Origin of the sequence: Sphingobacterium sp. UBA6317 (assembly GCF_002440385.1) — a bacterium.
Taxonomy (GTDB): domain Bacteria; phylum Bacteroidota; class Bacteroidia; order Sphingobacteriales; family Sphingobacteriaceae; genus Sphingobacterium; species Sphingobacterium multivorum.
In genome coordinates, this window is record NZ_DJTD01000046.1 from 237,223 (window position 1) to 294,893 (window position 57,671).

At 41.7% G+C, this 57,671-nt stretch carries 43 protein-coding genes (1 of these 43 running past the window's edge); 20 read left to right on the top strand and 23 right to left on the bottom strand.

Annotated features, from left to right (window positions below; genetic code table 11):
- Nucleotides 1-33: 33 nt before the first annotated feature.
- The 4 genes from nrdF to B3E92_RS16005 all read right to left on the bottom strand — a co-directional run bounded on the left by nrdF (nucleotide 34) and on the right by B3E92_RS16005 (nucleotide 3,893).
- Entirely contained in the window at nucleotides 34-1,020 is a 987-nt protein-coding gene (gene nrdF / locus B3E92_RS15990; RefSeq protein ID WP_070570180.1) for a class 1b ribonucleoside-diphosphate reductase subunit beta, read from the bottom strand.
- 132 nt (nucleotides 1,021-1,152) lie between these two features.
- Entirely contained in the window at nucleotides 1,153-3,258 is a 2,106-nt protein-coding gene (nrdE, locus tag B3E92_RS15995; RefSeq protein ID WP_070570178.1) for a class 1b ribonucleoside-diphosphate reductase subunit alpha, read from the bottom strand.
- The gene (nrdI, locus tag B3E92_RS16000; protein WP_083296125.1) at nucleotides 3,218-3,625 is read right to left on the bottom strand and encodes a class Ib ribonucleoside-diphosphate reductase assembly flavoprotein NrdI; all 408 of its coding nucleotides are present in this window, start codon (nucleotides 3,623-3,625) and stop codon (nucleotides 3,218-3,220) included. Before nrdI ends, nrdE begins: the two co-directional genes overlap by 41 nt.
- Before the next feature lie 34 nt (nucleotides 3,626-3,659).
- A complete protein-coding gene (locus tag B3E92_RS16005; protein WP_046673718.1) occupies nucleotides 3,660-3,893 on the bottom strand; it encodes a thioredoxin family protein in 234 nt (77 codons plus the stop codon).
- A 461-nt stretch (nucleotides 3,894-4,354) separates the two neighbouring features.
- On the opposite strand from B3E92_RS16005, the gene B3E92_RS16010 reads away from it, so the two are divergent.
- On the top strand, nucleotides 4,355-6,757 hold the full coding sequence (locus B3E92_RS16010) for a S9 family peptidase (protein ID WP_286802918.1): 2,403 nt from the start codon (nucleotides 4,355-4,357) through the stop codon (nucleotides 6,755-6,757).
- Nucleotides 6,758-7,100: 343 nt separating this feature from the next.
- Here B3E92_RS16010 and B3E92_RS16015 read toward each other — a convergent pair whose 3' ends face one another.
- The 17 genes from B3E92_RS16015 to B3E92_RS16095 all read right to left on the bottom strand — a co-directional run bounded on the left by B3E92_RS16015 (nucleotide 7,101) and on the right by B3E92_RS16095 (nucleotide 26,468).
- Nucleotides 7,101-7,616, bottom strand: a complete 516-nt coding sequence (locus tag B3E92_RS16015; protein WP_070570172.1) for a DUF2911 domain-containing protein — start codon at nucleotides 7,614-7,616, stop codon at nucleotides 7,101-7,103.
- Nucleotides 7,617-7,867: 251 nt separating this feature from the next.
- A complete protein-coding gene (gene ilvA / locus B3E92_RS16020; protein ID WP_070570170.1) occupies nucleotides 7,868-9,115 on the bottom strand; it encodes a threonine ammonia-lyase IlvA in 1,248 nt (415 codons plus the stop codon).
- Nucleotides 9,116-9,328: 213 nt separating this feature from the next.
- The gene (locus B3E92_RS16025; RefSeq protein WP_083296124.1) at nucleotides 9,329-10,492 is read right to left on the bottom strand and encodes a 2-isopropylmalate synthase; all 1,164 of its coding nucleotides are present in this window, start codon (nucleotides 10,490-10,492) and stop codon (nucleotides 9,329-9,331) included.
- A 41-nt stretch (nucleotides 10,493-10,533) separates the two neighbouring features.
- Entirely contained in the window at nucleotides 10,534-11,607 is a 1,074-nt protein-coding gene (leuB, locus tag B3E92_RS16030) for a 3-isopropylmalate dehydrogenase (RefSeq protein WP_286802920.1), read from the bottom strand.
- Between the two features lie 176 nt (nucleotides 11,608-11,783).
- The gene (locus B3E92_RS16035) at nucleotides 11,784-13,262 is read right to left on the bottom strand and encodes an ATP-binding cassette domain-containing protein (protein WP_070570166.1); all 1,479 of its coding nucleotides are present in this window, start codon (nucleotides 13,260-13,262) and stop codon (nucleotides 11,784-11,786) included.
- Nucleotides 13,256-13,846, bottom strand: a complete 591-nt coding sequence (gene leuD, locus B3E92_RS16040) for a 3-isopropylmalate dehydratase small subunit (protein WP_070570164.1) — start codon at nucleotides 13,844-13,846, stop codon at nucleotides 13,256-13,258. Before leuD ends, B3E92_RS16035 begins: the two co-directional genes overlap by 7 nt.
- 10 nt (nucleotides 13,847-13,856) lie before the next feature.
- Entirely contained in the window at nucleotides 13,857-15,254 is a 1,398-nt protein-coding gene (leuC, locus tag B3E92_RS16045; RefSeq protein ID WP_070570162.1) for a 3-isopropylmalate dehydratase large subunit, read from the bottom strand.
- Between the two features lie 134 nt (nucleotides 15,255-15,388).
- A complete protein-coding gene (gene ilvC, locus B3E92_RS16050; RefSeq protein WP_075994367.1) occupies nucleotides 15,389-16,870 on the bottom strand; it encodes a ketol-acid reductoisomerase in 1,482 nt (493 codons plus the stop codon).
- Between the two features lie 45 nt (nucleotides 16,871-16,915).
- Nucleotides 16,916-17,380, bottom strand: coding sequence for a DinB family protein (locus B3E92_RS16055; RefSeq protein WP_236560296.1), 465 nt, complete (start codon nucleotides 17,378-17,380; stop codon nucleotides 16,916-16,918).
- A 14-nt stretch (nucleotides 17,381-17,394) separates the two neighbouring features.
- On the bottom strand, nucleotides 17,395-17,985 hold the full coding sequence (gene ilvN, locus B3E92_RS16060; RefSeq protein WP_070570155.1) for an acetolactate synthase small subunit: 591 nt from the start codon (nucleotides 17,983-17,985) through the stop codon (nucleotides 17,395-17,397).
- A gap of 8 nt (nucleotides 17,986-17,993) precedes the next feature.
- Nucleotides 17,994-19,736, bottom strand: coding sequence for a biosynthetic-type acetolactate synthase large subunit (gene ilvB, locus B3E92_RS16065; protein ID WP_286802922.1), 1,743 nt, complete (start codon nucleotides 19,734-19,736; stop codon nucleotides 17,994-17,996).
- 117 nt (nucleotides 19,737-19,853) lie between these two features.
- Nucleotides 19,854-21,554 (bottom strand): dihydroxy-acid dehydratase, encoded by a 1,701-nt coding sequence (ilvD, locus tag B3E92_RS16070; RefSeq protein WP_070570151.1) that lies wholly within the window; start codon nucleotides 21,552-21,554, stop codon nucleotides 19,854-19,856.
- A complete protein-coding gene (locus tag B3E92_RS16075; RefSeq protein WP_112374967.1) occupies nucleotides 21,538-22,428 on the bottom strand; it encodes a branched-chain amino acid transaminase in 891 nt (296 codons plus the stop codon). The genes ilvD and B3E92_RS16075 overlap by 17 nt, the downstream gene beginning before the upstream one ends.
- 398 nt (nucleotides 22,429-22,826) lie before the next feature.
- Complete coding sequence (gene atpC, locus B3E92_RS16080) at nucleotides 22,827-23,075, bottom strand: ATP synthase F1 subunit epsilon (protein WP_070570148.1); 249 nt, start codon at nucleotides 23,073-23,075, stop codon at nucleotides 22,827-22,829.
- A gap of 21 nt (nucleotides 23,076-23,096) precedes the next feature.
- On the bottom strand, nucleotides 23,097-24,599 hold the full coding sequence (gene atpD, locus B3E92_RS16085; RefSeq protein WP_070570146.1) for a F0F1 ATP synthase subunit beta: 1,503 nt from the start codon (nucleotides 24,597-24,599) through the stop codon (nucleotides 23,097-23,099).
- Between the two features lie 368 nt (nucleotides 24,600-24,967).
- On the bottom strand, nucleotides 24,968-25,618 hold the full coding sequence (locus tag B3E92_RS16090; RefSeq protein WP_286802923.1) for a hypothetical protein: 651 nt from the start codon (nucleotides 25,616-25,618) through the stop codon (nucleotides 24,968-24,970).
- Between the two features lie 145 nt (nucleotides 25,619-25,763).
- Entirely contained in the window at nucleotides 25,764-26,468 is a 705-nt protein-coding gene (locus B3E92_RS16095) for an NUDIX hydrolase (protein ID WP_070570142.1), read from the bottom strand.
- Between the two features lie 329 nt (nucleotides 26,469-26,797).
- On the opposite strand from B3E92_RS16095, the gene B3E92_RS16100 reads away from it, so the two are divergent.
- From B3E92_RS16100 to B3E92_RS16140, 9 genes are all read left to right on the top strand, one after another.
- Nucleotides 26,798-28,486: a ribulokinase gene (locus B3E92_RS16100; RefSeq protein WP_115049386.1), complete on the top strand. Its 1,689-nt coding sequence runs from the start codon at nucleotides 26,798-26,800 to the stop codon at nucleotides 28,484-28,486.
- A 17-nt stretch (nucleotides 28,487-28,503) separates the two neighbouring features.
- Nucleotides 28,504-29,196 (top strand): L-ribulose-5-phosphate 4-epimerase, encoded by a 693-nt coding sequence (locus B3E92_RS16105; RefSeq protein ID WP_286802925.1) that lies wholly within the window; start codon nucleotides 28,504-28,506, stop codon nucleotides 29,194-29,196.
- 37 nt (nucleotides 29,197-29,233) lie between these two features.
- The gene (gene araA / locus B3E92_RS16110) at nucleotides 29,234-30,736 is read left to right on the top strand and encodes an L-arabinose isomerase (protein ID WP_286802926.1); all 1,503 of its coding nucleotides are present in this window, start codon (nucleotides 29,234-29,236) and stop codon (nucleotides 30,734-30,736) included.
- 69 nt (nucleotides 30,737-30,805) lie between these two features.
- The gene (locus tag B3E92_RS16115; protein ID WP_286802928.1) at nucleotides 30,806-32,506 is read left to right on the top strand and encodes a sodium:solute symporter family transporter; all 1,701 of its coding nucleotides are present in this window, start codon (nucleotides 30,806-30,808) and stop codon (nucleotides 32,504-32,506) included.
- Between the two features lie 94 nt (nucleotides 32,507-32,600).
- Nucleotides 32,601-33,749, top strand: coding sequence for an aldose epimerase family protein (locus B3E92_RS16120; protein WP_286802930.1), 1,149 nt, complete (start codon nucleotides 32,601-32,603; stop codon nucleotides 33,747-33,749).
- A gap of 10 nt (nucleotides 33,750-33,759) precedes the next feature.
- On the top strand, nucleotides 33,760-35,304 hold the full coding sequence (locus B3E92_RS16125; RefSeq protein ID WP_236560294.1) for an alpha-N-arabinofuranosidase: 1,545 nt from the start codon (nucleotides 33,760-33,762) through the stop codon (nucleotides 35,302-35,304).
- A gap of 105 nt (nucleotides 35,305-35,409) precedes the next feature.
- The gene (locus tag B3E92_RS16130; protein ID WP_115046533.1) at nucleotides 35,410-37,371 is read left to right on the top strand and encodes an alpha-L-arabinofuranosidase C-terminal domain-containing protein; all 1,962 of its coding nucleotides are present in this window, start codon (nucleotides 35,410-35,412) and stop codon (nucleotides 37,369-37,371) included.
- A gap of 1 nt (nucleotide 37,372) precedes the next feature.
- Nucleotides 37,373-37,636 (top strand): hypothetical protein, encoded by a 264-nt coding sequence (locus B3E92_RS16135; protein WP_070570132.1) that lies wholly within the window; start codon nucleotides 37,373-37,375, stop codon nucleotides 37,634-37,636.
- Between the two features lie 6 nt (nucleotides 37,637-37,642).
- The gene (locus B3E92_RS16140; protein WP_286897538.1) at nucleotides 37,643-38,425 is read left to right on the top strand and encodes a glycoside hydrolase family 43 protein; all 783 of its coding nucleotides are present in this window, start codon (nucleotides 37,643-37,645) and stop codon (nucleotides 38,423-38,425) included.
- Nucleotides 38,426-38,480: 55 nt separating this feature from the next.
- Here B3E92_RS16140 and B3E92_RS16145 read toward each other — a convergent pair whose 3' ends face one another.
- On the bottom strand, nucleotides 38,481-40,394 hold the full coding sequence (locus B3E92_RS16145; RefSeq protein WP_286897539.1) for a DUF294 nucleotidyltransferase-like domain-containing protein: 1,914 nt from the start codon (nucleotides 40,392-40,394) through the stop codon (nucleotides 38,481-38,483).
- Nucleotides 40,395-40,404: 10 nt separating this feature from the next.
- A complete protein-coding gene (locus B3E92_RS16150; protein ID WP_172462409.1) occupies nucleotides 40,405-41,025 on the bottom strand; it encodes a 3'-5' exonuclease in 621 nt (206 codons plus the stop codon).
- Nucleotides 41,026-41,199: 174 nt separating this feature from the next.
- Between B3E92_RS16150 and rhaT the strand changes: the two genes are divergently transcribed.
- The 10 genes from rhaT to B3E92_RS16200 form a co-directional block, all read left to right on the top strand.
- Entirely contained in the window at nucleotides 41,200-42,276 is a 1,077-nt protein-coding gene (rhaT, locus tag B3E92_RS16155) for an L-rhamnose/proton symporter RhaT (protein ID WP_112374960.1), read from the top strand.
- Nucleotides 42,277-42,303: 27 nt separating this feature from the next.
- Complete coding sequence (locus B3E92_RS16160; RefSeq protein WP_112374959.1) at nucleotides 42,304-44,406, top strand: bifunctional aldolase/short-chain dehydrogenase; 2,103 nt, start codon at nucleotides 42,304-42,306, stop codon at nucleotides 44,404-44,406.
- Between the two features lie 81 nt (nucleotides 44,407-44,487).
- Complete coding sequence (locus B3E92_RS16165) at nucleotides 44,488-45,762, top strand: TIM barrel protein (RefSeq protein WP_112374958.1); 1,275 nt, start codon at nucleotides 44,488-44,490, stop codon at nucleotides 45,760-45,762.
- A 12-nt stretch (nucleotides 45,763-45,774) separates the two neighbouring features.
- The gene (locus B3E92_RS16170) at nucleotides 45,775-47,145 is read left to right on the top strand and encodes an FGGY-family carbohydrate kinase (RefSeq protein WP_286897540.1); all 1,371 of its coding nucleotides are present in this window, start codon (nucleotides 45,775-45,777) and stop codon (nucleotides 47,143-47,145) included.
- 108 nt (nucleotides 47,146-47,253) lie between these two features.
- Nucleotides 47,254-50,730, top strand: coding sequence for a SusC/RagA family TonB-linked outer membrane protein (locus tag B3E92_RS16175; protein ID WP_286709696.1), 3,477 nt, complete (start codon nucleotides 47,254-47,256; stop codon nucleotides 50,728-50,730).
- Between the two features lie 17 nt (nucleotides 50,731-50,747).
- Nucleotides 50,748-52,334 carry a RagB/SusD family nutrient uptake outer membrane protein gene (locus B3E92_RS16180; RefSeq protein ID WP_286897541.1) on the top strand — a complete coding sequence of 529 codons (1,587 nt, stop codon included), beginning with the start codon at nucleotides 50,748-50,750 and terminating at the stop codon, nucleotides 52,332-52,334.
- Nucleotides 52,335-52,504: 170 nt separating this feature from the next.
- The gene (locus tag B3E92_RS16185; protein ID WP_112374955.1) at nucleotides 52,505-53,326 is read left to right on the top strand and encodes a phytanoyl-CoA dioxygenase family protein; all 822 of its coding nucleotides are present in this window, start codon (nucleotides 52,505-52,507) and stop codon (nucleotides 53,324-53,326) included.
- Complete coding sequence (locus B3E92_RS16190) at nucleotides 53,320-54,150, top strand: sugar phosphate isomerase/epimerase family protein (RefSeq protein ID WP_112374954.1); 831 nt, start codon at nucleotides 53,320-53,322, stop codon at nucleotides 54,148-54,150. Before B3E92_RS16185 ends, B3E92_RS16190 begins: the two co-directional genes overlap by 7 nt.
- A gap of 7 nt (nucleotides 54,151-54,157) precedes the next feature.
- The gene (locus tag B3E92_RS16195; protein ID WP_286897542.1) at nucleotides 54,158-57,022 is read left to right on the top strand and encodes a glycosyl hydrolase; all 2,865 of its coding nucleotides are present in this window, start codon (nucleotides 54,158-54,160) and stop codon (nucleotides 57,020-57,022) included.
- 3 nt (nucleotides 57,023-57,025) lie between these two features.
- Nucleotides 57,026-57,671, top strand: the beginning of a protein-coding gene (locus B3E92_RS16200; protein WP_112374952.1) for a glycoside hydrolase family 28 protein. The gene runs 839 nt beyond the window's last position; only the first 646 of its 1,485 coding nucleotides appear in the window; it begins with the start codon at nucleotides 57,026-57,028; the stop codon falls past the right edge of the window.

The window sequence follows — 57,671 nt, forward strand, 5'->3', positions numbered from 1 at the left end:
CTTTGGGGCTTTTTGTTTGACGAATCGTCAATATTATATATCTACGACCACATCCATTTTGAAGTCGTCATCTTTTAGATGGACAATTTCCGTTGCTTTTTCGTAGTTAGTTGATTTCTTGGAGAAGAAGTCATGTTGTGTCGTTTCAGTATTCAAACCATTCAATACGATTGGGTTGACTTGTTTTACTTCGAAGATCGGATCAAAGCCTAAATTCATCAATGCTTTGTTGGCATTGTAACGAACATATTCTTTTACCTCTGCAGTTAAGCCAACTTCAGTATAGATCTCTTCTGTATATTTCAGCTCATTTTCATACAAATTGTAAAGCAAGGCCAAGAAACGAGCTTTTACCTGATCTTGATTTTTTAATTTTTTGAATTGATCTTGGGCTATTAATCCAACGAATACACCGTGAATGGATTCGTCTGCGATAATTTTCTTAATGATATCGGCAGAAGCAACCATTTCACCTTGTCCACATAACCATAATGGCAAGAAGAATCCAGAATAAAATAAGAATGACTCCAATAATACAGATGCAGCCATCGCCATATAAATCTCCTCGTCCGAAGCATCTTCTTTATCGATTGCGCGGTAGTAACCATCAATCGTTTCTGCTTTGTATTGAAGATATTTATTTTGTTGAACCCATTCGAAAATGTCGTTTATTTCGGCGGTTGTAGAAACTGTCGTGAAAATAGTGGAATACGATTTTGCGTGGATAGCTTCCATCATACACATATAGGACAATACAGCTTTATTCTGTAATGTATCGATATGATCGATGATTTTAGGCATACCTGTGTGGCTTTGAAGGGTATCCAATAAGGTTAATCCTCCTAAAGCTTTTTTATACGCATCTTTCATTTCTGGGCTGATACGTTTCCAGCTATCGATATCTTTTGAAGGAATGTATTCCGTATCGATCCAGAATTGACGGATATTTTGTTCCCAGAACATCAATACATAATCGTTCTCAGGGGTATTCCAGTTGACAGCTTTATATGTTTTACTCATTTTTAGTTTAAAGTATTAGGCATTTATTATCACGTATTTGGATTGTTGATTTTAGATAAGCCAAAAGCCGCCAATGGCGTAGGCAACTTTTGACTTTCTCCCATTATATATCCAAATACTAAAATCTCAAAATTAAGCTGAACAAGAGACACATTCGTCGATGGTCGATTTTCTTGTCCGTGTATAATAAAGGGATTTCAACCCCAATTTATGTGCATAGATATAATATCTAGACAAATCTCTTGTCGAATCCTTTGAGTTTGTATGCAAAATTGTAGATACACCTTGATCAATATGGCGTTGGATAACCGAGATCAATTTTAAGACCTTGAATTGATCCATATCATAAGCCGATTTGAAATAGAAATAATTATCGTTTGTCAAGTATGGCATTGGATAGTAAGTTGTACTATCTCCATACTCACGTACCTCAATGATATCGACGATTGGCATAACTGATGCGGTTGCATTCATGATATACGAAGTCGATTGATTTGGAGCAATAGCCAAGCGGTAAGCATGATAAATACCATGTTCTTTGATTTTCGCTTTTAATTCCAACCAATCTTCGACTGTTGGAATATGTATTCCTTCAAATAACTCCGTTACCTTAGCTGTTTTAGGCATGTAATCGCGGTTTATGTAATTGTTGAAATACGTACCATCGGCATAGGCTGATTTTTCAAATCCAACAAATGTTTTACCACGTTCTTTGGCAATTTCCATCGATGCTTCCAATGAATAATAGTTCATCATCATAAAGAAAGTATTGGCAAAATCCAGTGCTTCGTTAGATTCATACATGATGAAGCTTTTTGCAAGGTAACCATGGAGGTTCATTGCACCTAGCCCTACAGAATGCAACTCGCGGTTTGCTTTTGCAATAGATGGAACCATATCGATATTGGTCACGTCTGTAACGACAGTCAAAGCGCGCATAGCCGTTTTTACGGTCTCTTTTATACGTTTGTTGTCCATTACAGTCGCGATATTTAAGGAGCCTAAGTTACAGGAGATACCATAACGGATCGTGTCCTGTTTGCCATAGATCTCAATATCGGATACTTGAGATACTTGCATGATTTCAGTACACAAGTTCGAGAATTTCACTTGACCGATTTCATTCAATGCATGGACACGGTTGGTGTTCTCTTTGAAGAAAATATAAGGATATCCTGATTCTTTTTGTGTCTGAGCAATTTTAACTAAAAGGTGACGAGCATTGATTTTTTTCTTTTTCACGTTTGGATTCGTGATCAATTCGTCGTACATTTTGTCCATATCCATCTCATCCAAGAATTGTCCATACTCTTGCATCACCGTATGTGGGTAGATCAAATAGCATGGTTCATCTTTTTCTGCCAATTCCATGAATTTATCGGGAACGATGATACCGATCGACAATGATTTGATACGTACTTTCTCGTCAACGTTGATTTTTTTACAATCTAAAAATTCTTCGATGTCAGAGTGGAAAATATTGAGGTATACTGCACCAGCACCCGGACGTTGTCCCAACTGGTTAGCATATGAGAATGTATCTTCCATAATCTTCATGATTGGAAGTACACCGCCGGCACGGCCTTCAACACCTTTGATAGCTTCTCCGCGAGCACGGATTTTAGAGATATTGAACGATACACCACCGCCGATAGAAGACAACTTCATGGCGGAATCAACAGCGTAACCGATACCATTTAAGTTGTCGCCGATTTCATCCAAGAAACAAGATACCAATTCACCCGAGCGTTTCTTTCCTGCATTCAAGAATGTAGGGGTCGCTGGCTGATATTCTTGATTGATCATGATTTCTGCGTACTCAATTGCTTTCTGAACACCTTCTTCTCTTGCTAAGAACAAGGAAACAGCAACTACACGGTCTTCATAACGCTCTAAAAATTTCTCGCCAGAGTCATCACGTAAAGCGTAGCTCTGGAAGAATTTGAATGCCGCCATAAAAGATTCGAAACGGAATTTCTTCGCATAGACATAGTTGAATACCGTTTCCATTTCTTCAAATGTAAACCATTGGTAAAAGTCAATATAATAGTTGTTTTCTACCAAATAGTCTATTTTTTCTTTTAATGTATAAAAGAACACGGTGTTCTTATTTACATATTCCAAGAAATATGCACGAACCGCTTCCTTATCTTTATGTAAGCTGAATTCGTCATCATGCTTAATCATGATTTCATTATTAAGCAATATCCAGTTTTTTGCTACTTCGTTTGCTACCATCGCAAAAGTTCTTTAAGATGTCAATAAATTGATTAATATCTTCCATTGTTCCGGACAGTTCAAATTTGAACGCCAGTGGAATGTCGAAATCCTGTGAAATGCGATCAGCTGCTAGACCAAAATTCGGTCCCCAGTTGCGGTTGCCACTGGAAGTAACAGAATAAATATTTTTAGCTTCGCGTTTCATGAATTCTTTTGTGTTTTCGGGCACTTGTCCAAAATTTGTGGTGAAAGTGACCAAATGACCAGGGGCTTTTACCGTTAAATCGGCGGTGATCTTATGGATTTGCCAACCCGTTATCTGCGCTACTTTATCCATAAAACGTTGTACGTTCCCCGTTCTGGAATCATAATAAATGTGTATCATGTCACTGTTTAATTTTAATGATACGCTGAATTTATTAAAGTGCAATGGCAGCCAATTCCTCTGGTTTAAAGCCAATGATACGGTGTTGAATCTCTTCATTTTCCAACACAATTACCGTAGGAACTGTGCGGATTTTGAATCTTGCGGCCAAGTCTGGTTCATCAAAAGGATTAACCGTTTCATATTGGATACCTTTTTGATCCAAATAAGCCGATACTTGCGCACAAGGAGCACAATCGTTTTTCTCAAATTTGATAATTCTTGCCATGTTTACTTGTTTATTTTTTTATTCCAATCTTTATAGAAAAACTCGGTACGAAGTTAATGGTATCAATTTTAATCGGGGAGACCAGATTGAAGGTTAATCTAGCCATTAAAAATAGACAATTCGTCAAAAAGAAAAGTCTGTGTTTCGATACTTAAAAACTTCGTTGAGTTGCCAATTCTTTCATTAGCTTAACAAATATCTTATATTTTCTTTCGATGCGGTAGTTTGACTTTTCCACATTTTGGGCAAAAGTTTGTCAGAGAATGCGTTTGCTGCAGATTAGTGTTTGTAAGTTGTTGTTTTTCTGTGTTTTATAAATGTGGATAACTTTAAATTCGTAATTTTTACCACTATTTTACAAATGATTTAAGTTTAATTTTACTGTCATAAAAAAGCTATAAAACTTGCTTTTTTATGAAATTTTTATTATCTTATTTTGCCCTAATTTGAAAAATAAATTTATGAAGAAACTATTCTATGGTCTCTTGCTTCTAACGTCGCTACAGACGCAAGCGCAGGAAAACATTACCTTTCAAAAACCCTCTACTGAAATTTTGGCCTTAGCCGATTATGTGCGCCCCCCTCAGATAAAAATTTCTAGCGATAGAAATTGGATGTTATTTACGTTCCGGTCTACGTATAAAAGCCTGGCAGACTTAGGCCAGGAAGAAATGAAACTGGCGGGATTGCGGATTAATCCAAAGACCAACATGGAAAGTTCGACAATCTTTTTCGATAAGATTGCCTTGAAAAAAATAGGACAAAATATGGAATTTTCCGACTTCACGGGAATGCCCGAAAAAGCGGCGATGGCCAATTTTGTGTTCTCTCCAGACAATAACCGTTTGGCATTTAGCAATACAAATGAAAGCGGAACTGCCTTATTTGTCATTGATCTTGCAACGCGAAATGTCAAACAGTTGACTGCTTACAATTTGAACGGAACATTGACAGCACCATTTCAGTGGCTGAGAAATTCTTCCGGTTTAATAATAACAAGTCTGCCAAAGGATAGGGCGGCACTGTTGGATCCTTCAAAAGATTTGCCGACAGGACCTATTGTCTCAACAAGTGATGGGAAGGTATCCCAATTGAGGACATACCAAGACCTGCTTAAAAATCCGCAGGATGAAGTGAATTTTGAAACATTGGTACAATCCAACCTTGAACTTGTAGATCTGGACGGCAAGATTTCTTCCTTTAAAGATAAAGCCATTTATACAGGGATCAGCTTCTCACCGGATGGAGAATATGTGATGGTCACGACCATTACAAAACCTTATTCCTACGTAGTTCCGGTTTCGTCTTTTCCACAGCAGGTTCGAATTTATGATCGGTCGGGCAAGGAAATAGCGCTGGTGAATGAGACCCCCTTGACAGAGGTAATGCCGAAAGGTTTTTCGTCGACACGATCGGGAAAACGGGCCTGGCATTGGCGGAGTGATCAGCCAGCTACGTTGGCTTATGTAGAAGCCTTGGATGGCGGGGATGCGAACAAACCTGCGGAGTTTCGTGATGCCTTATATACTTTATCTTACCCTTACAATGGTGCGGGAAAGCTTATTTTTAAAATCAAAGACCGTTATGCTGGTGTAACATGGGGGAATGATAAATATGCATTGATCAATTCGCAATGGTATGATACGAGAAATGCAAAAACTTTTGTGGTGAATCCTTCCTCGGGAGAATCTAAACTATTGCATGACCGGAACAGTCAGGACGTCTATAATGATCCGGGAGATGTGTATATGGAAAAAAATAGTTTAGGCACTTATTCGATGTATATAGATAAGGATAAAGCGTTGTTTGTAGGTAAGGGTTTTACTAAAAATGGCGAGTTTCCTTTTGTGGATGAGCTTGATCTGCATTCATTGAAGAAAAAACGCATCTACACTGCTCCAGCATCTGAAATGCAAGAACGTATCGCCCAACTCGTGAACCCTAAAACTGGTGATCTGTTGATTTCGCTTCAGTCAGCATCGTTTTATCCGAATTATTTCATGAAAAATATGAAATCGGGGAAACAGGTGACGCTCACCACGTTGGAAAACCCGTTTAAATCGTTGGAAAAAGTTCATAAAGAGATTTTAAAATACAAGCGCAAGGATGGAGTCGAACTTTCTGGAACATTATATTTACCTGCCGGTTATGATTTTACGAAGAAAGAGAAGTTGCCTCTGCTAATGTGGGCTTATCCACGGGAATATAAGGACAAGAATACAGCCGGACAAAGCACGGCCAATCCGAAGGAGTTTACCTTCCCAAGTTATGGCTCTTTTATCTACTGGGTATCGAAGGGCTATGCTGTATTGGATAATGCGGCCTTCCCTATTGTTGGAGAGGGAACAAAAGAACCGAATGATACCTTTATTGAGCAACTTGTGGCAAATGCCGAAGCTGCAATTGATGCGGTAGATCATTTGGGTTATATCGATCGGAAAAAAGTTGCTGTGGGTGGGCATTCCTATGGTGCGTTTATGACAGCACATCTGTTGTCCAATTCAAAATTGTTTGCCGCAGGAATTGCGCGTTCTGGAGCATACAATCGGACCTTAACACCATTTGGTTTTCAGAGTGAACAACGAAACTTCTGGGATGATCCAACCTTGTATATGACCATGTCTCCATTTGTGAGTGCTGATCGGATGAAAACCCCACTTTTGTTGGTTCACGGCGGAGCCGATAATAATCCCGGAACATTCACCCTGCAGACGGAACGCTATTTCCAGGCCCTGAAAAATTTGGGAGCTCCCGTGCGTATGGTCATTTTACCACGCGAAGCTCATGGATATGTCGCCAAAGAAAATATCTTCCATTTACTTTGGGAGCAGGATCAATTTTTGGAAAAATACCTTAAAAAATAACCGGTCGATTAACCAGAAGCAATAGTGTTAAGGTGTACAAGGATTCAATGTAAAAGAAGGTGTCTAAAAAGTAAAAACAAACCCTCTGAGAATTGAATATTTGAAAAGTACCTGTATAGGGATTCGGTAAAAATTCAATATAAAAGGGGCTATCCACCTTTGGACTGCCCCTTTTATATTGAATGAAGTATTTGTTTTATTGATTTGTGTTTTTTTTACTAAAGTATCAATAGAATCAATCGTTTGGTTTATCGCGAAATGCAACGAGTTCATTGGTCTGAATAAACCTTGCGCTTCCATTTATACAATGGTAGACTTGCGTAATCATAAATAAGTTTTTTTGCTATTTACTCACTTTAACCGTAAATGGAACGACATACTGTCCCCACTCCAAAGAAATAGTTCCTTGCGGAGTAGCGTTGATCTTAAATTGTTCCTGTGAGGTACTTGCAGTAGCGTTGCTTACGGAAACGCGGAGCGCATCTTCGTTGGCATCATATTTTGTTCCCCACTGATTCCACACTTTATTAAACATAATTGTTGTTTCGTGTTCCCCAGGGATGCTGTAAAGGCCATATTTACCAGCAGCTAATTTCTTGCCTTCAACCAATACATCTTTATTAAATTCGATGGTGGTCGCTTCATTTGCTCCAGTACGCCATACAATACCGATAGGGGCGATATCAACACCAAGCTGACGACCTTTCAATGAAGGGCGGCTATAATTAATGTCAATCGTGACACCATCGGTGGTGGTTACCTTAGTGTTGTCTGGAGGACTTGGGCGTTTACTTTTGTCGGTCTGAGCAAAAGTAAGTTGACCTATTAAGGTCAGAATCGTTAAAATTAGTACTCTCATTTTTCGTATAGTATTGATTAAACAATTAAACTTAGATAAATTACTTTTTATATGCAATATGCCTTTGGTCAAATAAAAATAATTTATCGCTCTCTCCTAAGCTATTGAATATCTTTTAATAACGGAAATATACGATTTTTTAGGTTATGGAATTGTTCGTTTTTTTGAAGGCTTTGAGTGGGATATTTTGGTTATATTAACGAGAAAAGCCAGTGATTCATATCCTGGCTTTTCTCGTTTATACCTATTATTTATACAAGATATTCAAATAGTGTCTGGTCTTTATTGATTTCAATGACATCAAACTTATATTCTTTCATGCGTTCAATCAGTGTTTCGTAATCCTCAGGCTTGTTGAGCTCAATGCCGACTAGCGCTGGACCTCTTTCGCGTTCTGTTTTTTTGATAAACTCAAAACGGGTAATATCATCCTTAGGCCCCAATACTTCGGAAACGAAGAGTTTTAAGGCGCCTGGACGTTGTGGGAAACGAACGATAAAATAATGCTTGTACCCTTCGTAAAGTAGAGACAATTCTTTGATTTCACTCATGCGGTCGATATCGTTGTTTCCACCGGATATGATGCAGACGACTTTCTTACCTTTAATTTCATCTTTGTGAAATTCAAGAGCGGCCACGGATAGAGCGCCTGCAGGCTCAACGACAATTGCATCCTTATTGTACAGCTCTAGGATACAGGTACAGATCTTTCCTTCGGGAATAGAGCGTGTATCATCCAACAATTGTTTGGCAATTTCAAATGTCGTTGCACCGATTTTTTTAACAGCTGCCCCATCAACAAATTTGTTGATATGCTCGAGCTCGATCGGTGCGCCGTGAGTCAAGGCCGCTTGCATGGAGGGGGCTCCTTCGGGTTCAACACCATAGCATTTGATTGCGTTGTTTTTACTTTTTAGGTAATAGCTCGCTCCCGCGGCAAGTCCACCGCCACCAATTGGGATAAATATGGCGTCCATATCGGGAAGATCTTGTAAAGCTTCAACGGCTACAGTACCCTGTCCTTCCACAACTTTGAGATCATCAAATGGCGGAATGAAAGTCATGCCATGCTCTGCTGTATAAGCCAGCGCTGCTTTTTGGCAGTCATCAAAAGTGTCTCCGGTCAAGATAATTTCTACATTGCCGTTACCCCACATTTCCGTTTGTGAAATCTTTTGGCGTGGTGTCGGCCCCGGCATAAATATCACGCCTTTGATGTCGAGTTTATTGCAGGAGAAAGCAACGCCCTGAGCGTGGTTGCCTGCGCTGGCACATACAACGCCACGTTGTCGCTCTTCCGCTGTTAAGGAAATAATTTTATTGTAGGCACCGCGTAATTTATAGGAACGTACGACTTGTAAATCTTCCCGTTTGAGATAGACTTCAGCGCCATATTTTTCGGATAGATGCCGATTATATTGAAGCGGTGTTCTGTTGACCACAGACTTGATGCGGTCAAGTGTAGCTTCTGAATTGATGTTTAAGGTTGATAGATTCATTGTTAGATGATTGCCTAGTTAAGGTAGCAAATAAAACGCAGATATTCGCTGTTATATGAGAGATTCTACCTATACAGTATTTAAATTTAGTTGATTTTAAATGGAAGATCGTTTGTACGTATGATAAAATAATAATTAGCAACGTATCATTTGGATCCTTTTAAAAAAATGTATTTATGATAAAAAAAGGCTGCATCTGCAGCCTTCCTTTTTTTATATTTTTTCTTGGATGAGGCTTTTTAGGTCATCATCACAAATATTTTTCTTTTCGTCGGCCAAAACCAAGAAACGTTGATAGCAATCAGCTAAATCATCTTTTTCAAGATGGAAGCCTAAACGCTCCAAATGGTGCTTAAGGGCATGTCTTCCTGAACGTGCAGTTAAGATAATATCAGCTTCAACCAAACCAACATCTTCTGGTCTGATGATCTCATAGTTCTCACGGTGTTTTAGGAAACCATCTTGGTGAATCCCCGAGCTGTGTGCGAAGGCGTTGCGACCAACGATCGCTTTATTCGGTTGTACAGGCATGTTCATCATTTCACTTACCTTGCGCGATAAGTACGTAAACATGCGGCTATCGATGTTTGATGTCAAGCTTCCAAACGACTGGTTGTGCACTTTAAGGATCATGGCTACTTCTTCAAGTGACGTGTTTCCGGCACGCTCACCGATACCGTTGATGGTACATTCCACCTGACGGGCTCCATTTTGAATCGCAGCGATAGAATTTGCTGTTGCAAGTCCCAAGTCATTGTGACAATGTGCCGAAATAATGGCCTGATCGATATTGCGTACATTCTCCTTGAGGTAATTGATTTTTGAGCCATATTGGTCTGGCAGACAATAACCGTTTGTATCGGGGATATTGACTACCGTAGCACCGGCAGCAATCACCGATTCAACCATTTTAGCTAGAAATGCCAAGTCTGCGCGACCCGCATCTTCTGCATAAAACTCGACATCTTCCACATAGGATTTGGCATGTTTTACAGCCGCGACGGCACGTTCTAAAATTTCTTCTCTTGTGCTGTTGAATTTATATTTGATATGCATGTCCGAAGAACCAATACCCGTATGGATACGTGGGCGTTTGGCATATTTTAATGCCTCGGCAGCTACGTCAATATCGTTTTGATTGGCACGGGTCAATGCACATATAATGACATCGTTTACCGCTTTAGATAATTCGACGACCGATTGAAAATCACCAGGGCTAGACACTGGGAAACCGGCTTCGATAATATCCACCCCTAGTTTTTCCAGGTCTTTAGCAATCTCAATTTTCTCTGGAGTAGTTAATTGGCAGCCTGGTACCTGTTCGCCATCACGTAAAGTGGTGTCGAAAATGTAAAGATGATTAGGATCGTGTAACATAATTTCTTAATTCAAAAGATTTACAAATTAAAAAGGGTATACTATTTAATAAACTCCAATACTTTTTCACCCATTTCCTGAGTACCTAAGATTTTTGAAGCTTCTGTGCTGCTGTTGGCAATATCACCGGTTCTCCAACCAGCTTTTAATGTTTCTGCAACAGCATTGGTAACCGCTTTAGCTTCCTCCTGTAGACCAAAGCTAATATCAAGTATCAAGGCAGCAGATAAAATTGAAGCCAATGGATTTGCTTTATTTTGACCAGCGATATCGTGTGCAGAGCCGTGGATAGGTTCGAAGAAGCCTGTGCCATCACCTACGGAAGCAGAAGCCAACATACCCATCGAGCCTGCGATCTGTGACGCTTCGTCTGTCAGGATATCACCAAAAAGATTGGCTGTCAATACCACATCGAATTTCTTTGGATTTTTCACCAATTGCATGGCCGCATTATCGATAAACATGTGCTCGGTTTCAACATCCGGATATTCTTTTGCGATTTCCTGGACAACTTCTCTCCACAGGCGGGATGTTTCCAATACATTGGCTTTATCAACAGAGCATAGTCTTTTGTTACGCGTGCGTGCTGCATCATAAGCTTTACGTGCGATACGCTCAACCTCGTAACGGTGATAATTCATCAAGTCTGAAGCAAAGGTATTATCCTCATTGCGATTTTTCTCACCAAAATAGACATCACCTGTCAGTTCACGGAAGAAAAGAATATCTGTACCTTGAAGAATTTCGGGCTTTAAACTCGAAGCATCCAATAACTCATCGAATAAAAGGATTGGACGAAGATTTGCGTAAAGACCTAGTTCTTTACGGATTTTCAACAAGCCTTGTTCAGGTCTTACCTTAGCAGAAGGATCATTATCATACTTAATATGGCCAATGGCGCCGAAAAGGATCGCATCAGAAGCTTTTGCTTTAGATAATGTCTCATCAGGAAGCGGGTTGCCTGTCGCTTCAATTGCAGTATGGCCCATGATAGCTTCATCAAAGCTGAACTCATGACCATAATTTTCACCTATTTTTTCTAAAACTTTTTTACCCCAAGTTGTTACTTCTTGGCCGATGCCATCTCCAGGTATGATTAAAATATTTTTCTTCATTGTATTTTTAATATTGAGCTATCAGAGATAGGTCTAATGAAACTTTGGAAAATAGGCCTAAAACCTATTGAGTTATCTTTATTTTTGACTTTTGATTTCCAGTGTTTTCCGATATCTTGATTCTCTTTTTATTTTTTTGTTCTTATTTTCGAATTAATTGAAGTTTTCCACAATTTTTATGTTGATAAAGTTTCTTTTTTGTGGATAACTTCGGATATAGCCTTTACTTCTCCCTTTTCCAACACGATTTTATTGTCAATGCACGTTGGTAGCTGGGTTTGGAAGTGACCTACATAAATGAGCGTCTGGCCACTTTTACTGAGGTCATCGATGACGTCGTTGAAATACTGGGTCTGCTCTTTATCTAAGCCCTGACAAGGTTCGTCCAAAATCAGCAATTCTGGATGTTTCACGATCGTGCGGGCCAATAGGACCAAACGTTGTTGACCTAAAGGCAATGATCCCAATGTTTTGTGTTTAACCTCTTTGAGGTCAAAAAAATGGAGAATTTGCTCGAGCTTTTGCTGTTGTTCAAATCCTAAGCGTTGGTATAGGCTCATGGAGTCAAAAAATCCAGAAGCAATCGTCTGCCCAACGTTGGCATTCATATCATAGTACCAATGTAATTCCGGAGATATAATACCCAAATGTTCTTTGATATCCCAAATACTTTCTCCAGATCCTCTTTTTTTGCCAAAAAGATGGATGTCATTGGCGTAAGCCTGTGGATGATCGCCGTTGATGAGACTAAGCAAAGTTGATTTTCCTGAACCATTATGCCCTTGTAGCAACCATTTTTCACCGGCTTTTACTTCCCAGTCAATATTCTTTAAGACTTGTTTTTCGCCGTATGAAATATTGATTTTGTTCATTTTTACCATGACCTGGGCAGATACCTGAGGTGCCTGTTGTAGAAAATAAGGCAGCGCCTTTCTTATTCGGGGCAAGCCTTTGGATAGCTCTTCACTCCGTTGGCGAATCCTGATTTTACCTTCCTGAATTTCCGCAAAACGATTGATACAATCCGGTTGTTCGTCATCATTACTGATCAACAACAAGGTGACCCCTTTATCCGCAAGCTGATCGAAAATCTGATTGAGATCTTTTCTGGACTGTGCATCCAGTCCTGTATAAGGCTGGTCGATAATGAGCACCTGAGGTTGAAGCCACAAGGCCTTGATCAATTGCAGTCTTTTGTGTTCGCCACTCGAAAGTTCAATCAACTGCTGATCTTTGAAATTCTCGAATCCAAAAATGTTCAGGTAAGAACGTACGTTTTCAAAAGAAAGCTGTTCTTCTTTTGCAAAATGTTTCAACTCGGCAAAAACCGTTAATGTATCGTTTTTTGCAAATTTATTGTAGCGCTGTTGGTAATAGAAATTGCGATCGCCTTCAAGATTGGTAAACTGAAACCAATTGGAAACGTAATGAATTTTTGCCGGCAATAGGCTCGTTGGGTCAAGATGGAATGTAATCTGGCCTTCATACTTCAATTGCCCGGCAATCGCTTTTGCCAGCGTGGTTTTTCCTGTACCGCTCGGACCGCCTAAGATCCATTGCTCGCCAGGAAAAATTTGCCAATTTAAGTCTTGCAGTACGGTATCTTTACCGTACTGAATGGTTAAATTGGCAATATGGACGACAGGATCTACCATTGTCTGTTTGCTTCAAATGCTTCGATTGAATCTTTTTGGTTAAGGATAAAATCAATGTCATCATAGCCATTGATCAAACATGATTTTTTGTATGGATTGATTTCAAACTCAAATTGATCACCTGTCTCTGTCAACATGACTGTCTGTTTTTCAAGATCAACAATAATCGCCGTTGACGGATTTTGGTGCACCAATTCGAAAATTTTCGCCAAAAACTCTTCAGGTACCTGAATCGGTAATACACCGTTGTTAAGGGCATTTCCTTTGAATATATCGGCAAAGAATGAGCTGATGACCACATCAAAACCATAGTCTTGAATAGCCCAAGCGGCATGCTCGCGGCTTGAACCACAACCAAAGTTTTTACCGGCAACCAATATTTTTCCCGTATAGGTCGGGTTGTTCAACACAAAATCAGTTTTAGGCTGATTGTCTGTGTCAAAACGCCAGTCGCGGAATAAATTATCACCAAAACCTTCACGCGTGGTCGCTTTTAGAAAGCGTGCGGGAATAATTTGATCAGTATCAATATTTTCGATAGGTAGTGGGACTACCTGTGACGTTAAAGTTTCAAATTTTTTCATTTTTTTCTGCTTAGATCAACTCTCTTACATCTGTTACTTTACCTGTTACTGCCGCAGCTGCTGCTGTCAAAGGAGATACCAGCATGGTGCGGGCATTCGGTCCCTGACGGCCTTCGAAATTTCTATTTGAAGTCGAAACACAATATTTACCAGCAGGGATTTTATCTTCGTTCATCCCTAAACATGCCGAACATCCTGGTTCACGTAGCTGGAATCCTGCCGCTTCAAATATTTTATCCAAGCCTTCTTCTTTCGCTTGTTTTTCTACTTGTTTTGAGCCCGGTACAATCCATACTTCAACGTCTTGTGCTTTTTGCTTGCCTTTAACGAATGAAGCTACTTCACGTAAATCTTCAATACGGGAATTGGTACAACTTCCGATAAACACATAATCAACACGGTTGCCTAAGACTGTTGAATCATCTTTAAAACCCATGTAATCCAATGCTTTTTGGTACGATGGCCGTTCTGATTCTGGTTGTGCGTTAGTTGCTGGAATATGTTCCGCGATACCCATACCCATGCCTGGGTTGGTGCCATAAGTAATCATTGGTGCAATATCTGCAGCATCAAAAGTCAACACTTTATCAAAGATGGAATCTTCGTCAGAATATAATGTTTTCCAGTATGCTAGGGCTTGATCCCATTCCTCACCTTTCGGTGCGAATTCACGGCCTTCTACGTAGTCGAAAGTGATCTGATCTGGAGCAATTAAGCCTCCACGTGCACCCATTTCTATACTCATATTACAAATGGTCATACGTGCTTCCATGCTTAAAGAACGGATTGCTGAACCAGCATATTCAATAAAGTAACCTGTACCGCCCGCAGCAGAGATTTTAGAGATGATATATAGGATGATATCTTTTGCTCCAACACCTTTTTGAAGGGTACCGTTGACTTCAATTTTCATTGTTTTTGGCTTCGACTGCAACAAACATTGTGTTGCGAAGACCTGTTCAACCTGAGAGGTTCCAATACCAAAAGCAATAGCTCCAAAAGCACCATGTGTTGAGGTATGACTATCGCCACAGACCATCGTTTTACCTGGTAGGGTGATACCCAGCTCCGGACCAATAACGTGTACAATCCCTTGGTATGGATGTCCTAAACCATATAATTCAATACCAAATTCAGCACAATTTTTGGTGAGCATATCAACTTGATAACGGGATAGCTCTTCTTTGATCGGTAAATGTTGATTGAGTGTCGGTACGTTGTGGTCGGCAGTAGCTACCGTTTGCTTTGGACGAAAAACTGGGATTCCTCTTTTACGCAAGCCATCGAAAGCTTGAGGTGAAGTAACTTCATGAATCAAGTGGGTGTCGATATATATAATATCCGGAAACCCTTCTTCACGCTTGACGACGTGCGCATCCCAAATCTTTTCTACTAATGTTTTTGACATTTTTTAATCTCTCTTATGTTATTTTTATATGAACCAAGGTGATATTGCAAATGTCTCAATATCACCTTGATTTCGATATACTAAATTACGAAATATTCATGATTTTTGGAGCATGTATAATTTCGTATGGACTTTTAAACAGTTTTGATTGCTTTCATTGCAGTCATCGCTTTGCGCAATTTGCGACCGACGATTTCTACAGGGTGATCGCGTAGAATTTCATTGATGACAACTAATTGTGCGTTATCAACTGCAGCATCTCTACCTTCATTGAAGTTTTTACCTACGAGATCAGTATCAACAGTTTTCATGAAGTCGGCCAACAAAGGTTTACAAGCTTGGTCGAATAGGTAACAACCGTATTCTGCTGTATCAGAGATAACACGGTTCATTTCGAACAATTTCTTGCGAGCGATTGTGTTAGCGATCAATGGTGTTTCGTGCAATGATTCATAATATGCTGATTCTGGTTTGATACCTGCTTCAACCATTGTTTCAAATGCCAATTCAACACCTGCACGGATGAAAGCAACCATCAGTGTATAGTTGTCGAAGTATTCTTGTTCGTTGATTTTAACATCACCAGCAGGTGTTTTTTCGAACGCAGTTTCACCTGTTTCAGCTCTCCATTTCAATAAATTCGCATCACCATTTGCCCAGTCTTCCATCATGGTCTTGCTAAAGTGACCTGACATGATATCATCTTGGTGTTTTTGGAATAAAGGACGCATAATATCCTTCAATTCTTCAGAGATCTCAAAGGCTTTTACTTTTGCTGGATTGCTCAAACGGTCCATCATTCCGCTCACACCACCATGTTTCAAGGCTTCCGTGATTACTTCTACACCGTACTGTACCAATTTTGATGCGTAACCAGCTTCGATACCTTTCTCGATCATTTTGTCGAAAGATAAGATCGAACCTGTTTGCAACAATCCACAAAGAATCGTTTGCTCACCCATTAAATCTGATTTTACCTCGGCTACGAATGAAGATTTCAATACACCGGCTTTATGTCCACCTGTTCCTACGCAGTATGCTTTTGCTTCAGCCCAGCCTTTTCCTTGCGGATCATTCTCTGGGTGAACAGCGATTAAGGTAGGAACACCAAAACCACGAAGGTACTCTGCACGAACCTCAGAACCTGGACATTTTGGAGCAACCATGATGACAGTAATATCTTTACGGATTTGCATACCTTCTTCAACGATGTTGAAACCGTGTGAATACGATAATGTAGCGCCTTCTTTCATCAACGGCATGACAGCGTTGATTACTGACGTATGTTGTTTATCTGGAGTCAAGTTGATAACTAAATCAGCAGATGGGATCAATTCCTCGTAAGTGCCTACGTTAAAGTTGTTGTCCGTAGCGTTTTTCCAAGAATCTCTTTTTTGTTCAATAGCTTCTTTACGCAAAGCATAAGAAACGTCCAGTCCGCTATCTCTTAGGTTTAAACCTTGGTTCAAGCCTTGCGCACCACATCCTACGATTACGATTTTTTTACCTTTTAAAGCATTTACACCATCTGTGAATTCAGTGTTGTCCATGAATTCAGCGTGACTTAATTGTTCTAACTGCTCTCTAAGCGGTAAGGTGTTGAAATAATTTGCCATTGTTTTACTTTCTTTCTGTTATGGGTTGTTGATTATTTATTTTAATTATTGTACTAATCTGCGTTGCGCCATGGCGTAACCGAAATGAACGTTATCGTGACCTGATGTCAGGGCAATAACTTCTTCGATGGTATCCATTGGATAGCCATAGGTTGCTGTTGAGAAGGAGGTGATTTCTCCGAAAACACCGTGTTCATAGTCAGCAGCAATTTGCTCAATACTGCGGATTGCAATTTCTTTCAATTCATCAACCTCTGCTTGTTCAACAAAGCGGGTTGGCTTGGTGTCTTTTTTATAGTCTTCATTATATTTTACCCAGGTCGTGTCGGCTTTAATACCTGTACGGACATAGACTAAGGTCTGTGTACTGACGACAATGTGGGCAAAATTCCAGATGATATTGTTGTTAAATCCCGTGGGAATTTTGTTAAGCTGTTCAATGGAAAGACCGTCAAGTAATTCAATGAATTTTTGACGTGACTTTAAGATAAATTTAAATGTCTCTTGCATAATACTTTTAAAGCTTACATTGTAAATACATCATCTCTTTTGTCGAGATACTCGTTCTCTACAATTTCTATCGATGGTTCCTTGGCTTCAAACTGAACCAATTTGGAGTGGAAACCTGCGCTATCTTTAATGATGGCGATACGTGCGCCACGGACAAATTCGATCAAACCATATTTGGTCAATTCTTCTGTCAACTTATCGATCTCCTCACGGTGACCTGCAGTTTCAAAGACGATATAGTCGTTGCGGATCACAACAACATTGGCACCATATTGACGCAATAAACGTTCTACGTATACCTTTTCATTCACAACATCCGCAGGCACTTTATAGAGCGCCTGTTCTTGCCAGATCACTTCATCATTGGTATTGTAATAGGCCTTGAGGATATCAATCTGTTTTTCCAGTTGACGACAAAGCTTACGCAGAACATCTTCAGCCTCCGTGATGACGATGGTAAAACGATGTATCCCTTCTACTTCAGAAGGGGAAGTATTCAAGCTTTCAATATTGATTTTTCTTCTTGAAAAAATGGTTGAGATTCGACCGATAAGACCGATTGAATTCTCTGTATATAGGGTGATGGTATATTCTTGTTTTTCCATGTCAAATTCTACTTTAAACGTATCTCAGATACCGATGTTCCTTGTGCAACCATTGGAAATACATTGTTTTCCTTACCTACCATCACTTCCAATAGATATGCTCCGTCGTGATCAATCATGGTTTTCAGTGCATTACGTAAGTCTTTACGTTCCGAAATCTTCTGACCGTCGATGTAATAGCCTTTCGCAACAGCAACAAAGTCAGGACTCGTGATATTCACGAACGAATAACGTTTGTCATGAAACAATTGCTGCCACTGGCGTACCATGCCCAAGAACTCATTGTTGAGGATCATGATTTTGACTTTTGCACCAAATTGCATAATTGTTCCCAGCTCCTGGATCGTCATTTGTATACCACCATCACCGATGATTGCTACGACAGTTTTCTCTGGCGCGCCATACCAGGCACCGATTGCTGCCGGAAGACCAAAGCCCATCGTTCCTAAACCCCCGGAGGTTACATTCGATTTGCTGTTGTTGAACTTAGCATAGCGACAAGTGACCATTTGATGTTGACCGACGTCCGTTGTAATGATCGCATCACCGCCTGTCAATTCATTCAACACATGGATGACCTCACCCATGGTCATAATATCGGTTTGTGGGTGAAGTTCGTTTTGGATGACTTCCTTGATTTCTTCTTTTTCAAGTTCACGGAATTGTTCCAACCAAGCGGAGTGATCTGCGGCATTTACCAATTTCGTCAGCATGGGAAGTGATTCCTTACAATCGCCCCATACAGGTACGGTTGTTTGTACGTTTTTGTCAATCTCTGCGGGATCTATATCCAAATGGATTACTTTTGCCTGTTTGGCATATTTGTCCAAACGACCTGTCACACGGTCATCGAAACGCATGCCGATGGCTATTAAAACATCACATTCATTGGTCATGACATTTGGCGCATAGTTGCCATGCATACCCAGCATCCCGACGTGAAGTTTATGATCCGTTGGAAGTGCACTTAAGCCCATGACAGTCGATGCCGAAGGAATGCCGGTTTTCTCAATAAAAGCTTTGAATTCTTCCTCTGCTTTTCCAAGAATGATGCCTTGTCCAAAAAGAACAAATGGTTTTTTTGCATCGTTGATTAACGCTGCAGCTTGCTCAACATATTCTTTACGAACTTGTGGTGCAGGTCTGTAACTGCGTACATGGCTGCATTTTTCGTAACCGAAGTAATCGAACAATTGTAGCTGTGCATTTTTGGTAATATCGATCAATACCGGTCCTGGACGACCTGTGCTGGCAATATAAAATGCTTTTGCGAGTGCGGCTGGAATTTCAGTTGCGTCGGTGACTTGGTAGTTCCATTTGGTGACAGGTGCCGTGATATTGATGACATCTGTTTCCTGAAAAGCATCCGTTCCCAAAAGTGAAGCAAAGACCTGGCCTGTGACACAGACGATAGGGTTACTATCGATCATGGCATCAGCCAGTCCAGTAACTAGGTTTGTTGCTCCAGGGCCACTTGTCGCAAAGACGACGCCTGTACGACCTGAAGTTCTTGCATAACCTTGCGCCGCGTGGATTCCACCTTGTTCATGGCGCACTAAAATATGCTTCAGACGATCCGTATAATCATAAAGGGCATCATAGATCGGCATAATTGCGCCTCCAGGATAACCAAATACGGTATCAACTCCTTCGCTCAATAAGGCCTCCAATACAGCTTTCGATCCCGAAATTTGTGTCGGAGTTTGCTGCGCTGTAGTGGCCTTATTTTCTGTTATTTCCAGTGTACTCATTACGTTGATTTTTTTATTGTTGATTATTCAGTCTTTTAGTATTTAGATATTAGATCTGAGACATTAAGCGTCGATTGTTTAGGTCTGTATTTGCTTAATGTCTCTGTTTTTTATTTTCTACTGATCCGTTACACAGCCTTCTGATGCATCGGCAACAGTTTTAGCGTATTTGTATAAAACTCCTTTGCTAACTTTTAACGCTGGTTGTACCCAAGCGGCACGGCGTTGCGCAATCTCTTCATCGGAAAGCAGCACATTGATGCTGTTATTTACCGCATCGATCTCGATAATGTCATCATCATTTACAAGACCGATCAATCCGCCTTTGTAAGATTCTGGTGTGATATGTCCGACGACAAAACCATGTGTACCACCCGAGAAACGGCCATCGGTGATTAAAGCAACAGATTTACCAAGGCCAGCACCAATAATCAAGGAGGTTGGTTTAAGCATTTCAGGCATGCCTGGCGCTCCAACAGGACCTTCATTTTTGATCACCACTACATCTCCTGGTTTGATTCTACCAGATGCGATGCCCGCTACTAAATCATGCTCTCCATCGAATACGCGTGCAGGACCAGTGAATTTTTCACCTTCTTTGCCGGAGATCTTAGCAACAGAACCTTTCTCTGCTAAGTTCCCGTAAAGAATTTGTAAGTGTCCTGTAGCTTTGATTGGATCGCTCAAGGGTTTGATAATCGGTTGATCATATTCCATGATTGATTTAACATCCGCCAAGTTCTCAGCGACCGTTTTTCCTGTTACCGTGATACAGTCACCATGCAATAAACCTTCATTTAAAAGATATTTCATGACAGCAGGTGTTCCGCCAAATTGCTGAAGATCTTGCATCAAGTATTTACCCGACGGTTTAAAGTCAGCTAATACAGGGGTTTCATCACTCATGCGTTGGAAGTCGTCTTGCGTGATGTCTACGCCTACGGCTTTGCCTATTGCAATAAAGTGAAGTACAGCATTGGTACTCCCACCCAAGATAACAATGGTACGTAGCGCGTTCTCAAATGCTTTACGTGTCATGATATCAGAGGGTTTAATATCTTTCTCAAGCAGCGTGCGGATATGTCGACCTGCTTCTAAACATTCATTTTTCTTTTCTTCCGAGATCGCCGGATTGGAAGATGAGTAGGGTAAACTCATTCCCAAGGCTTCAATTGCCGAAGCCATGGTATTTGCGGTATACATTCCGCCACAAGCACCAGCACCAGGGCAGGTATGTTTGATAATGCCTTCATAGTCTTCATCGGAAAGATTTCCGCAGATGCGTTGTCCCAATGCTTCAAATGCAGACACAATGTTTAATTCTTCACCTTTATAGTGTCCTGGAGCGATGGTACCGCCATATACCATTAGAGAAGGACGGTCCAAACGGGCCATGGCCATAATAGCACCAGGCATGTTTTTGTCACAGCCAGGAATAGAGATCAAGCCATCATAATATTGTCCGCCACAGATCGTTTCGATACTATCAGCGATCACATCACGGCTTACCAACGAATAACGCATTCCATCGGTACCATTGCTCATACCGTCACTGACGCCAATAGTTCCAAAGGTCAAACCCACTAACTCATTGTTCCAAACGCCCTTCTTGACGATTTGTGCCAAATCATTTAAGTGCATATTACACGTATTACCATCATATCCCATGCTGGCAATACCGACCTGTGCTTTGTCCATGTCGGCATCTGTAAGACCGATACCATAAAGCATTGCTTTTGCAGCAGGTTGCGTTTCGTCTTGTGTAAATGTACGGCTGTATTTGTTCATTGTGTTTTCGCCGTTAGATGATGACTTCATAATTTTCGTTCTCTAATACTAAATTTTTATATCTTCTTTGGATTGATGCACCTATGCTGTGTTCCCAGGCTTCTTTGTAGATGACATCATCGACTTGTTTGATTCCGATAATTTCTGCCGCAGTTCCACATAAGAAAGCGCTGTCAGCAGTGTAAATATCCTCTACCGTCAATTGCTTTTCAATGACTTCGAAGTTTAATTTTTTACAAATGTTTTTTACCGTCTGGCGTGTAATGCCCGGAAAGATATTCTTCGCTGGCGGCGTATAGATTTTGAAATCCTTTTCGATGAAAATATTTTCACTGGATGCTTGGGCAACGTAGCCTTCGTGGTCGAGCATTAAAGCTTCGTCGTAGCCTTTCCTGATGGCTTCTGTTGTCGCAAGAATGGAGTTAACATACTGCCCAGAGATCTTCGAGTCAATTTTAAAGGATTTTGGATTGGGTCTTTTGATATCAGAGATACATACCTTTAATAGGTTTTGACCAAGATATGGACCCCATTCCCATGCTGCCATCATGAGGGTTGCTTCGGTTGATGAGGTGAGATGCATATTTGAACCAGTCAATACCAAAGGACGTATATAAGCTTCTCTTAGGTTGTTGTTGGCCAAGAGCTCATAACAGATGTCGATCAGCTCTCGGTTGCTCCAGCGATAGGGGATATTAACGGCTTCACATGATCTCTTTAAGCGATCGAAATGCTTGTCGGCTTTAAAGATACGTGGTCCATTGTGGGTGTTATACGCACGTAAACCATCGAACACCGCATACCCATAATGCAATGACTGTGCAAAGGGATCCAATGCAGCCTCGGAAGCTTTTACAAAAGCTCCATCTAAATAGATCAATGTGTTTTTATCGTAATATTTCATAACCCAAAATTTACCTGATGATAGTAGTTCCCTTTGTTGTAATATTGGTGGTAAATCATGCTATCTCGAGCTTCTATAAAAACTTTCGATTTTCATTTCCTCAAGGTAGCAGGAATTACAATAATTGGCAATAGGTAAAGTGCTAATTTTGTATTTAGAATAAAATTTCATTAAGTGTGTTTTTATGAAATTTTATTTTTTAATAATGCCTTTTATTCGGTTTTATATTTTGTTAGTCGCATACCATATTTAAAATTGGTCTACACGGTTGAAAAATTATTTTTTGTTACAATGGTTGATTTTCTTCCTAAAATGAAGAAAATGTCAAAAAAACTTTAAAAAAAAAGCTTCCGATATTTCTATCGGAAGCTTTTTAGATTTTATAAAATCGATTTGATTTAATCTCCGATAATTCCTTCAGCAAGCACGGTAATGACATTGTTTTTTGCTTCCACAACACCACCTTTAATGAACACTTCCTGTTCACCTTTACCTTGTTGAATAATTACTTTTCCATCTTCCAAAGTAGAAACGATGGCAGCATGGTCTTTCAAAATTTGAAAAGAACCCGCAGTGCCCGGTACAGTAACGGATGTTACTTCGCCTTCGAATGCTAATTTGTCTGGAGTGATAATTGTTAACTTCATTATTCTTAGATATAATCTAGATTAAACTGCTTCTGCTAATAATTTTTTACCTTTTTCGATAGCATCATCAATGTTACCGACTAAGTTGAAGGCAGCTTCAGGGTACTCATCTACTTCACCGTCAATGATCATATTGAAACCTTTGATGGTATCTTTGATGTCTACCAATACACCTTTTAAACCTGTAAATTGTTCTGCAACGTGGAAAGGTTGAGATAAGAAACGTTGTACACGACGTGCGCGGTGTACTGTTAATTTATCTTCTTCCGATAATTCGTCCATACCTAAAATGGCGATGATATCTTGTAATTCTTTATAACGTTGAAGAATTTCTTTTACACGTTGTGCAGTATTATAGTGTTCGTTACCTAAAACGGCAGGAGAAAGGATACGTGATGTAGAATCCAAAGGATCCACAGCAGGGTAGATACCTAACTCAGCAATTTTACGAGACAATACTGTCGTTGCATCCAAGTGAGCGAAAGTTGTCGCTGGAGCAGGGTCAGTTAAGTCATCGGCAGGTACATATACGGCTTGAACCGAAGTGATTGAACCGTTTTTAGTTGAAGTGATGCGCTCTTGCATTAAACCCATCTCAGTTGCCAATGTTGGTTGGTAACCTACGGCTGAAGGCATACGACCCAATAGGGCAGATACTTCAGAACCTGCTTGTGTAAAACGGAAGATGTTATCAATGAAGAATAATACGTCACGGCCTTGACCTTCGCCATCACCGTCACGGAAGTATTCCGCTACTGTCAAACCTGATAAAGCAACACGTGCACGTGCCCCAGGAGGCTCGTTCATTTGACCGAATACGAAAGTACATTTTGAATCTTTCATCAGTTCGTGGTCAACAGTTTCCAAAGGCCATTCGCCTTTTTCCATGCCTTCCATAAAGTGCTCACCATATTTGATGATACCAGACTCCAACATCTCGCGCAATAAGTCATTACCCTCACGTGTACGTTCACCTACACCGGCGAATACAGAAAGACCACCGTGACCTTTTGCGATATTGTTGATTAATTCTTGGATTAATACAGTTTTACCTACACCGGCACCACCGAATAAACCAATTTTACCACCTTTAGCATATGGCTCTAAAAGGTCAATAACTTTGATACCAGTAAAAAGTACTTCGGATTCAGTTGACAAATCTTCGAATTTAGGAGGTACGTTGTGGATAGGACGACCATTCTCTTTATTCAAATTTTGGATCCCGTCTATGGCATCACCAACTACATTGAATACACGACCTTTGATTTCTTCACCAACAGGCATTTTGATAGGAGCACCAGTATCGACAACTTCCATTCCGCGAACTAAACCTTCAGTTGCGTCCATGGCAATTGTACGTACACGATCCTGACCTAAGTGTTGTTGAACTTCTAATACAACACGTTGTCCATTTTCTTTTTGAATGTACAATGCATCGTAAATTTTAGGTAGATTTTCACTGTCGGCGAAGTTGACGTCAACAACTGGGCCGATAATCTGCGCTATTTTACCAATCTTGGGCATATTATAGGGACTAAATATTTATTAATCAATTTTATATAAGAGACATAAAAGGCCTCTTTTTTGGTCAGCAAAAATAAGGTTATTCGTTTTTAAAAACAAATAGAATTTGCAATTAAATTACAATTTTATTAATGTAGGTCAAAATGTTATCTATTGTAATTCTGTATGTTTCGATTTCTATACCTGCAAATATAGTTTTTCTCTTTTATTCGGCTAGGTATTTTTGAAGTTTACTGCATTACTTCGTTGAATCTTTTGTTTGTTTTGAGGAATGGTACCTGATGAAATAAAATCGACCTGTAACGGAGTACCTCAAGGAGTCGTTACAGGTCGATCAAAATAAATATGCTATTTTATGAGAAGCAGGACTATATTTTTTTATTTAGTTCGTCCTGCAACTGGCGCTTGAGCAGCTGTTCCTTTTCCATGGATTTTTTACGGAACGTAGCGAATTCTTCTTGCGATTGCTCCGCTGTCTTTTGGGATTCCACCGTGTCCACTTTCGCTTTCCGATAAGAAAATAAAAAGATAAATGCTGCTACGGCCAATACCGCAATGATCGTCCAAACAACTGTATTGTAAAAAGTTTTAGAGGTATTGATGCCCAAGAAAGAAAAACTTTCTGTTTTTTCCTTCTCCTGCGCCAGCTGATCTTTTAAAACCTGAATAGAATCTTGCAAAGTTTTGGTATTGGATGTATAGTTGCTTGAAGATGATTTTAAAGAGCTGATTTCCTTGTGGAGTTTTGCTACGGTATCTATGACATTTCGTTTCACAATATCCAGATTGGTTTTTCGCACCATCTTGAAATCATAGTTGTTTTTCGAAATATAATTCAGGTGGTCAAATTGATTTGCCAAACTTCCTTTTTTTAATCCATCCGGACTGTACTTGAAAGCATTATCCTGTTGTGCTGCTGTAGTGGCGGGAGCCGCAGTAGGAGTTTGTGCCTCCAGTAATGTATGTGATGAAATAAATAAAATTGTAAAGAATATAAATGCTAATCTCAATTTGCTCATGTTGTTTATTTTATAAAATGCGTTAATCCAGCCTATCCAAATTGCAAAACCAGGATATACCTGTGATAAATATAAGGAATTATTGAAAAAACGAAAATGTTAAGTGAAATATATTCCAATACATACCTGATTTTCCGTCACTTTATTATGATTCGATCGACCAACTTGGCAAATACCGTAAAAAGGACATGATCTTTTCCTTATAGATCGCCGTGTTTAGTTTGAAATAGTAGGCTCCTTTTTTTGAATTTTCCTTATCCTTTTCCTCCAGTTTGATGATGAGGTCTGAGGAAAGCAGTTTTCGGCTGAAATTCCGCTTGTCCAACTCAATATTGTAAACACCCTCATAAAGTGCTGCAATTTGGGGAATCGTGAATTTCTCGGGCAGCAGTTCAAATAATATCGGATACAAAGCCGCTTTCATGCGTAGACGGTGTTGTGCCGAAGCGATCATTTGATCATGATCGAAGATCAGTGTTGGGTGCTCCCGCAATGGAAACCATTGGGCTTCGTAATCGTCGCTTAGGATATGTTTATATTGCTGTGTGTCAATCAATGCAAAATAACAGATACTGACAACCCGGTCGCTAGGTTCCCGATTAGGTTCGCCGAATACACTACATTGCTCCATGTATACATTTTCAAGTCCTGTTAGCTGTTTGAGTACTCGGCTCGCGGCCTCTTCCGGACTTTCGTCGGATTGAACGAAACCACCCATCAGACTCCATTTATTTCTTTCTGGTTCGAAATCACGTTTAATTAAAAGTACTTCAAGGGATTCGCCGTTAAATCCAAATATGATGCAGTCTACTGCCAAAAGGATCCCTGAATCTTTTTTATAATATTCCATCGTCTATCGTTTTATCTTTTTATCTGACACCACCCCATTTATTCCACGAGCAAAACTATGTAAAAAAGTAAATAGCTAAAAATAAGTATAATAATTGTCTGATACATCCCTTTAAAAGGCATTTATACCCCTATATCAGGAATTCGGGTTAACCATAATTTGCTGCTATGAAGTTAGCTCTATTTTTTAAATATGAAAATTTTCTTTCATATTTAAAAAAATAAATGTTTATTTGACACTAATTATTTTCCATGGCTAGCTTCGGAAGGGGGATAGTGGAAAGTAAGGCATTAGAGACAATTATAAGTTATAAACCAAATTCAGCAAAAATGAATAAATCGTATGTCATTGGGGTGGACTATGGAAGTGATTCGGTCCGTTCAGTATTGGTTGATGCTAACAATGGCGAGGAGATAGCTTCTTCTGTATTTTACTACCCGCGATGGAAAAGAGGGGCGTATTGTGATGCTGCTTTAAGTCAGTTTAGGCAACACCCGTTGGATTATATCGAAGGCTTGGAAGCGACAATTAAAGATTGCTTGCTCAAATCGGGAGTCGACAATATTGGCAAAGCTGTAAAAGCAATTTCCGTGGATACAACAGGATCTACTCCAGTTGCTGTCAACGCAGCCGGCGTTCCATTGGCGCTGTTGGACGAGTTTAAAGACAACCCCAATGCCATGTTTGTCTTATGGAAAGATCATACAGCCGTTAGAGAGGCCAAAGAAATTAACCTGCACAATCAAAATAGTTCGGTGGATTATCTGAAGTATGTAGGCGGTGTATACTCTTCGGAATGGTTCTGGGCCAAATTACTCCATGTATTTCGGGCTGATGAAAAGGTCCGTGCCGCCACCTATAGCTGGGTGGAGCATTGTGATTATATTCCTTTTCTATTGACTGGAGGAACACAGGTATCTGCTATGAAGCGTGGGGTTTGTTCAGCGGGTCATAAATCACTTTGGGCTGAAGAATTTGACGGCCTACCTCCAAATTCTTTCTTTTCAACACTTGACCCATTGTTGGATGGTTTGGTTGATCGCCTGTTTTCAGAAACCTACACTGCTGATCAATCTGCAGGTCAGCTTTCGGAAGAATGGGCGCAACGATTAGGTCTTACAACATCAGTTGTTGTTGGTGTAGGTGCATTTGACTGCCACATGGGTGCAGTTGGAGGACAAATTGAGCCCTATTATCTGAGTAAGGTGATGGGGACATCAACCTGTGATATGTTAGTTGCTCCAAAAGAGGAGGTACAGCATACGTTGGTCAGGGGAATCTGTGGTCAGGTAGACGGTTCCATTATACCAGGAATGATAGGTATGGAAGCTGGTCAGTCGGCATTTGGAGATGCTTACGCCTGGCTGAAACAGGTGTTGCTATGGCCAACGAAAAATTTGATACAAGATGTTGAAGAGATCGATGAACGAACGCGCGAACAATTGATCGCAGCGTTGGAAGAGAAACTATTGGTCAGTCTAAGTGAGCAGGCGGCATTACTTCCCGTAACAGAAACATCAGAATTAGCTTTAGATTGGCTCAATGGCCGCCGAACTCCGGATGCGGATCAATCCTTGAAAGGGGCGATCACAGGCTTACACCTCGGAACAGATGCGCCGCGGATCTTCAGAGCGATTGTCGAAGCGACCTGTTTCGGTGCAAAGGCTATTGTTGACCGTTTCGTGGAGCAGGGTATTCCTGTAAAAGGCTTAATCGGTTTAGGCGGAGTTGCAAAAAAATCACCTTTTATTATGCAAATGATGGCCAATGTGATGAATATGCCTATTCGTATTCATAAAAGTGAACAGACTTGTGCCATTGGCGCAGCCATGTTTGCCGCAACAGCAGCTGGTTTATATAACCGGGTCGAGGATGCCATGAAGGCAATGGGGCAAGGTTTTGAACGGACTTATATCCCTGAGGAAAAATGGGTGTCCATTTATGCCGAGCGTTATGAACATTACAAAGCGCTGGGTGCTTTTGTCGAAGGAAAGGAATCGCTCGCCATTACTGTTTAACCATTCAAATTTTAATCATGTATAATTCAATTAAAGAAGAAGCCTACCATTGCAATATGCAATTGCCCCAGCTGGGATTGGTGCTTTTTACATTTGGAAATGTGAGTGTTGTTGACCGTCACCATGAAGTTTTTGCCATTAAACCCAGTGGGGTCCCTTATGAGGAGCTTACACCGGAACATATGGTGATTGTAGATTTTGATGGTCATGTGGTTGAGGGTAATCTTCGGCCATCATCAGATACGAAAACCCATGCCCTATTGTATAAACAGTGGAAAGAGATTGGCGGTATAACACATACACACTCCACCTATGCGACAGCATGGGCACAGGCACAGCGGGATATTCCCATTTTTGGAACGACACATGCCGATCATTTGACCGTCGATATTCCTTGTGCCCCACCAATGCACGATGAGATGATCGCCGGAAACTACGAACATGAAACGGGGTTTCAAATTATCAATCACTTTGTCGAAAATAAGCTGGACTATAAAGAAGTGGAAATGATTCTGGTTGGCAACCACGCGCCGTTTGCTTGGGGTAAAACCGGAATAAAGTCTGTCTATAACAGTGCGGTGTTGGAACAGGTGGCGAAAATGGCTTGGTTGACAGAACAGATCAACCCGAATGTACCTCGATTAAAGTCTGCGCTGGTCAAAAAGCATTACGAGCGGAAGCATGGGGCCAATGCCTATTATGGTCAATAATTTTAATAAAAAATCTATAGCAAAAACTACAATTTACATGAATATCAATTTAAAAGAGCTTGAAGTCTGGTTTGTCGTGGGAAGCCAAGACCTTTATGGTGAAGAGACCTTGCGACAAGTGGCCCTACATGCTGAAGAAATAGCCCATTATTTAGATACCCAAGCGGTGATTCCGGTAGCGGTAAAATATAAACCGATCGTAAAAAATACAGACGAGATTTATGCAACATTGGCAGCCGCCAATAGTGAAAAAAATTGTATTGGGGTCATTACTTGGATGCATACCTTTTCACCTGCAAAGATGTGGATCCGAGGATTAAAAGCGTTGCAAAAGCCATTGTTGCATCTGCATACGCAGTACAACCAGGATATCCCGTGGCATAGTATCGATATGGATTTTATGAACCTTAACCAAAGTGCGCATGGGGATCGTGAATTTGGACATATCGTTAGCCGCTTAAAAATAGCGCGTAAAGTCGTCACTGGCCATTGGCAAGATGCGGAAGTATTGGAACGGATTAATGTTTGGGCGCGTGCAGCCGCAGGCTGGCATGACTGGCAAGGAGCCAAATTTGCACGCTTCGGTGACAATATGCGTTATGTGGCTGTTACAGATGGCGATAAAGTGGAGGCAGAGTCGCAATTTGGTTTCGCTGTAAACACCTATGCCATTGGGGATCTAGTGGAGGTGATTAATGCGAGCACTGAAGCGGAAATCGCGGCATTATTAGCAGAGTACGAAGCAACTTATGAGCTAGCCGAAAATGTGAAAGCTGGCGGTGAATATCGTGCTAACCTCATCGAAGCTGCTAAGATAGAAATTGGCCTACGGAAGTTTTTGGAACAAGGAGACTTTAAAGGTTTTACGGATACTTTTGAGGATCTGCATGGCATGGTACAACTTCCGGGCCTGGCGGTACAGCGTTTAATGGCTGAGGGGTATGGTTTTGCCGGTGAAGGGGATTGGAAGACGCCGGCTTTGGTGCGTGCTTGCAAAGTAATGGGAGCAGGATTACCGGGTACGACGGCATTTATGGAAGACTACACCTATCATTTTGATCCGCAGAATCCCATGGTACTTGGCTCACACATGTTGGAAGTGGACCCCGCATTGGCAATTGGAAAACCACGAATAGAAGTGCATCCACTAGGCATTGGCGGCAAGGCAGATCCTGCTCGCTTGGTTTTTAATGGCCAAAGTGGTGATGCATTGAATGCTTCTTTGGTCGATATGGGAACGCGTTTCCGTTTGATCGTGAACAAAGTACAAGGTGTTGCTGTAGAAGAAGAACTCCCTAAACTTCCTGTCGCACGGGTGTTATGGAAACCGCTGCCCGATATGAAAACAGGTTGCAGTGCCTGGATTGTGGCTGGGGGTGCGCACCATACTGCCTACAGTTTGAGCTTAACACCCGAATACCTGGAAGATTTTGCACGTATGGCGGGTTTAGAATATGTATTGATCGACGAGGACACTACGGTAGCAAGACTCGAAGACCAATTGAAATGGAATGAACTCTATTATTTACTGAGTAAATAATAACCTAAGCCATTTATACCTGTTCTTCGCGGTATAAATGGCTTATTGATAATAACCAATTTGGGAAATATGGAAAAATTTGCAACGGTAGATTACATCATCTTCGTAATTTACTTCTTTATTGTAGCCGGCTATGGCTATTGGATTTATCGTAAAAAGACGAATAGTTTAAGCAGCAGCAAGGACTACTTTCTGGCAGAAGGATCACTGACCTGGTGGGCCATAGGCTCTTCATTGATCGCATCGAATATTTCTGCTGAACAGTTTATTGGCATGAGCGGCAATGGATTTGAGGTTGGTATTGCTGTAGCTGCTTACGAGCTCATTGCTGCGGTAGCGTTAATTATTGTTGCGGTTTGGTTTATTCCGGTCTATCTGAAAAACAAGATTTTCACGATGCCTCAGTTTTTGAACAACCGATACAATGAAACGACGAGTCTCATCATGGCAATCTTCTGGTTGTTTTTGTATGTTTTTGTCAATCTGACATCTATCCTGTATCTCGGGGCAATTGCCATTTCGAGTATGGCCGGAGGTGGCGACAGCTTCCACACCATTACAGTTGCTTTAGCCGTATTTGCCGTCATTATTACTTTAGGCGGAATGCGTGTTATTGGTTTTACAGATGTTATTCAGGTTGTTGTATTAATTATTGGCGGTATAGCGACGACCTATGTGGCATTGACCTTGGTCAGTGAACATTTTGGTTTGGGACAAGACGCCTTGGCTGGATTCAATAAATTGATGGAAGATTCGCCGGAGCATTTTAACCTATTTGTCGATAAACCAGGGCCAGGAGCTAGTCAGGAAGATATCAATAAGTATCTGATGCTGCCTGGAATAGGAATGTACCTTGCCGGAATCTGGATTGTCAACCTAAATTACTGGGGTTGTAATCAATACATCACACAACGCGCTTTGGGAGCCGATCTAAAGACTGCACGCACAGGGATTCTTTTTGCGGGATTTCTAAAATTGTTTATGCCAATTATCGTTATGCTTCCAGGGATAGCCGCTTATGTGCTATACAAAAATGGTGCGTTACAACACGAAATGGCTCCTGGAGGAGTGTTTCACGCCGATAATGCATATTCAGCGATATTGGGCTATCTGCCCAATGGAATGAAAGGGCTTGCGCTGGCGGCGCTTACAGCGGCTATTGTGGCCGGATTGGCCGGAAAGGCCAATAGTATCGCAACGATCTTTACATTGGATATCTTTAAAAAATACATCAATAAAGATGCGGGCGAAGCAAAAATGGTGTGGGTTGGAAAGATAACCATCGTGATCTCTATTCTACTTTCTGTTTTGTTTACCTGGAATGATGCGCTGGGCATCGGTGGTGCCGGCGGATTTACTTTTATCCAAAAATATACAGGCTTCATCAGCCCAGGTGTTTTTGCGATGTTTTTGCTAGGAATGTTTTGGAAAAGGACGACAGGTGCAGCCGCCATTACAGGCCTTGTTACGGGATTTGCGTTGTCTATATTTTTCAATGAGTTTGCAACAAAGGTTTTCGGACCAGAGACATGGATCTATACGGCATATCTCAACAAAGCGGGCGTTTATGAAATACCATTCCAGATATGTATGGGACTCGCATTTGTATTTACAATGATTGCTATGATTGCTGTGAGCATATTTGGACCAAAGGTTAATCCAAAAGCTTTTGTATTGGATCGGTCGATGTTTAAAGTAGAACCATCCGTATTGGCATTAATTGTTGTGACTTTATTGTTGGTGACCGCTATCTACGTGCGTTTTTGGTAGAATGTTGCCATTTGAATAATTAAAAAATTATGAACCATTCCTAATGAAAATTAGGAAGCCTCCATCAGACCGATGGGGTAAAACTTAATTACAGATGAATAAGAAAATTATTATTGGTTTGTTGACTTGTGCTTCATTGGCCTATGGCTGCCAATCTTCATCAACTCAAAATAAGCAAGCAGCAACGATGGCTGATTCTACTTCCAGCCCTGCTTTCGACAGTCAGATTGATGGTAAAGAAGTTAAACTGTTCCAGCTCAAGAACGACAAACTCGCCATTACGTTGACAAATTATGGTGCACGTCTGGTGAGTTTAAAAGTCCCGGATAAGAACGGTAAAGCGACTGATGTGATTTTGGGCTATGATTCGGCCAAAGAATACAAGGATAACTATAATAATTTTTACGGCGCCATTGTAGGGCGTTATGGTAACCGGATCGGGAAAGCATCATTTAAACTGAATGGTGAGGTGTATACGTTGGAAAAGAATGATGGCGAGAACTCACTTCATGGCGGTACCAATGGCGTTTACAATAAGGTGTGGGATGTTGTTAGTAGCACTAATACATCAATCACATTAGCCTATACCTCACCTGATAAAGAAGCGGGGTATCCAGGAACGGTCAAGATGGAGGTTACCTACACCCTGGAGGACAATGGTGCTTTGGCCATCGCCTATCAGGCGACAACAGATAAAGAGACGGTCTTAAATCTGACCAACCATGCGTATTTTAACCTCAATGGAGCCGGAGATTCTTCTATTTTGGATCATGAACTTCAGATTGATGCAAAGGCAATTACCGAAGTTGATAATACCTTGATCCCAACAGGAAAGAGCTTGCCTGTCGCGGGCACCGCATTCGATTTTACCAAACCGACACGCATTGGCGCTCGTATTGAAGATCAAAATGCTCAACTGAAGATTGGAAAGGGCTATGACCATAATTTTGAACTCAACAAGAAGGATGGTTTCCAGAAGGTCGCACAGGTGTATGCTACCAAGACAGGTATTGAAATGGACATCTACACAACCGAACCAGGCTTGCAGTTTTACAGCGGTAATTTTATGAAGGATTCGGATCCTAAAGGGAAAGAGGGAAAAGTGTATCCATTCCGTTCTGCCTTTTGTTTGGAGACACAACATTTTCCAGATGCACCAAATCACCCCAATTTTACATCAACGGTGTTAAAACCTGGAGAAAAATATAGTTCAAAGACAACCTATCAATTTAGTGTGAAATAATAAAATCGATATGATGAAGCTAAGATTAAAATTAGGCGTTGTTTTTACGCTGGCCACTGGATTACTGTATGGACAGAGTAGTGTAAGATTGGAAACACCACAGCAGGAGCAGATTATAAGTCGACATATCTATGGACATTTTGCCGAACATTTGGGACGCTGTATTTATGATGGATTTTATGTCGGTGAGAAAAATGATTCGATTCCCCATGCTGACGGCGTCCGGAAAGATATCATCGAAGCTCTTAAGAAGTTGAATATTCCCAATTTGCGTTGGCCAGGAGGATGTTTTGCCGATACGTATCATTGGAAGGATGGCGTTGGCCCCAAAGCCCAGCGTCCTGCTATCGTAAACAATTGGTGGGGCGGCGTGACAGAGGATAACTCTTTTGGTACACACGATTTTCTCAATATGTGTGAATTGTTGGGTGCAGAGCCTTATCTGGCGGGAAATGTGGGGAGCGGTGAGGTGCAGGAACTTGCCGACTGGGTTCAATATGTGAATTTTAAAGGCGAGAGCCCCATGTCGGATTGGCGACGAAAAAATGGTCGGCAAGAGCCTTGGAAGGTGAAATTCTGGGGCGTAGGAAATGAAGCCTGGGGCTGTGGCGGAAATATGACTGCCGATTACTATACAGACATCTACCGCAAATACGCCACGTTTATGTCGGACTGGACCAATGGAAGCGGTTTGTATCGAATCGCCTCGGGAGCCAATAGTGCCGATTATAATTGGACGGAGACTTTGATGAAGAAAATTCCAAGTGGTTTGATGAAAGGCATGGGACTTCATCACTATGCCGTGATCAACTGGGACGACAAGGGCTCTGCAACGCAATATTCGGAGGAGGAGTATTTTAAAACCATGAAATCAGCTTGGTTTATGAATGAGCTCGTGGAAAAGAATATCGCCATCATGGACAAATATGATCCGAAAGGACTGGTGGATCTGATCGTAGACGAATGGGGCGGCTGGTATGCGGTAGAACCTGGCACGAATCCGGGCTTTCTCTACCAACAAAATACCATGCGTGATGCCATGATTGCAGGAATGACACTCAATATCTTTAACAATCATGCTCGCCGGGTGAAGATGGCCAATCTTGCCCAAGCCGTGAATGTATTGCAAGCTGTTATCCTGACAGAAGGAAAGAATATGATTTTGACGCCGACTTATCATGTGATGGAAATGTATAAGGTACATCAGGATGCCAAGTTAATTCCTATTTCCCTTCAATCAACGGATTTTGAATTTAACCAAGAAAAAATTCCGGCCGTGTCGGTTTCAGCCTCTCAAGATCAGCAAGGTCGTACACATATCTCCTTAGTAAATATTGATCCGAAAAAGAATAATAAGGTAAAGGTAGATTTGGGTTCGGTGAAAGCTGGAAAAGTAACAGGTCGAATACTTACCGCGGACAACCTACGCGATTATAATTCCTTTAAGAAACCCGCAACAATTGCACCTGTTGTGTACAATAAGGCAAAGGTTGTAAATGGTACAATTGAAGTGGACATTCCTGCATTTTCAGTTATTGTATTGGAATTAATATAACAGCTAATTTTGATAGGGTTGTCATGTCGTGTTACCCTATTTGTGCTGTTAAAGCTGGTGTAAAACCTGAAATAATAAATTATTGTTGAAAAAATAAATATAGGGATGAAAAGAGTACTGTCAACACTGTTACTGTTAGCGAGCTTGGGCTCTTCAGCATTGGCGCAGTCACCGATAACATTAAATGTTGCGTTGGATAAACCTACAGGCAACATATCGCCGCATATGTGGGGCGTCTTTTTTGAAGATATCAATCTTGGTGCCGATGGGGGAATCTATGCAGAATTGGTAAAGAATAGATCATTTGAGTTTGATCAGCCTTGGATGGGCTGGAAAAAGCTCGAAAATGGTCCTGAGGGAAGCTACCTGCTACTAAACGATGGCAAACGTAAAGGGAACAAACGTTATTTAAGGATACATAGTGCAGCTAACCTGAAATTAGGTCTACAAAATGAAGGCTTTAGAGGAATGGGAGTGAAAGCGGGTGCAGCATATGAATTCTCAGTACAATACCAAAGTGCAGCTAAAGGAATGAAAATCCATGTTGAACTGCTCGATCAACAGAATAAAGTTATTGGAACAGCTGAACTTCCGCTTGAATCCGTCGGATCATGGTCTGAAGCTGCAGTCAAATTTCCTGCCAACCAAACGACAGATAAAGCCAAATTAAATGTGTGGTTTACAGGGACAGGTACGTTAGACGTCGATATGCTTTCGTTATTTCCAGTAGACACCTGGAAAGGTAGACCGAAGGGTTTACGTAAAGATATGGTTCAGATGCTTGCCGATATGAAACCCGGCTTTATCCGTTTTCCTGGCGGCTGTATTGTTGAAGGGAGAGATTTGGCCAATCGGTTTCAATGGAAAAAAACGGTTGGACCAATAACGGAAAGGGAATTGATTATCAACCGCTGGAATACCGAGTTTAGCCATCGTCTGACACCTGATTATTTTCAGACCTTCGGTTTAGGATTTTATGAATACTTTTTGCTGGCGGAAGATATTGGCGCATCTCCGGTGCCAATTCTCAATTGCGGTATGGCCTGCCAATTTAATACCGGTGAAGTGGTACCCTTAGATGAGTTAGATACATATGTTCAAGACGCTTTGGATCTGATTGAATTTGCTAACGGCACAACAGCTACAAAATGGGGAAAATTACGAGCGGATATGGGGCATCCTGAGCCTTTCCACCTCAGCATGTTGGGCGTTGGAAATGAAAATTGGGGCCCGCAATATATCGAGCGGTTAACCGTCTTCAAGAAAGCGTTAAACGAGAAACATCCGGAGATCAAAATTATCGCCAGTTCGGGTACCGATCCCGAAGGAGATCGTTTTGACTTCTTAGATGATAAACTGCGGGCGATGAATATCGATATCATTGATGAACATTATTACCGCCCACCATCCTGGTTTCTGTCGAGCGCCAATCGTTATGATAATTACCCTAGAAATGGGGTGAAAATCTTCGCAGGGGAATACGCTTCGCATACCACACGACCAAACGGTCCTGGCAAAAGTACCTGGGAGGCGGCCCTCTCGGAAGCCGCTTTCATGACGGGCCTGGAACGAAATGGCGACGTAGTGGAAATGGCATCTTACGCGCCATTATTCGGTCATGTCGAAGGCTGGCAGTGGTCACCTGATTTAATTTGGGTGGATAACTTGCAGGTATATGGAACACCGAGCTACCACGTGCAAAAATTATATGCGACCAATAAAGGGACAAGTATTGTTCCGATCAAACGGGATGGTGAATTCGTAGCGGGCAAAGATAGCCTATATGCTTCTGCAGTATTTGATGCCGTTGCGCAACAGCTTATCGTGAAAGTCGTCAATTACAATAGTAAGCCGATGAAAGTGAACCTTGCCATAAATTCGAAGAAAAAGCCTGCTGCGACAGCAGAGAAAATCACCTTGGCCAACGCCAACTTAAACCAGAGTAACAGTATCGAGGAACCATTGAATATCCGTCCAAAGCAAAATACAATAACTTATAAGGGGAAGACAATTGTTGAAACATTTGAACCTTACTCCTTGACCTTGATAAAATTGACCGTAAAATAAGATGAATATCCGCATACTCATTTTTACAACCCTGATGCTATTTGTGCATAACTTGTTTGCACAGGTGAAGGAATCGGATCTGGCTGCTTACCTCATGGTTTATTTTAAGGATGAAAGCCATGGTCTGTATGTTGCTGTCAGTCAGGATGGCTATTCTTTCACCGATATCAATAAAGGAAAACCGACCATTGCTGGTGATAGCATTGCACAGCAGAAAGGTATTCGCGATCCCTATATCATGCGTGGAAAAGATGGTTATTTTTAAATGGTCATGACGGATCTACATATCTACGGACAAAAGCAAGGGTATAGAAATACGGAATGGGAGCGCGACGGAGTCGCATTTGGATGGGGTAACAACCGCGGTATTGTCTTAATGAAATCGGCTGATTTAATTCAATGGACCCATACGGAGCTCTACTTGGAGAAAGCCTTTAAAGGCTGGGAAAATGTTGGCGCCTTTTGGGCTCCCGAACTCATCTATGATGATCGGAATGGTAAAATGATGATCTATTTTACGATGCGGTTTGGCAATGGACTTAATCAGCTCTACTATGCCTACTTAAATAAGGAGTTCACAGCATTTGAATCAGAACCACAGCTTTTGTTTCAATACCCCAAATCAAATAAAAATTATATCGATGGCGATATGCCGAAGGTGGGGAATAAATACCATCTTTTTTATGTTGCCCATGATGGTGTTCCAGGCATTAAGCAAGCTGTTTCAGACCACCCGAATGGACCCTATCAGTATGATGATCGTTTCTATGACCCTGAGCCAGAAGCCTGTGAAGCTCCGAATGTGTGGAAAAGGATAGGGGAAGAAAAATGGGTGTTAATGTATGATATCTATGGGATATCACCACATAATTTTGGCTTCAGTGAAACCACAGATTTTAAAAATTTTGTTGATCTGGGACACTTTAATGCAGGTAAAATGAAATCTACTAATTTCACTTCGCCCAAACATGGTGCTGTCATCCCAATAACAAAGCAAGAGTTGCAGCGATTAGCAAAGCATTGGCAGTTTGATTTGTCTTTGCCAAAAAAATAGAAGCGCGTTAGCGCTGATCTTCGTACCTTATTGCCTTTGTATGGCAATAAGGTACTTAACCAAATAAATTGCTAGTGAATTTCAGCTTAATACCGAGTTGAAAATTATGGATTGTTTTGAAGATCTCTTTAATTGTCGCCTTTTCGATATTGGTTAAGCTATCGATAGGTACGTAATTGTTGGGTGCCAGTTTAGCGATACGGATCTGGTTGGCCTGATTTTTTAAACGGATCGACATCAGGTAATAATAGGATTGATTTAATTCCTCGTACTGTTCTTGTGTGAAGATGCCCAATTCAAGGAGCTGTTTCAACCTACCACCGGTATTTTCTTCATAAATTCTGTTTTGCAGTGCGTAAACCCGGACTAAGTCAACAATGGGTGTCATCGCTTTCTTGATATTGAAGACTTCAGAAGAACCTATTGTTTGCGTTTTTATTGCCTTGAAAAATGTGAGCGGCGGTTCATATTGCAGCGCATTCTTTGCAATGAACGTAAAAAAACGCTCGTTGGGTTTTTGTAGCTCAATATTGAGAAATTCTTTGAGTTGATCAATAATGCCCTGGTCACCATATAATCGCCTACAGTCGAAGAAGGTCGAAAATTTAATCGCATTCTCGGGGATGCTCTCTTCAATCCATTTCTTGTAATTTTTCTTCCAATGCGACAGCGAATGTGTCCATTCGGGATTAATGGCCATATATCCACCGGTACAGTAGCTAAAACCGATGGTATTGAGATGATCCGACACACGACTGGCAAAATTGAGGAAATACGCGCGTACGAGCTCCCGTTGTTCGTTTGCTTTATCTTCATAAATAATGGCGTTATCTTGGTCGGTCATTAGCGTTTGTTCTTTCCTTCCTTCGCTGCCCGTTACCATAAACACAAATTTGGCGGGTGGCTCGCCCATTTCCCCGATCACTTTTTCAATTACTTTAAGGGCAATACTGTCGGCAACGGTCGTGATGACCTGGTTCGCAATCTCGGCATTTACACCCCTACCGAGCAATTGGTGAATAATCTCGGGGACATTATTCCATTTTTCACGCAATTCATCCAGCGTTTCGGCGAGTTTAACCGATTGAATGAATACGAGCGGAGACTGCCCCTGTTCACTCAATAGCCGATTTCGACTAAGGAAACCGATATAATTGCCCGCCTTCTCGACAAGGAGATACCTCGATTTCGTGCGGAACATCATCAGTACCGCCTCGTAAAGATAGGCCTGATCGGAAATACTGACAATGGGGTTATCCATAACCTGAGCGATAGATTGTGTTGCCGGAATCTGCTGGGCCACGACATTGTCTCTTAAGGTAATATCGGTTGCATAGCCGAGAATCTGCTCCTCCTTTTTAATAAATATGCAGCTTACCTTGTGTTTCGCCATGGTCTGTGCAGCCTCAAAGATGGGGGTATCGGGTGTACAGGATACGATATCTTTATAGGTAATATGCTCAATTTTGCGCGAATAGAGTTGGTCTGCCGCAAAGTAGCTTTCCTCAAAGGAAGCTGGCGACTTCACAAAATGAGAAAACTCCTCATCTAACATTCTTTTTCCAAAGGAATTGGTGAAAAAATGGAAAAACTCTTCATTCGCATTACACAACTCAATAAAGTCTTTTCGGGGTAAACGATAAATAATTGTACCTTTTTTGGCGATAACAGACTTGAGTGCTTTTGTTCGGTTTAATAAGACTGATATTCCACCAAAACAATACGGCTTATGGTGTATCTCGACCAATCGTTTATTATCAGAAACATCCAGAAAGAACGTTTCATATTCACCTTCGAGGATTAAATCAACACCATCCATGTCGGTAATGTTCTGCCGATAAACTAAGGTATCTTTGGAAAAACGATGTTCATTGAATCTGTCGACGATACTCAATTGTAGGGTTTCGGGCAGAATTTGAAATGGCTGAGTCGATTTCAGTAGGCGTAGTATAGCGTCGGGGTTTTTCATGGAAGTTACATTAACAGATGTTTTCGAATTCAGCTTGCTGATTTTGTATGTCCTGCTCGGATAATTCATCTTTTCGAATCATTTCAAAATAACATTTAGCGGTAATCTCGGCATCTTTTTCTGCATTATGCATTTCGGTCGCTGGACTCGAAAATAGCGTTTCATGTAGCGATGAAAGTGGAAGATGTACCATATTTGGATTCCGAACGTATTTTTTGCTATGCAACAAGGTGCAAAAATATGCTAAGTTATGAAATGGAATAGCCAAGTTGGATCGATAGAATTCGGCTGCTAATACCTGCAGGTCGAATGATAGAAAATGGCCGATTAACTGCGGCTTATATTTTTTGATGTCATGACTGAATTTCCGTAATACGTCTTTTTTCTTCTCACCATATTTCATTAGAAAAGGTGGTGTCAATCCATGAATCTGTTCGGATGCAGGGCTAATTGGTATTAACGGCTCGTAAATATATTTATTGGTTCGTTTAACTTCCTGTTGGTCTTCGTCATAGATGATCCAGGCCAATTGTAAAATATGGGGCCAATTGTCACTGTCCATATAACTCTTGTTCCATTTTTTCGGTAAACCAGATGTTTCCGTATCTAAGAATAGCAAATATTTTTTCAATGAATTGTCGGTAATTAATAATTAAAAATAGTCAAAATTTGTTGCAGGATAGCGGGCTATATCGAAATAATTTAGCTATAGCGTAACTATTTTGTCGTTACAACATAACAGTACATAACAGTTCCTTTTCTGAAATCATTTAGATTAGATATCTAATACCTAAATACATAGATAATGAATGCTGTTTTCGGAGTAATCTTCCACTTTATAGGCGGTTTTGCGTCTGGAAGTTTTTATGTGCCTTATAAAAAGGTGAAAGGTTGGTCTTGGGAATCCATGTGGATTTTAGGCGGACTTTTTTCGTGGATCATTATACCTCCTATCGCAGCAATGCTCACGATACCCAATTTTATGGAGATTATTAAAGAGACCGATCGACCCATTTTGAGTTATACTTTTTTGTTTGGTATGCTATGGGGGATAGGCGGTCTGACTTACGGTCTTGGTGTTCGTTACCTCGGCGTATCGTTGGGAAGTAGTATTATTTTGGGACTCAGCATGGTGTTTGGATCCTTGATGCCTAGCATTTATTATTTTTTCAATCGGGCCGAGGGTAAACACGGTATCGATTATTTCTTTACGACACAGCCGGGTGTTTGTATTCTCATTGGACTGTTGGTCTGCTTGGTCGGAGTCTATCTATGTGGCAAGGCTGGTATGTCCAAAGAAAAGCATCTTTCAACATTATCAGCAGAAAGTAAATCTGATTACAACTTCGGCTTAGGTATCGTCGTGGCGATCGTTTCAGGTATACTAAGTGCCTGTTTCAATTTTGGTATAGAGTCTGGGAAACCCATGGCGGATGTGAGCAATGCGGTATGGAAGGCCGCTAACCCCAATCAAGGAGAGTTTCTCTATCAAAATAATGTAACCTATATCGTAATTCTGTGGGGCGGCTTTATGACAAATTTTATTTGGTGTCTCTATCTGCTCGTCAAGAATAAGTCTTTTAAAGATTATACGAAACCAGCAGTGCCGAAGTTGCGGAATTTTCTTTTATGTGCTTCAGCAGGGACAACCTGGTATCTCCAATTTTTCTTTTACGGTATGGGGGAAAGCCGACTGGGCAATGGCGCAAGTTCCTGGATATTACATATGGCTTTCATCATTCTTATTTCAAATGCCTGGGGCGTTGTATTAAAAGAATGGCGAGGGGTGGACCGTGTAACCTATCGTTCCATTATTGCTGGAATTATCACAATTATCATTTCCATTTGCATAGTAGGCTTTGCAAGGACATTAGAAAATTAATACTTAAACAATATAGAAGAGGTGAAAATGTATAAACATGTCAATTACTTATGGGACGATGAGAAAGCACGTACACTAGACGGTGATGAAGTGGCTTTATTATTATATCGTTCGAATATTTTAGGCGCGGATCTAAGAATCACAAATTATGGTGGTGGCAATACCTCCTGCAAAGTTTTTGAAAAAGATCCATTGACCGGAGAGGATGTGGAAGTGATGTGGATAAAGGGCTCAGGAGGAGATATTGGGACGCTTAAGAAATCGGGGTTAGCAGCACTGTATCTTCAACGGCTGCGCAGTTTAGCGCATGTTTATCAAGGCTTGGAGCATGAAGATGAGATGGTTGAACTATTTAACCACTGTATTTACGATCTGGATTCTAAAGCACCATCTATTGATACACCATTACATGGGTTTTTACCATTTAAACATATTGATCATTTACATCCCGATGCTGCTATTGCTATTGCCGCTGCAAAAGATGGGAAGAAGATTACACAAGAATTGTTTAATGGGGCGATCGGCTGGGTAGATTGGCAGCGGCCGGGATTTGATCTAGGCCTTAAGTTAAGAGCCTGTTTAGCAGAAAATCCAGGTATTCGCGGTATTATGTTGGGGTCACATGGTTTGTTTACCTGGGGCGATACAGCATACGAATGTTATATCAATTCCTTGGATGTAATCGAAGCTTGCGCGGAATATCTTGAGCAAAACTATGGTAAAAAAGCACCTGTATTCGGTGGTCAGCAAGTAACTAGCCTGAGCAAGGAAGAAAGAACTGCACAAGCAGCTAAACTTGCGCCGGTTTTAAGAGGTTTCTGTTCTAGTGAGCGTCACATGATCGGACACTTTACAGATGATGAACGTGTATTGGAATTTATAAATTCAAACGATTTACAACGCTTAGCTCCGCTTGGTACGAGCTGCCCGGACCACTTCTTAAGAACTAAAATCCAACCGTTAGTACTGAATTTGGATAAATCAGAAGATTTGGATAATGTTGAAGAGCTAAAAGCGAAATTGGCGCCATTGTTCGAAGCATACCGTGAAATGTATGCACAATATTATGAAAATTGCAAGCATGAAAACAGTCCAGCTGTACGCGATAAAAACCCGGTGATTGTTTTATATCCAGGTGTTGGTATGTTTGCGTTTGCGAAAGACAAACAAACTGCACGTGTAGCGGCAGAATTCTACACCAATGCGATTAACGTAATGAAAGGAGCGGAAGCTGTAAGTGAATATACTGCCTTGCCTCGTCAGGAAGCTTTCGATATCGAATATTGGTTACTTGAGGAGGCTAAATTGCAGCGTATGCCGAAACCAAAAGCACTTTCCGGAAAGATTGCTTTGGTGACAGGAAGTGGTGGTGGAATCGGAAAAGCCATTGCCAAGAAAATGGCACAGGAAGGGGCAGTGGTTGTGCTTAACGATATTAACGCTGAACGTTTAGCGGAATGCGAACAAGAATTCGTGGCACAATTTGGCCAAGATGCAGTGATCTCCGTCCTACTGGATGTGACCGAGGAAGTACAGATCCAAAAAGCCTTGTATAAAACTGTTTTAGCATTTGGTGGGATAGATATCATAGTGAATAATGCCGGATTGTCGATTTCTAAATCTATCGAGGACCATACCCAAAAAGATTGGGACCTATTGTATGATGTATTGGTTAAAGGACAATTTTTGGTCACCCAAGCGATCACGCCAATTTTAAAGGGGCAGAACATCGGTGGTGATATCTTAAATATAGTCAGCAAAAATGCGCTTGTCAGTGGTCCGAATAATGTCGGTTATGGTAGCGCGAAAGGTGCACAATTGCACTTAAGTAGATTATGCGCCGCGGAGCTTGGACCTTTCAAAATTCGTGTCAATGTTGTTAACCCCGATGCAGTGATTTCCGATAGCAATATTTGGGCTGGCGGATGGGCAGAGGGACGCGCAAAGGCATATGGTATTCACATCGAGGAACTGCCTACATTTTATGCTAAACGGACCTTGTTGAATGAAGTGATTCTACCTGAGGATATTGCAAATGCCTGTTTTTGTTTTGTGGGTGGTTTGCTCTCGAAATCTACAGGTAATATACTCAATGTAGACGGTGGCGTAACAATGGCATTTGTGCGCTAATTTCGCTATCTTCGGTATTGTGTTTTCAATAGATCGAGAAACCACAATACCCTATTTTAATAAACCGAAAACAGTACTATTATGATTTTAGACAAGTGTGCTATCGCGGCACATAATGACCAGTTGCAGGCGAGGCATCAGCGAGCCTTTGATTTTGTTTCTCACGAGATTGTACAAACAGAAGAGATTTTAGAAAAACTACAGCAATTCCAGATTGCTATCCCTAGTTGGGCATTGGGTACAGGTGGAACGCGCTTTGGCCGTTTCTCTGGTGCCGGTGAACCGGCAACACTGGAGCAGAAAATTGCAGATGTCGGCTTGCTGCATGCATTGAATGGATCGAGTGATGCTATTTCATTGCATATTCCCTGGGATATTCCTAAAGATGCTGAAGCATTGAAGCAGTATGCAGCAACCTTTGGAATTCACTTTGATGCGATGAATTCAAATACATTTCAAGATCAGGTCGGGCAGGAGCACAGCTATAAATTTGGGTCTTTGCATCACGTTGATCCACGCGTCCGTCAACAGGCGATAGACCATAATATAGAAGTAATCGACTTTGGAAAGCAGTTGGGGTCAACGTGCTTGTCGGTATGGCTGGCTGATGGTTCATCATTCCCTGGGCAGCTTAATTTTAGACAGGCCTTTGAAAATACCCTTGCCAGCCTACAGGAAATCTATGCGCATCTACCCGTAGACTGGAGCCTGTTTATAGAGTATAAAGCATTTGAACCTTATTTCTATTCGACGACCATTGGCGATTGGGGACAGTCTTTACTTTTAGCAAATAAGCTGGGACCACAGGCTTTTACCTTGGTGGATTTAGGGCATCATCTACCAAATACAAACATCGAGCAAATCGTATCGCTGCTGTTGATGGAAGGGAAATTGGGCGGCTTTCATTTCAATGATAGCAAATATGGAGACGACGATCTGACGGCCGGTTGTATGAAACCTTATCAATTGTTTTTGATATTCAGTGAATTGATCGATGGGATGGATGCGCGGGGAATGGCTCATGAATCGGCTTTAGGCTGGATGATCGATGCTTCACATAATCTGAAGGACCCATTAGTTGATTTATTACAATCGGTAGAAGCAATTAAAATAGCCTATGCGCAGGCCTTGCTTATCGATCGAAAATCGCTTCGCGATGCGCAAGCTCAAAACGATGTGGTAGCTGCCCAGGAAATTTTGCAACAGGCATTTCGAACCGATGTAAGACCATTGCTTGCTGAGGCGAGACGACGCATCGGTGCGGCATTGGATCCAATAGGGCTCTTTAGGGAACAGGCGTTACGAGATAGATTGGTGGGGGAAAGAGGAAAAAATAGCGTCGCTACAGGCCTCTAAAAGATACACGACATGGAAAACAAAAGTATACCTGTCGTAGCCGTATTTGATGTTGGAAAAACGAATAAAAAACTTCTTTTATTTGATAAAAACTATAGCGTGCTATGGGAACGATCTGCTCGATTTTTAGAAACTGTCGATGAAGATGGGGATCCCTGTGAAAATCTTGAAAGCCTTCGTCTGTCGATTTTTGATGCCTTGCATGAAGTACTCCGGCGAGACGAATTTGATATTCAGGCAATCAACTTTGCAGCCTATGGGGCTAGCTTGGTTTACATTGATGCACAGGGTAAACCTTTGACTCCCTTATACAACTATCTCAAGGATTTTCCTGCGGATATACAGCAACAGTTATATGATGCGTATGGAGGTGTTGTCGCATTTTCATTGGCAACGGCATCACCATCATTGGGTAGTCTGAATTCGGGCTTACAGCTCTTGCGTCTGAAGCGTGAAAAACCTGATTTATTTGGGCAACTTGCTTATGCGGTACACTTACCTCAATATTTAAGCTTTTTGGTTTCAGGCAAGTTGTGTACAGATTTGACTAGCATCGGCTGCCATACTGCACTTTGGGACTTCAAACAACACCATTATCATCAATGGGTAGAAGACGAGGGCCTCGTTGGAGCTTTCCCGCCAATTGTTTCGGGAGATACAGCCTTTAAAAGTACGTTTCTAGGTAAATCATATTGGGTTGGAACGGGGTTACATGATAGTTCCGCGGCACTCATTCCTTATCTAATGAGTAATAAAGAGCCCTTTATTTTAATTTCTACAGGCACTTGGTGCATTTCATTAAACCCATTTGCGTCGATCGATTTGACAATAGAGGAGCTGCAGCAGGATTGTTTGTTCTATCTTTCCTATCGCGGTACTCCAGTAAAAGCCTCCCGTTTATTTGCAGGGTATGAACATGAAATTCAATCAAAGCGTATTGCCGATTTCTTTGCGGTGACCACGGCCAAATTTAGAACGCTTGAAATCGACTGGGACATTATCGCGGCTTTGACAGCGCTTGATATTCCGAACGCGATAGATTTGAAATCTTTTGAAGCCATTGACCTGCATCGTTATCCAGATTATCAAACCGCTTATCACAGCTTAGTCTGGTGTCTTGTCAAGGCACAGGTAGCCGCCACCCAACTTGTTCTTCGCTGTACACAGACTGCACGGATATTTGTCGATGGTGGATTTAGTCGAAATCAGATTTATATGAGTTTGATTGCACGTGAATTTCCAGCTATGGAGGTGTTTGCTGCAGCGATGCCGCAAGCAACAGCTTTGGGTGCCGCACTGTTGATGCATCAGCATTGGAACACTGCAGAGATCCCACAAAACTTGGTGGAATTAAAATTATTTAAGCCACATACTGTTTCGTAAATGATTTTAGAACAGGATAGTACGGTACAGCTGTTCAGTTTGTTTTCTATTACTTCGATATAGAATTATAAACAAATTAAACCAAATTAAATTAAACCTCTAATCAGAATGGAAAGTAAATTAAAACATTACTCATTAATTCTTTGCGTGGCAATGATGATGGGAATGCCGTTTGCGTTAGTTGCTCAGGTGACCAAGACTATACAGGGTCATGTGGTGGGTAGCAAGAGCGGGCGACCTATCGCTGGAGCTTCGATTAAAGAAGTCGGTGGTAAAAATGCTAGTTCAACAAATGAAAATGGTGATTTTACCCTTTCTGTCGCGAGCAACAAAGTTGTTCTTTCAATCCAATATGTAGGGTACATTGCAAAAAATATGGAAGGGACTGTGGGGATCCCACTTCGTGTTGAACTGCAGGAGGACAACACTGTGCTGGATGAAGTTGTTGTCGTTGCTTATGGTGCGACGAAAAAAAAGGATCTGACGGGATCCGTATCCACAATTGACAATAAAGCATTGAATATGCAGTCAAATTCGACGGTCAGTAGGGCCTTGGAAGGGGCTGCACCCGGTATTCAGGTGTCGGCAGTGGATGGACAGCCTGGTATCGACATGGGAATTCGTGTGCGTGGTATAGGATCGGCGAGTCAGAATACCTCAAACGCTCTGGTCGTCATTGATGGTGTTCCCGCACAAAATGATAATCCGCTCGCTACCTTAAATCCAAAAGATATCCAGAGTGTTTCTATCTTGAAGGATGCGGCATCGACGGCCCTATACGGCGCTAGAGGTGCCAATGGTGTCGTCTTGGTGACAACAAAAAAAGGCGTGTCAGGGCAGCCCCGCATTTCATTTGAAGGAAAGCTCGGCGTCAATCAGGTGGGACCGTATCAATTCGATAAAATTTCCAATCCGAAGGATATTTATGAATTCGCCTGGCTCTCTGTGTACAACTCTGTACGCTATGGAGTGGATGGTACCGGTATTTCAAAAAGATATACAACAAATGTGCAGAATCCAAATATGTCGCACGAACAGGCAGCCGAATTTGCCAGTTCGCACCTATTTGACTACATCGGGTCTACGACTAAATTTCAACGAAACAGCTTAGGTAACTGGATGTTGTATGATGTGCCGGGAGCGGTCTATACACCCTCAGGCACAGGAGCTGATGCGAGTTCAACCATGAGTGGCGCATACCTCGTCAATACAGATGGTAAATTGAATCCTGGAGCTCGCCTGTTATACAGCGACAGATATGATGATTATCTACTGGAGAATAGATTACGACAAGATTATGATCTATCGGCCTCTGGTGGTAACGATAAAGTAAATTATTTCCTTTCAGGTGGATACTTGGAAGACCCATCTTATATTCGGGGATCTTCCTTCAAACGCTATAATGGACGTGCCAATTTTGATGCGCAATTGAATGCCTGGCTAAAATTGGGTGCTAATATTGGCTACTCCAATCGGACCACACAATCGCCGGCGACACGCTTCGGCCGTAATCCCGGTAGTTCTACAGCCAATGTTTTCCGGTTTATCAATGGACAGAATCCGCTGGTGCAGCTCTACGCACGCGATAAAAATGGCGCCCTGATTGATGACAATGGGAAAAATAAAGTCCATGTACTTGCCGGAGATACCTACTCTCCACTGGGGTTAACATCGGCTGCACTATCTTCTACCAATGTTTTGACGGTGCTGGACAATGATTTGGATCAACGTGTCTCGGATGATTGGACAACAAGGGTCTATGGGCAGGCCAAATTCCTGAAAGACTTTACGTTTACAGCAAATGTCTCGATGGACAAGTTTAATGAGATGCGTACGCGTTACTGGAACAGCGAATCGGGACAGGCAGCAGGCATTGGAGCCTTTGGTAAGACCGCATCCAATACAACGATTTTAAACCTGCAACAATTACTGAATTATGCGAAAACAATAGGTTTACACAATATAGAGGCGCTTTTAGGGCATGAATATGATTCATTCAAGAACGAGCAGCTCAACTACCGATCATCTTATGCATTGATTGATGATTTTGCATCTTATATCAACTTTGTCGGACGTTATGACGGTGGAACATTCCCAAATCCGGGGGGCGGTGAGGATAAACGTACCATGGAAAGTTATTTTTCCCGGGTCAATTACAACTACAACGACAGGTACTTTTTTCAAGGATCTGTCCGTCGGGATGGCTCGTCAAAATTCAAGTTGAAAGATAAACGCTGGGGTACGTTCTGGTCCGTTGGTGGCGGTTGGCGTATCGACAGTGAGCAATTTATGGAAAGTAGCAAAGGCTGGCTCGACCTCCTAAAAATACGCGGCAGTTATGGTGTAATCGGTAATCAGAATGGAATATCCAACTATTCGGGATACCAAACATGGAGTTACGCCGCCACGTATACACAGACGACAAGTGGAACGGGTATACCCGCAAATATCACCTTAAATCAAAATGCATATGTCAATGACCAATTAACCTGGGAAAACATACATACATTAGATGGTGGTATTGATTTTAGCTTCTTTGGACGAGTACGTGGATCACTCGATTATTATAACCGCGTCACGGTAAATGCCATCTGGAATCAGCCTATTGCCATATCCAAAGGACAGTCTTCCATTGCGACGAACTCCGCAAAAATCGGAAATAAAGGTTTTGAAATCGACCTATCAGTAGACATCATCAAGAAACCTGATTTCAACTGGACAGTATCGACAAACGGAACACATTATACCACTAAGCTGAAAGCTGTACCAAATGGTGTCGGTTCAGATGCTTTGGGAGGAAATTGGACCGCAGGTACCGATGCTTGGGCTGCCGCGGGAACAAGTGCTGTGGCAAATATTACCTATTTACGTGGAGTCAACAAAGATTTCTTTAACCTCTATATGTTGAAATATGGCGGTGTGGACCAAAATACGGGTTTACCACTTTACTATCATCAGATTAGCAAAGCCGATGTTGACGCAGGTACTTATCCCGGATATAAAGAGGGCGAAAGTATAACAACCACAGACTATTCAAAAGCTAGCCGCTACGAAATGGGGAGCGCGTTACCTAAATGGATAGGCGGATTTAGTACTTCCTTACGTTACAAGAATTTTGATCTGTATTTGGCATTGGCTTACCAATTGGGCGGAAAGTTTTTTAGTACGGAGTACGGAAATAATTTGTATGTAAGTGAAGATCCTGGAAAAGCGCTTTCATCGGAACTCATCGGTAATACCTGGACACCGAACAACACAGGTGCAAAATTCCCTATGGTGATGTATGGTAATACCTATGGCAATGGTGCAACTACAGGAAGCTGGCTCTACAGTGATTTGGGCTTATTCAGTGCTTCCTATCTCAATTTTAAAAATGTGACGATAGGTTATACTTTGCCAGAAAGTATCTTGTCAAAAATGAAAATCAAGCGGCTTCGGATATTCGCTTCTGGTGATAACCTTTTTATGAAAACAGCCCATTCGGGAATAGATCCACGTCAGTCTCTTGTTGGTGGATTTGAAGTGGCGGCATATTCTTATCCGACCATGAGAACATTCTCCGGTGGTGTAAGTTTGGAATTTTAATGTTTAAAAAATCAGTTATGAAAAAGATATTTTTATGTGCATTGGCGGTGACATTATTGTTTTCTTGTAGTAAGGAATTGGACATTGCACCCCCAAATAGTATCACGGATGAACAGATCCGGAAACTACTCGAAAGTGGTGATGAGAAGAAAATTCAGGCTGTATTGGGCGGTATGGCGAACAATATGCCTAAACTGGTCAACTTTGGGGCATTATCATCCGAGTCACGTTATGGAAGCAACCAGGGATTTGATGTGATGCGGAACCTCGAAGGCAATGATATTGTATTCGGCAATAGATTGCTTAATATATTTGGCTCCGACGAGTATAATCTGCTGGATTTTATTTCAGATGCTTCAGACAAGAATACCCCGTATTGGAATTATGCCTGGAATATGGTCAATACAGCAAATAAAATGCTGAACTACCTTAATCCGGAGACTGTCGGTACGAATAAAAAATTACAGGAATACAAGGGCCGCGGACTGATATTGCGTGCCTACGCCTATAATTACCTGATGGAAAACTATCAGAATGCCTACCAGCAGGGAGGAAAAGCAAAATTAGGTATGCCGCTTTATGATACCTATTCCCCGGTTCAGGAAAGCAAGGCCCGATCTACTGCGGATGAGACCTATGCTTTTATCAAAAACGATATCAATGAAGCGATCCGGCTTTTTAGAGAAGCGGGAATTGGCTTTACAACAGACCCCTCCGATTTTGATCTTGGTGTAGCTTACTTTATGCAGGCAAAAGTAGCGTTGTGGACCGGCGACTGGAACACGACGATAAACGCCAGCAACGAAATACTGACCAAGTATCCAACGTTAATGAGCCAGGCAACCTATGGTGCCACGAATAAAGGAACCCAGACGGCGCCTGAAATGAGACCCGAGCAAAATGGTTTTCTCAATATTACCATTAACCCCGAAGTGTTGTTTGGTTTTGCGCTTGGAGAAGCCGTTACCGTACACAATTGGTGGATGAACCCTTTCGCCGAAGGAAACGGCGGAATTGGACAAGGTTTCCAGCGGATTGACAATCGGCTGTATGCCAAAATTGATAACCGGGACTATCGAATGGGTTGTTTTATGGCATCGGATTGGGGAGATTATACTTACCCGACCAATGGTGATAAACGAACTATTCCGATGTATACCAATCTCAAGTTTGCCGCCACCCATGGCTTGGGAAGTGACGATAAGAAGAATGTGGGACGAGTAAGTTGTTATTATATGCGCAGTTCGGAGGTATTATTGATGAAAGCTGAAGCGCAGGCACAGAATAAAGATGACCAAAGTGCGAAACAAACGTTAAACACCTTATTGGCTGCACGAACGAAAGTTGGGCAGACCACATTGACCTGTGACAACTATACTTCCATGCAGGGTTTATCGACCTTGGAGATGGTGCAATTTCAAACGCGGTTGGAGCTCTGGGGTGAGGGAGGACGTGAATTCTATAACAATAAACGCTGGAACATTGCTGTCGGCCGTACTGGATCAGCCACACATGTAGATAAATCAACTTATCCTGTTAGTAAAATGACGCTACAGATACCTTTGGATGAAATGTTATATAATAATAAGATGGTTCAGAATTAAATGAGCCAACAGATTTAATGATTTCATTTCTTAAAAGTACTAGGAAGGATCGTAATCGTCCTTGCTGGTACTTCCCTAAAAATACAGGATAGTTCAGGATACAATTGTAGCTGATCTTGTGTATTTTCAAGTACTATAGATTACTTCGACAAAACCTAAAATTTAATGATATGAAGAACCAATTGACTGAAGAACAGATAGCCTTTTACCAAGAAAATGGTTACATCGTTATAGAAGATTTTTTAAATCCCGAGGAGCTTGAAAGCTGGCGTACAATTGTATTTGAAGCTGTAGAGCAGCGCGCAGGTCAGAAAATGCCCGGAAAGGAAGCCAAAGTTGGCGAAGATGATGGTATCAATAAGGATGCAGACTACTTTGGAAAAGTGTTTGATCAATTGTTAAACCTTTGGCAGACCAATGAACAGGTGAAGGAGCTGATGGTCGATCAGCGGATTGGAGAAATGGCAGCAAAGCTGGCCGGTGTTGACGGTATCCGTATTTGGCATGACCAAGCCCTATTTAAACGCCCATTTGCGAATCCTACTGCTTGGCATCTGGATACACCTTTTTGGTCATTTGCCGATCGAAACGCACTTTCCATATGGATTGCACTCGATGACTCCACACTGGAAAATGGTTGCATGTATTTTGTTCCGCAATCGTATAAGCAAACCGGATTTGAGAATTTGGGTATCGGAAAAAATATGGGGACAATTTTCGAACACTATCCCGAGCTTGCACGGGTAAATCCGGTGGCTACACCGCTCAAAGCCGGAAGTTGTACTTTCCATAATGGATTGACGATTCATGGGGCAGGACCTAACATGACCAACGGGTTTAGAAGAGCTATGACCTGTGCTTACATGCCTGACGGAAATGTATTCAATGGACAAGCGAATATTTTACCGGAAGATTATCGCGCAACCTTAGCGGTAGGGGATCTGTTGAATAATGACGAGCAAAATCCGTTAATCTACCATGCAGGATGGTAAAACTTGACTTTTTTTATCCACGCTGGGGAAATGGGCACGTTGCATGGGAAGATTTTCTGGATCGTGTAGTGAAGGCTGGTTATGTTGGGGTCGAATGGTTTCCTTTTGGCGAAGATACCGATCCGGAGAAGGTCGTAAAACTGTTGCAGAAGTATAAGCTCAGGTACACGATTGTGACCTGTGTTCAAAAAAAAGCGAACTCAATCAGTGCATACTTCGCCTTGTTGGAAGAACAGTTGAACTACTATGGAAAGCTCGCGGAAAAATATTTCGCTCCACTTTTTATATCCGTGCAGATGGGACGGGAATATTTCTCACCCGAGGATGTGCTTACAGGGCTACAACTTTGTACGCGTGTTGAAAAGCAATACGGGATCGAAATTTTGCAGGAAACTCACCGTAATAAATGGAGTTATGGACTGCATACCGTGGCGCCAATGGCGGAACTATATCCGCAGTTGAAACTGACCTTGGATATCTCTCACTGGTACTGTGTCTCGGAGAGTTTTCTTGAAGATCGGCAGGAGGAATTGAACCGCCTGTTGTCCCATGTAAAACATGTACATGCCCGTGTTGGACATAGTCAGGGATCCCAGGTACCTGATGTCCGAAAAAAAATCTATCGGGATATTGTCGCCACACACTGTGCTGTCTGGCAACGCTGGATAGACCTCAATAAACCCGATGCGCGGCTGACCATGACGACTGAATTTGGTCCGCCACCGTATCTCATTCCCTCAGGGAATCAAGTGCTCGATTGTGAGCGCCAATGGAAACAAAACTTATGGATGAAAAACTACCTATCAAGGCACCTTATAACCTAATTTCAGCATGATGAAGCGAAGAATATTTTTACAGCAAAGCAGTTTTTTGGGAGCCTCCTTCTTATTCGCCAAGCATTTAAAAGCATTTGACAAGGAATCAGTGGATATGGACCGCTACTATACACAGTTTCAAAATCCGTCGGCTGCGCAAAGACCTTTCGTGCGCTGGTGGTGGAATGGCAATAAAATCAATAAAAATGAACTGCTTCGCGAACTGAAGCTATTAAAGGATGCCGGAATAGGTGGAGTGGAAATCAATCCCATTTCCTTTCCGAAGCGTACCGACGATATGGGTATTCCATCATTAAAATGGTTGAGCAAAGAATGGGTAGATATGGTACAGTATACAGCCAATGAAGCAAAAAAGATGGGTATGACCACCGATCTCATCGTTGGTTCCGGCTGGCCTTTTGGTTCAGAAGATCTTCGGGAAGAAGAAACCGCTCAGGTTGTGCTGGTGCATTGTGAACCCATTGAGGGACCCACAACCTATGTTGTCCGACCCTACCATGTTTTTAATATGATAGATCCCGCTGTAACGGATAAAAACCCATTGCGCAATCCCGAGATCCTCGCCATCAAATTGGTAAAAGATCCGATGCAGTCCATCGATGATGCGGTTGATTTTGCGGCAGAAATTGGCAAAGACAAAATTGAAATTCCTGTTCCTTCGGGAAAGCATATCCTCTATTTCCTGGTGAAATTTAAGGCTTTTGCCTCCGTCATCAATGGAGCCCCGGGAGCAGCGGGCTCCATACTCAACCACATGGATAAGGACACTGTGTCTCGCTACCTCGAGCGCTTGTCTACACAAATGCAACAGCAGATAGGACCATTAAAAAACTATGTTCGGGCATTGTTCACCGACAGCATGGAACTCGAAGGCTGCAATTGGTGTGATGACTTTGCTATTGAGTTTCAACGCCGTCGCGGTTATGATATTATGCCTTATTTGCCTTTCATTTTATTTAAGGTCGGGCGCTTGGGGGCTGTGGTCGACGAAAACTACGGTGCAAAGAAAGGTGCGAAACTTTCCGAGATGCTAAATCGTGTACGCTTTGATTATGAATATACCAAAGCCTCTTTATTGAAGGAACGATTTACGGATACGTATGTCAACTGGTGTCGCTCGCTTGGGGTGAAATCTCGTGCCCAGGCCTATGGGAGAGGTTTTTTTCCATTGGAAAGCAGCTTGGAGTACGATATTCCGGAAGGAGAATCGTGGACAACAAATTATTTGCGCCATAAGCTGGGTGAAGAGATGCCTGACGAAGACTATCGTCGCGGCCGTGGTTATACCATGATTGATAAGTATGTCTCCTCCGCAGCACATCTGAAAGGAAAACGGCTTGTGAGCTGCGAGGAGATGACCAATACGTACCTTGTTTTTAATACGCAACTCGAATTGTTAAAGCTGGGATCGGACCAGAGTGCAATGACCGGGATTACACATTCTGTTTGGCATGGATTTAATTATTCGCCCTTAGAAGCTCCTTTTCCTGGATGGATTCAATACGGCTCTTTTTATAACGAACGCAACAACTGGTGGCCCTATTTTAACTATTTAAATAATTACAAAGCTCGCCTTTCATCACAGCTGCAACAGGGCGATTATTTCGCAGATATGGCCATTTTGCCGGCCAATTATGATCTCTGGACAGAGAACGGTGTGCAAACGGATCCCTTTCCTGAGAAATTGAATGTCCCCTATACTTCCTTACTTTGGGAAGCTATCAGCAAAAATGGTGGGAATGCAGATTATATAACGGAGATGATACTGCAGGATTGTAAGGTAGAGCAGGGAAATCTATGTTACGGCAAAAGAAAATATAGCGTGCTTTTTTTGCCCGGTATCAAACGGATGTCGCCGAAGTCAATGGCTCGCCTCCTTGAGTTTGTTAAATCCGGTGGGCGTGTTGTGGCGATTGAAACCTTACCACAGATGAGCTTGGGATTGCAAGATCAGGTAAAAAATGATGCCGAAGTGCAAGCAATACTGCGTAAGCTGCAATCCTATCCAGATCGATTTATTGCCACGCCGAAACCTGAGGACAATAACTTTATGGACTGGTACCATTTGGCCATGCAGCGGTTCAGGCTACCCCATTACTTGCATATTGATCAGCCTAACCGTTATGTGATGCAGATGCGTTCTATTCGGGATGATGGTAGTGAATGCTATTTTATCCAGAATGCACACCGGGCGAATAGTGCAAGACTAAACATCTCATTTATTGCGCCCGAAATTAGAAAGAAAACATGTTGGCTATGGGATCTGGATACGGGTAAACGTTCTCGGGTAAACCTGGATCGTGAAGACAGTTTGTTACTGGATATGGGGCCTACAGATGCTTTCCTTTTTGTATTTGACAACCATCGGGAAGGTACAGTGTGGCAGCCTTTGGCAACAACGGGAAGTCATGCCCTGGATTTGAGTACCCAATGGAAAGTAACATTAAAACATAAACAGGAAGGTACATCCCAACAACTTGTACTGCCGCGACTAATAGACTTTAAAGAGGATGAACAATTGATGTGGTTTTCAGGAACAGCGATCTATCAGCGTTCATTTAACTGGTCGGCAGCAGGACAATGCCTGTTGAATCTTGGAAAGGTAGCGGGTGTTTCTGAGGTTTTTGTCAATGACCAATCACTTGGCGTAAAATGGTATGGAAGGCGGATTTACGACCTCGCTGCCGTGTTAAAAAATGGGGAGAACCAGATCGAAGTGCGTATTACGACCACTATGGGAAATTATTTGAAAACGTTGAAGGATAATGAAAATGCGCAATATTGGGTCAATAGAAAAGGTCGGGAGCAGGAAATACAATCTATGGGCCTGATCGGTCCAGTCACTTTATATACAAGCTAAATCATGAAAATATTACCTATTTTTCTTTTCATCATCCAGGCTTTAACAGTCAGGCTGGTCGCAGCACAGGATTATCAAGCTGTAGATTTTGGTATTCGCGGTGATGGTGAAGCACTGAATACACGGTCTATCCAGGCCGCCATTGATTATATTACAGCCAAAGGTGGTGGAAAGCTCATCTTTACCCCAGGCAACTACATCACGGGATCTTTTTATCTGAAGTCCAATGTGACCTTACAACTGGATCAGGGAGCAAATCTCTTGGGCTCCAACAATCCTTTTGATTACCATAAAGATACCGTCGTCAACTGGCAGTCGATGATCTACGCGATTCGACAACAGAACATTGGTATTATCGGCAAAGGAACGATCAATGGCCGCGGTTTTCAGACGGCAATGAATGCCGTTCAAAATGTTCATAAGGGAATTGTGCAGGATGAACTTAAATTAGATCGACTGCGGGAGTGGAACCGCCCCGAAAATATTTACTTCCGGGAGTGTAAAAATGTACTGATTAAGGATATTACCTTACGTGATCCCGGTAGTTGGAATCAGACCTACGACCAATGTGAAGACCTCCATGTGGAAGGTATTTATGTAGACAGTAAGTCGTATTGGAATAATGACGGCATCGATGTGGTAGACTGTA

What these genes read in the sequence shown, in the direction of transcription:
- B3E92_RS16075 (WP_112374967.1), bottom strand. Translation starts at nt 22,428, where the DNA reads ATGAAATATTACGATAAAAACACATTGATCTATTTAGATGGAGCTTTT.
- B3E92_RS16105 (WP_286802925.1), top strand. Translation starts at nt 28,504, where the DNA reads ATGTATAATTCAATTAAAGAAGAAGCCTACCATTGCAATATGCAATTG.
- B3E92_RS16090 (WP_286802923.1), bottom strand. Translation starts at nt 25,618, where the DNA reads ATGAGCAAATTGAGATTAGCATTTATATTCTTTACAATTTTATTTATT.
- B3E92_RS16125 (WP_236560294.1), top strand. Translation starts at nt 33,760, where the DNA reads ATGATGAAGCTAAGATTAAAATTAGGCGTTGTTTTTACGCTGGCCACT.
- leuC (WP_070570162.1), bottom strand. Translation starts at nt 15,254, where the DNA reads ATGTCAAAAACATTAGTAGAAAAGATTTGGGATGCGCACGTCGTCAAG.
- leuD (WP_070570164.1), bottom strand. Translation starts at nt 13,846, where the DNA reads ATGAAAAAATTTGAAACTTTAACGTCACAGGTAGTCCCACTACCTATC.
- B3E92_RS16130 (WP_115046533.1), top strand. Translation starts at nt 35,410, where the DNA reads ATGAAAAGAGTACTGTCAACACTGTTACTGTTAGCGAGCTTGGGCTCT.
- araA (WP_286802926.1), top strand. Translation starts at nt 29,234, where the DNA reads ATGAATATCAATTTAAAAGAGCTTGAAGTCTGGTTTGTCGTGGGAAGC.
- B3E92_RS16180 (WP_286897541.1), top strand. Translation starts at nt 50,748, where the DNA reads ATGAAAAAGATATTTTTATGTGCATTGGCGGTGACATTATTGTTTTCT.
- rhaT (WP_112374960.1), top strand. Translation starts at nt 41,200, where the DNA reads ATGAATGCTGTTTTCGGAGTAATCTTCCACTTTATAGGCGGTTTTGCG.
- B3E92_RS16115 (WP_286802928.1), top strand. Translation starts at nt 30,806, where the DNA reads ATGGAAAAATTTGCAACGGTAGATTACATCATCTTCGTAATTTACTTC.
- nrdE (WP_070570178.1), bottom strand. Translation starts at nt 3,258, where the DNA reads ATGGTAGCAAACGAAGTAGCAAAAAACTGGATATTGCTTAATAATGAA.
- ilvD (WP_070570151.1), bottom strand. Translation starts at nt 21,554, where the DNA reads ATGAAGTCATCATCTAACGGCGAAAACACAATGAACAAATACAGCCGT.
- B3E92_RS16005 (WP_046673718.1), bottom strand. Translation starts at nt 3,893, where the DNA reads ATGGCAAGAATTATCAAATTTGAGAAAAACGATTGTGCTCCTTGTGCG.
- atpC (WP_070570148.1), bottom strand. Translation starts at nt 23,075, where the DNA reads ATGAAGTTAACAATTATCACTCCAGACAAATTAGCATTCGAAGGCGAA.
- ilvA (WP_070570170.1), bottom strand. Translation starts at nt 9,115, where the DNA reads ATGAATCTATCAACCTTAAACATCAATTCAGAAGCTACACTTGACCGC.
- B3E92_RS16175 (WP_286709696.1), top strand. Translation starts at nt 47,254, where the DNA reads ATGGAAAGTAAATTAAAACATTACTCATTAATTCTTTGCGTGGCAATG.
- B3E92_RS16025 (WP_083296124.1), bottom strand. Translation starts at nt 10,492, where the DNA reads ATGTTACACGATCCTAATCATCTTTACATTTTCGACACCACTTTACGT.
- B3E92_RS16140 (WP_286897538.1), top strand. Translation starts at nt 37,643, where the DNA reads ATGACGGATCTACATATCTACGGACAAAAGCAAGGGTATAGAAATACG.
- B3E92_RS16145 (WP_286897539.1), bottom strand. Translation starts at nt 40,394, where the DNA reads ATGAAAAACCCCGACGCTATACTACGCCTACTGAAATCGACTCAGCCA.
- B3E92_RS16055 (WP_236560296.1), bottom strand. Translation starts at nt 17,380, where the DNA reads ATGCAAGAGACATTTAAATTTATCTTAAAGTCACGTCAAAAATTCATT.
- B3E92_RS16185 (WP_112374955.1), top strand. Translation starts at nt 52,505, where the DNA reads ATGAAGAACCAATTGACTGAAGAACAGATAGCCTTTTACCAAGAAAAT.
- B3E92_RS16195 (WP_286897542.1), top strand. Translation starts at nt 54,158, where the DNA reads ATGATGAAGCGAAGAATATTTTTACAGCAAAGCAGTTTTTTGGGAGCC.
- B3E92_RS16120 (WP_286802930.1), top strand. Translation starts at nt 32,601, where the DNA reads ATGAATAAGAAAATTATTATTGGTTTGTTGACTTGTGCTTCATTGGCC.
- nrdI (WP_083296125.1), bottom strand. Translation starts at nt 3,625, where the DNA reads ATGATACACATTTATTATGATTCCAGAACGGGGAACGTACAACGTTTT.
- B3E92_RS16100 (WP_115049386.1), top strand. Translation starts at nt 26,798, where the DNA reads ATGAATAAATCGTATGTCATTGGGGTGGACTATGGAAGTGATTCGGTC.
- ilvB (WP_286802922.1), bottom strand. Translation starts at nt 19,736, where the DNA reads ATGAGTACACTGGAAATAACAGAAAATAAGGCCACTACAGCGCAGCAA.
- ilvN (WP_070570155.1), bottom strand. Translation starts at nt 17,985, where the DNA reads ATGGAAAAACAAGAATATACCATCACCCTATATACAGAGAATTCAATC.
- ilvC (WP_075994367.1), bottom strand. Translation starts at nt 16,870, where the DNA reads ATGGCAAATTATTTCAACACCTTACCGCTTAGAGAGCAGTTAGAACAA.
- B3E92_RS16010 (WP_286802918.1), top strand. Translation starts at nt 4,355, where the DNA reads ATGAAGAAACTATTCTATGGTCTCTTGCTTCTAACGTCGCTACAGACG.
- nrdF (WP_070570180.1), bottom strand. Translation starts at nt 1,020, where the DNA reads ATGAGTAAAACATATAAAGCTGTCAACTGGAATACCCCTGAGAACGAT.
- B3E92_RS16135 (WP_070570132.1), top strand. Translation starts at nt 37,373, where the DNA reads ATGAATATCCGCATACTCATTTTTACAACCCTGATGCTATTTGTGCAT.
- leuB (WP_286802920.1), bottom strand. Translation starts at nt 11,607, where the DNA reads ATGAAGAAAAATATTTTAATCATACCTGGAGATGGCATCGGCCAAGAA.
- atpD (WP_070570146.1), bottom strand. Translation starts at nt 24,599, where the DNA reads ATGCCCAAGATTGGTAAAATAGCGCAGATTATCGGCCCAGTTGTTGAC.
- B3E92_RS16160 (WP_112374959.1), top strand. Translation starts at nt 42,304, where the DNA reads ATGTATAAACATGTCAATTACTTATGGGACGATGAGAAAGCACGTACA.
- B3E92_RS16165 (WP_112374958.1), top strand. Translation starts at nt 44,488, where the DNA reads ATGATTTTAGACAAGTGTGCTATCGCGGCACATAATGACCAGTTGCAG.
- B3E92_RS16035 (WP_070570166.1), bottom strand. Translation starts at nt 13,262, where the DNA reads ATGGTAGATCCTGTCGTCCATATTGCCAATTTAACCATTCAGTACGGT.
- B3E92_RS16095 (WP_070570142.1), bottom strand. Translation starts at nt 26,468, where the DNA reads ATGGAATATTATAAAAAAGATTCAGGGATCCTTTTGGCAGTAGACTGC.
- B3E92_RS16170 (WP_286897540.1), top strand. Translation starts at nt 45,775, where the DNA reads ATGGAAAACAAAAGTATACCTGTCGTAGCCGTATTTGATGTTGGAAAA.
- B3E92_RS16015 (WP_070570172.1), bottom strand. Translation starts at nt 7,616, where the DNA reads ATGAGAGTACTAATTTTAACGATTCTGACCTTAATAGGTCAACTTACT.
- B3E92_RS16190 (WP_112374954.1), top strand. Translation starts at nt 53,320, where the DNA reads ATGGTAAAACTTGACTTTTTTTATCCACGCTGGGGAAATGGGCACGTT.